General features: G+C 47.0%; 47 protein-coding genes, 1 tRNA gene, 1 riboswitch and 2 other annotated features (1 of these 51 running past the window's edge). Of the genes, 5 read left to right on the top strand and 43 right to left on the bottom strand.

Annotation, left to right across the window (positions count from 1 at the left end; genetic code table 11):
- Positions 1 to 213, top strand: the 3' portion of a protein-coding gene (locus tag ACQCVH_RS01390) for a prepilin-type N-terminal cleavage/methylation domain-containing protein (protein ID WP_426834131.1). It extends 285 nt beyond the left edge of the window; only the last 213 of its 498 coding nucleotides appear in the window; the start codon falls outside the window, past its left edge; the stop codon is at positions 211 to 213.
- Positions 214 to 218: 5 nt separating this feature from the next.
- Positions 219 to 1733, top strand: a complete 1515-nt coding sequence (locus tag ACQCVH_RS01385; protein ID WP_426834130.1) for a bactofilin family protein — start codon at positions 219 to 221, stop codon at positions 1731 to 1733.
- Positions 1734 to 1768: 35 nt separating this feature from the next.
- On the opposite strand, the gene ACQCVH_RS01380 is transcribed toward ACQCVH_RS01385, so the two are convergent.
- From ACQCVH_RS01380 to ACQCVH_RS01370, 3 genes are all read right to left on the bottom strand, one after another.
- Positions 1769 to 3481, bottom strand: a complete 1713-nt coding sequence (locus tag ACQCVH_RS01380) for a diguanylate cyclase (RefSeq protein WP_426834129.1) — start codon at positions 3479 to 3481, stop codon at positions 1769 to 1771.
- Between the two features lie 128 nt (positions 3482 to 3609).
- On the bottom strand, positions 3610 to 4923 hold the full coding sequence (locus ACQCVH_RS01375; RefSeq protein WP_426834128.1) for a bifunctional folylpolyglutamate synthase/dihydrofolate synthase: 1314 nt from the start codon (positions 4921 to 4923) through the stop codon (positions 3610 to 3612).
- Between the two features lie 78 nt (positions 4924 to 5001).
- The gene (locus tag ACQCVH_RS01370; protein WP_426834127.1) at positions 5002 to 7644 is read right to left on the bottom strand and encodes a valine--tRNA ligase; all 2643 of its coding nucleotides are present in this window, start codon (positions 7642 to 7644) and stop codon (positions 5002 to 5004) included.
- Between the two features lie 71 nt (positions 7645 to 7715).
- Positions 7716 to 7954 (bottom strand) — a binding site (T-box leader).
- Positions 7955 to 8118: 164 nt separating this feature from the next.
- On the opposite strand from ACQCVH_RS01370, the gene ACQCVH_RS01365 reads away from it, so the two are divergent.
- Positions 8119 to 8310, top strand: a complete 192-nt coding sequence (locus tag ACQCVH_RS01365; RefSeq protein ID WP_129612131.1) for a hypothetical protein — start codon at positions 8119 to 8121, stop codon at positions 8308 to 8310.
- 6 nt (positions 8311 to 8316) lie between these two features.
- Here ACQCVH_RS01365 and ysxE read toward each other — a convergent pair whose 3' ends face one another.
- The 8 genes from ysxE to hemA all read right to left on the bottom strand — a co-directional run bounded on the left by ysxE (position 8317) and on the right by hemA (position 17731).
- Entirely contained in the window at positions 8317 to 9387 is a 1071-nt protein-coding gene (ysxE, locus tag ACQCVH_RS01360; RefSeq protein WP_426834126.1) for a spore coat protein YsxE, read from the bottom strand.
- A 117-nt stretch (positions 9388 to 9504) separates the two neighbouring features.
- Positions 9505 to 10815, bottom strand: a complete 1311-nt coding sequence (spoVID, locus tag ACQCVH_RS01355) for a stage VI sporulation protein D (protein ID WP_426834125.1) — start codon at positions 10813 to 10815, stop codon at positions 9505 to 9507.
- 623 nt (positions 10816 to 11438) lie between these two features.
- Positions 11439 to 12728: a glutamate-1-semialdehyde 2,1-aminomutase gene (gene hemL / locus ACQCVH_RS01350; RefSeq protein ID WP_426834124.1), complete on the bottom strand. Its 1290-nt coding sequence runs from the start codon at positions 12726 to 12728 to the stop codon at positions 11439 to 11441.
- A 50-nt stretch (positions 12729 to 12778) separates the two neighbouring features.
- Entirely contained in the window at positions 12779 to 13759 is a 981-nt protein-coding gene (gene hemB / locus ACQCVH_RS01345) for a porphobilinogen synthase (RefSeq protein WP_426834123.1), read from the bottom strand.
- 1 nt (position 13760) lies between these two features.
- On the bottom strand, positions 13761 to 14540 hold the full coding sequence (locus tag ACQCVH_RS01340; protein ID WP_426834122.1) for a uroporphyrinogen-III synthase: 780 nt from the start codon (positions 14538 to 14540) through the stop codon (positions 13761 to 13763).
- Positions 14537 to 15472, bottom strand: coding sequence for a hydroxymethylbilane synthase (gene hemC, locus ACQCVH_RS01335; RefSeq protein ID WP_426834121.1), 936 nt, complete (start codon positions 15470 to 15472; stop codon positions 14537 to 14539). Before hemC ends, ACQCVH_RS01340 begins: the two co-directional genes overlap by 4 nt.
- A 60-nt stretch (positions 15473 to 15532) precedes the next feature.
- On the bottom strand, positions 15533 to 16366 hold the full coding sequence (locus tag ACQCVH_RS01330; RefSeq protein WP_129612138.1) for a cytochrome C assembly family protein: 834 nt from the start codon (positions 16364 to 16366) through the stop codon (positions 15533 to 15535).
- Positions 16367 to 16381: 15 nt separating this feature from the next.
- Entirely contained in the window at positions 16382 to 17731 is a 1350-nt protein-coding gene (gene hemA / locus ACQCVH_RS01325) for a glutamyl-tRNA reductase (RefSeq protein WP_426834120.1), read from the bottom strand.
- A 259-nt stretch (positions 17732 to 17990) separates the two neighbouring features.
- On the opposite strand from hemA, the gene ACQCVH_RS01320 reads away from it, so the two are divergent.
- Entirely contained in the window at positions 17991 to 18476 is a 486-nt protein-coding gene (locus ACQCVH_RS01320) for a LiaI-LiaF-like domain-containing protein (protein WP_426834431.1), read from the top strand.
- Positions 18477 to 18565: 89 nt separating this feature from the next.
- Here the strand turns inward: ACQCVH_RS01320 and ACQCVH_RS01315 are convergent, their stop codons facing one another.
- The 30 genes from ACQCVH_RS01315 to ACQCVH_RS01170 form a co-directional block, all read right to left on the bottom strand.
- The gene (locus ACQCVH_RS01315) at positions 18566 to 19303 is read right to left on the bottom strand and encodes an amino acid ABC transporter ATP-binding protein (protein ID WP_426834119.1); all 738 of its coding nucleotides are present in this window, start codon (positions 19301 to 19303) and stop codon (positions 18566 to 18568) included.
- A 17-nt stretch (positions 19304 to 19320) separates the two neighbouring features.
- Positions 19321 to 19968 carry an amino acid ABC transporter permease gene (locus ACQCVH_RS01310; RefSeq protein ID WP_426834118.1) on the bottom strand — a complete coding sequence of 216 codons (648 nt, stop codon included), beginning with the start codon at positions 19966 to 19968 and terminating at the stop codon, positions 19321 to 19323.
- Positions 19969 to 20058: 90 nt separating this feature from the next.
- Entirely contained in the window at positions 20059 to 20841 is a 783-nt protein-coding gene (locus tag ACQCVH_RS01305; RefSeq protein ID WP_426834117.1) for a transporter substrate-binding domain-containing protein, read from the bottom strand.
- Between the two features lie 264 nt (positions 20842 to 21105).
- Positions 21106 to 21693, bottom strand: a complete 588-nt coding sequence (gene yihA / locus ACQCVH_RS01300) for a ribosome biogenesis GTP-binding protein YihA/YsxC (protein WP_426834116.1) — start codon at positions 21691 to 21693, stop codon at positions 21106 to 21108.
- Entirely contained in the window at positions 21680 to 24016 is a 2337-nt protein-coding gene (lon, locus tag ACQCVH_RS01295) for an endopeptidase La (RefSeq protein WP_426834115.1), read from the bottom strand. The genes yihA and lon overlap by 14 nt, the downstream gene beginning before the upstream one ends.
- Positions 24017 to 24657: 641 nt before the next feature.
- Positions 24658 to 26325, bottom strand: a complete 1668-nt coding sequence (lonB, locus tag ACQCVH_RS01290) for an ATP-dependent protease LonB (protein WP_426834114.1) — start codon at positions 26323 to 26325, stop codon at positions 24658 to 24660.
- Positions 26326 to 26510: 185 nt separating this feature from the next.
- Positions 26511 to 27776, bottom strand: coding sequence for an ATP-dependent protease ATP-binding subunit ClpX (gene clpX, locus ACQCVH_RS01285; RefSeq protein ID WP_426834113.1), 1266 nt, complete (start codon positions 27774 to 27776; stop codon positions 26511 to 26513).
- 520 nt (positions 27777 to 28296) lie between these two features.
- Entirely contained in the window at positions 28297 to 29580 is a 1284-nt protein-coding gene (gene tig, locus ACQCVH_RS01280) for a trigger factor (protein ID WP_426834112.1), read from the bottom strand.
- A gap of 168 nt (positions 29581 to 29748) precedes the next feature.
- Positions 29749 to 30771, bottom strand: a complete 1023-nt coding sequence (locus ACQCVH_RS01275; protein WP_426834111.1) for a tetratricopeptide repeat protein — start codon at positions 30769 to 30771, stop codon at positions 29749 to 29751.
- Positions 30772 to 30909: 138 nt separating this feature from the next.
- The gene (gene leuD / locus ACQCVH_RS01270; protein WP_426834110.1) at positions 30910 to 31488 is read right to left on the bottom strand and encodes a 3-isopropylmalate dehydratase small subunit; all 579 of its coding nucleotides are present in this window, start codon (positions 31486 to 31488) and stop codon (positions 30910 to 30912) included.
- An 11-nt stretch (positions 31489 to 31499) separates the two neighbouring features.
- Positions 31500 to 32918, bottom strand: coding sequence for a 3-isopropylmalate dehydratase large subunit (gene leuC / locus ACQCVH_RS01265; protein ID WP_426834109.1), 1419 nt, complete (start codon positions 32916 to 32918; stop codon positions 31500 to 31502).
- A 94-nt stretch (positions 32919 to 33012) separates the two neighbouring features.
- On the bottom strand, positions 33013 to 34122 hold the full coding sequence (gene leuB / locus ACQCVH_RS01260) for a 3-isopropylmalate dehydrogenase (RefSeq protein ID WP_426834108.1): 1110 nt from the start codon (positions 34120 to 34122) through the stop codon (positions 33013 to 33015).
- Positions 34123 to 34145: 23 nt separating this feature from the next.
- Complete coding sequence (locus ACQCVH_RS01255; protein WP_426834107.1) at positions 34146 to 35678, bottom strand: 2-isopropylmalate synthase; 1533 nt, start codon at positions 35676 to 35678, stop codon at positions 34146 to 34148.
- A complete protein-coding gene (gene ilvC / locus ACQCVH_RS01250) occupies positions 35665 to 36687 on the bottom strand; it encodes a ketol-acid reductoisomerase (RefSeq protein WP_426834106.1) in 1023 nt (340 codons plus the stop codon). The genes ACQCVH_RS01255 and ilvC overlap by 14 nt, the downstream gene beginning before the upstream one ends.
- 46 nt (positions 36688 to 36733) lie before the next feature.
- Positions 36734 to 37252, bottom strand: coding sequence for an acetolactate synthase small subunit (gene ilvN, locus ACQCVH_RS01245; RefSeq protein WP_022544246.1), 519 nt, complete (start codon positions 37250 to 37252; stop codon positions 36734 to 36736).
- Positions 37249 to 38964, bottom strand: coding sequence for an acetolactate synthase large subunit (gene ilvB, locus ACQCVH_RS01240; RefSeq protein ID WP_426834105.1), 1716 nt, complete (start codon positions 38962 to 38964; stop codon positions 37249 to 37251). The genes ilvN and ilvB overlap by 4 nt, the downstream gene beginning before the upstream one ends.
- 80 nt (positions 38965 to 39044) lie before the next feature.
- Positions 39045 to 39299, bottom strand: a binding site (T-box leader).
- 19 nt (positions 39300 to 39318) lie between these two features.
- On the bottom strand, positions 39319 to 40224 hold the full coding sequence (ilvE, locus tag ACQCVH_RS01235; protein ID WP_426834104.1) for a branched-chain-amino-acid transaminase: 906 nt from the start codon (positions 40222 to 40224) through the stop codon (positions 39319 to 39321).
- Between the two features lie 1118 nt (positions 40225 to 41342).
- Positions 41343 to 41419 (bottom strand) — tRNA-Arg (locus tag ACQCVH_RS01230).
- 163 nt (positions 41420 to 41582) lie between these two features.
- The gene (locus ACQCVH_RS01225) at positions 41583 to 42107 is read right to left on the bottom strand and encodes a metallophosphoesterase (RefSeq protein WP_426834103.1); all 525 of its coding nucleotides are present in this window, start codon (positions 42105 to 42107) and stop codon (positions 41583 to 41585) included.
- The gene (locus ACQCVH_RS01220; protein WP_426834102.1) at positions 42100 to 42714 is read right to left on the bottom strand and encodes an XTP/dITP diphosphatase; all 615 of its coding nucleotides are present in this window, start codon (positions 42712 to 42714) and stop codon (positions 42100 to 42102) included. Before ACQCVH_RS01220 ends, ACQCVH_RS01225 begins: the two co-directional genes overlap by 8 nt.
- Before the next feature lie 19 nt (positions 42715 to 42733).
- The gene (gene rph, locus ACQCVH_RS01215) at positions 42734 to 43477 is read right to left on the bottom strand and encodes a ribonuclease PH (protein ID WP_426834101.1); all 744 of its coding nucleotides are present in this window, start codon (positions 43475 to 43477) and stop codon (positions 42734 to 42736) included.
- A 118-nt stretch (positions 43478 to 43595) separates the two neighbouring features.
- Positions 43596 to 44666, bottom strand: coding sequence for a GerMN domain-containing protein (locus ACQCVH_RS01210; protein ID WP_426834100.1), 1071 nt, complete (start codon positions 44664 to 44666; stop codon positions 43596 to 43598).
- Positions 44667 to 45113: 447 nt separating this feature from the next.
- Positions 45114 to 47273, bottom strand: a complete 2160-nt coding sequence (gene recQ, locus ACQCVH_RS01205; RefSeq protein ID WP_426834099.1) for a DNA helicase RecQ — start codon at positions 47271 to 47273, stop codon at positions 45114 to 45116.
- Positions 47274 to 47383: 110 nt separating this feature from the next.
- A complete protein-coding gene (gene racE, locus ACQCVH_RS01200; RefSeq protein WP_426834098.1) occupies positions 47384 to 48184 on the bottom strand; it encodes a glutamate racemase in 801 nt (266 codons plus the stop codon).
- Between the two features lie 10 nt (positions 48185 to 48194).
- Positions 48195 to 48656 (bottom strand): MarR family winged helix-turn-helix transcriptional regulator, encoded by a 462-nt coding sequence (locus ACQCVH_RS01195; RefSeq protein ID WP_426834097.1) that lies wholly within the window; start codon positions 48654 to 48656, stop codon positions 48195 to 48197.
- Positions 48657 to 48884: 228 nt separating this feature from the next.
- The gene (gene gerE, locus ACQCVH_RS01190; protein WP_009796032.1) at positions 48885 to 49109 is read right to left on the bottom strand and encodes a spore germination transcription factor GerE; all 225 of its coding nucleotides are present in this window, start codon (positions 49107 to 49109) and stop codon (positions 48885 to 48887) included.
- Positions 49110 to 49369: 260 nt separating this feature from the next.
- Positions 49370 to 49834 (bottom strand): acyl-CoA thioesterase, encoded by a 465-nt coding sequence (locus tag ACQCVH_RS01185; protein WP_426834096.1) that lies wholly within the window; start codon positions 49832 to 49834, stop codon positions 49370 to 49372.
- Positions 49835 to 49956: 122 nt separating this feature from the next.
- Complete coding sequence (gene sdhB, locus ACQCVH_RS01180; protein WP_009796030.1) at positions 49957 to 50718, bottom strand: succinate dehydrogenase iron-sulfur subunit; 762 nt, start codon at positions 50716 to 50718, stop codon at positions 49957 to 49959.
- A 3-nt stretch (positions 50719 to 50721) separates the two neighbouring features.
- Positions 50722 to 52482, bottom strand: a complete 1761-nt coding sequence (gene sdhA, locus ACQCVH_RS01175; RefSeq protein WP_224898551.1) for a succinate dehydrogenase flavoprotein subunit — start codon at positions 52480 to 52482, stop codon at positions 50722 to 50724.
- Positions 52483 to 52620: 138 nt separating this feature from the next.
- Positions 52621 to 53229 (bottom strand): succinate dehydrogenase cytochrome b558 subunit, encoded by a 609-nt coding sequence (locus ACQCVH_RS01170; protein WP_257991991.1) that lies wholly within the window; start codon positions 53227 to 53229, stop codon positions 52621 to 52623.
- Positions 53230 to 53623: 394 nt separating this feature from the next.
- Here ACQCVH_RS01170 and ACQCVH_RS01165 point away from each other — a divergent pair, with 394 nt between their 5' ends.
- Entirely contained in the window at positions 53624 to 54073 is a 450-nt protein-coding gene (locus tag ACQCVH_RS01165) for a YslB family protein (RefSeq protein WP_426834430.1), read from the top strand.
- A 137-nt stretch (positions 54074 to 54210) separates the two neighbouring features.
- On the opposite strand, the gene ACQCVH_RS01160 is transcribed toward ACQCVH_RS01165, so the two are convergent.
- On the bottom strand, positions 54211 to 55443 hold the full coding sequence (locus tag ACQCVH_RS01160) for an aspartate kinase (RefSeq protein WP_426834095.1): 1233 nt from the start codon (positions 55441 to 55443) through the stop codon (positions 54211 to 54213).
- A gap of 145 nt (positions 55444 to 55588) precedes the next feature.
- A riboswitch (Lysine riboswitch) is annotated at positions 55589 to 55768 on the bottom strand.
- A 69-nt stretch (positions 55769 to 55837) separates the two neighbouring features.
- On the bottom strand, positions 55838 to 57610 hold the full coding sequence (gene uvrC, locus ACQCVH_RS01155) for an excinuclease ABC subunit UvrC (protein WP_426834094.1): 1773 nt from the start codon (positions 57608 to 57610) through the stop codon (positions 55838 to 55840).
- Between the last annotated feature and the right edge of the window lie 61 nt (positions 57611 to 57671).

Here is a 57671-nt window from a genome sequence, read left to right as displayed (position 1 = left end):
ATCTTTGAGGAAGCGCCAATCAATACGCTGGTCCAAATCAGCGGGAACGATTTTACGATCGGGAGCAAAAAAATAAATTCTGATGGATTTACTGCAAAAGATACCGTATTCATCTTAAAAAACGGGCAATTACATGTAAAGCTGATTGTGGCGAACCTTACAAACAAGCAAAAATATGAAGTTTACAAAATATATAATCTGCAAAGCGAGTGATTGATTTGATCCCACTTAAAGATGAAAGAGGATACTCCTTATTAAGCGTAATTCTTGTCTTTGCCATAATCAGCATCCTGGGCCTCTCGCTATTGACGCTTACTATAAACTCCATGAAATTTGTCTCAGTAAATAAAAGCTCCATCCAGGACAAAGCCTCAGCTGAAATGGGCATTGAAGAAGCAATGGCCCAAATTGACAGCGAAGTGGAAAAAATTAATAAAGACATTGAAAACCGTGTCCTGCTTGTAGATAATGTTTTAGGAAGGCTGTCTTCTTCACTAGGAAGCATTAGAAGCTTGGGCCCGTACAAATATACGATCAGCCATGAAACACTGAAAAGCGGCCAAAACGGGGTATTCCTGGAAAAAGTAATCATTAAGGCACCGATCGGAGACACAAATAGGAGCATTACCAAAACCGTCACTGTTTCTACTATTGCAGAGGTGTTTAAGTATGGGGCAGTAAGCCCCGGATATCTTCTATTTAATGGCGCTTCTTATATAGAAGGGGATGTGCTCGTTAAAGAAAATCTATTAAACTCAGATCAAGGAAAATTCATTCAGGGATGGACATACTATCCGCCAACTTCTTATCCTGCCATAAAAGGGAATTTAACAGTTGGCGAAAATTATTATTATAAGCAGGGAAACAGCTTCAGGCAATTCAGCCCAACTCCATACAATATGAATTTATTTTTTTCAGTCCCGCCTCAAATCAAGGACAGGAGCCTTGATGTTAATGCACTGCCGGTAAATTCATATGTTATAAATAAAAGCGGGATTATTTCAGCGCCGGCAAGCAATACTTATAATGGTGACCTAACCATTGATCGGAATACTTCCATAAACGGGAATTTGGTTGTCAGAGGAAATTTGACTGTCAGGAAGGGCGCTAAATTAAGTGTAAGCGGATCGGTTTATGTAGGAAGAGGTGCTTTATTAAGCGGCACTTTAAGTGTTCCTAATCAAAATAAATATATATTCATAAGCGGGAATGCGGTCATTAGTGAACTGAATCTGGATGGAGAAATGTATATCGGCGGATCTGTGGACATCACAAATGACTTGAATACTAACGGAACACTCTTTGTTATGGGGGACGCCACAGTAGAAGAGCTCTCTAACAACAGCGGCGGTACATTAATCCTGCTCTGCAATGGCACCATCCAATTATCAAACAATAACCTTTATAATGACAATCCCAAAATTATCAATGCCTATCTGTATTCGAACAGGATGCTTGAAATCTACGGGATAGGATCTCATATGAATATCCAAGGAGGCATTTACGGCAATCCTATCATTCTTAATGCCTCTAAAGGCAAGACAAGACAAAGCAATTTCTCTGGTGCTGACAGGACAGGCAACTTGTATTTTGAAGGAAATCAAGACCAAATTGATCCAACAAAATCCCGCCTGGCCATTTATTATAAAAAGGAAATGATCCTCAACCCGCCAAAAGGCATTCCGACGGTTGAAAAAATGCAGGTAAAGGAAATTGATGTTGTCTATGAATAGGAAGAAGGAGATGCAAATTCGCATCTCCTTCTTTTTTATTTCACATACTCCGCCACCCGATTCCTCCCTGCCCTTTTCGCGCCTACATATAAAGCGCGGTCGGCATGGCGGATGAGGGCAAGCGGATCATCTGCATCCACTGGAGCAGAGGCGACGCCGATCGAGGCGGTGATGCTGACAGAGAGTCTGGAGCCGTCTCCGTCCATATGCTGGCTGATGGTAAAAGGCTGGGTAGCGATGGCAAGGCGGATGACTTCGGCAAGCTCGAGAGCCTCCTGCTTTTCCATGTCAGGGAGCAGGACGACAAACTCTTCTCCGCCATACCGGGCTACTGTTCCATATGGCTCGGTGAGCAAGGACAGTCTCTCTGCCAGTTCGATCAGGATCTCGTTTCCGCTCTGGTGCCCAAAAGTATCATTGACACTTTTAAAGTGGTCGATATCCAGTATGATAAGCGAAAGGACGCTCCTTTTTCCAGATTCCATCCCGATGAACTCTTCTGCAAGTAGCCCGTCAAAATAGCGGTAATTGTACAGCTTCGTTAAAGCACAGCGTTCACTGTTTTCCTTCGTTCTTTCATAGTTCCTGGCATTTTCAATGGCAACAGCAAAGTGAGAGCAAAGGATATCAACGATCATCAGCTGATATTTCTCGTAGGCCCTTTTCTTTCGAGAAGCCAGAAGCAGGACACCGACAACCTTGCTTGAACGGGCAATAGGGACACACAGGACGCTTTCGACTTCTTCTGGCATATAGCCCTTGGCTGCTGTCTTCCATTCTTTTTTTGTGCTGAATAGGGCAGCTTTCCCTGTCGCCCATACAAGTCCGCTGATGCCCTCATTTCTGCGCAGCGGAAGTGCTGACGGTGTGGTCCTCTCTCCATCCTCTACCTGGTATAGGAGCTTGAGCTCAGACTCATCGACCACATCAAGGATATATGCATAGTCTACCGGCAGCATGCCGATCAGCTTTTCGATAAAAAGCTCCATCACTTCATTCCTGTTGAGCCGCTCAGCAAGCTGATGCCCGATTTCGGCTGCTTTGTGCAGATAATCGTTCACCTTTTCGCTGGAATTATAGAGTCCAAGAATGATAGACAGGCTGGCGAACGGGACGCCCACAAACAGGATGGATAATAGCCCCACTTCCTGATACAGGATGTAGAGCATGAATCCGACCGGCAGCGTCATGATTGATGTAAGCGACTCCCATATAAAATCCTTCCCGAAGAAATTGGTTTTCTGCTTGTGCAGGAAAAAGAGGATCAGGGAAAGGACAAGCTGATTCACAAAATAATAGACAATCGGATACAGGATGGACAGCCATAATGAAGGGCCGTGTTCCATCAGGTCTGCCCCCTGCTTACCTCCAAGGGAATAATAGAACATCCCGCTGATAAAGGAAACCACAAAAAACATGAACGAATTGAGCGGAAACCTGTAAGACTGGCTTTTCGGCAGCCTGAGCTTCAGGAGGAGAAAGAAAACTGAAGCCTGCACCAGCAGCATTTCGACAAATATGCCGAAAGCCAAAAAGACGGCAAAAGACACCCATTGCAGCATAAAGACGGGCACATTGTTAATGATGATCGGCATGGATGATACAAAAAACATAAGCAGCATAAATGCCAGGACATCAACATTTAAAGCAGCAGGCTGCGGGGGATAAAGGGTATAGGTAAGCCAGACTCCCGCAGGCACAATCAGCGCCCAAATAATCCATATATATTTTATCGCTCCCTGATTCACCTTTATCCCCCCTTCTTCCTTATCCAGCCTATAATACCGAAACTAGTAGAATAGTCACAAAATAAATATTATTGTATCAAATTTCCAAAAATTTGTCACTCTAATAATGCGTTACTCTACAGAAGTATTTAACATTTTCCCCCAAGCAGCGAATTCAGAAATGGTTTTGCGGCTGAGAGGAAATAGAGCGATCCCGTAACTACCAGAACATCAGCAGACTGCAGGTTCGACAGCTCTGTCCTGATGGCCTCTTCCCAGCTGGCATATGAGGTTTTATTTCTGGATGCACTAAGGCCGGCAAGCATTTCAGCATCTGCCGCCCTTGGGAAATCAAATTGGGTAAATGTAATTCTATCGGCAGCTTCATCAAGGATGCCGATCATTTTATCCAGCTTCTTGTCTGACAATGCTGCAAAAACAACTGCTATCTTTTTGCCCGAATATCTTTTGTCCAGCTCTGCTGCCAGAGCCATGATGCCTTCTTCATTATGGGCGCCGTCCATCAGGACGACAGGTTTATCAGAAAGGAGTTCAAGTCTGCCTGGCCAATAGGCTTCGGACAGGCCTTTCCTAAGATCTTTTTCTTCTATCATAAAGGAGTAGTACTGGTTCAGGATTCCTGCTGCCGCAGCGGCAAGCGCGGCATTCCTTGTCTGATGTGATCCCAGCATGCTGATTTCAAGGTTCTTGTATTCCCGGAAAATCGTGCTGACGGTGAACCTTTCACCATGTTCAGCCGATCGATGATCGCTGATTCCGATTTCGCTGCCTAGCCGATACAGCTTCGCGTTCTTCTCTTTAGCTGTTTGTTCAATAACAGAAAGGGCTCCCTCCTGTGAAACAGCAGTCAAGGCAGGGACGCCGCTCTTGATGATCCCCGCTTTTTCAAAAGCTATCTGTTCATAGGTGTCTCCAAGGATCGCCGTGTGGTCGAGGCCGATGCTAGTGATGATGGACAGAAGCGGATGGACGATATTGGTCGAATCAAACCTTCCTCCCAGGCCGACTTCAAAAATTGCGATATCCACCGGATTCACATCGGCAAAATAACGGAAGGCCATTGCAGTGATGACTTCAAACTCAGTCGGCGCCCCAAGCTCTGTCTTTTCAAGCTCCTCGCTGAGCGGGTAAATATCGTTAACAAGCCTGAGGATTTCTTCATCCTTCACAGGCTGGCCATTCAGACTGATTCTTTCATTGAATTGTTCAAAATAAGGAGAGGTGAAGGTTCCGGTCTTAAATCCGGCACTCACCAGGATGGAACGCAGATAGGCAACCGTTGATCCCTTGCCGTTCGTCCCTCCGATATGTACACTCTTGATCCTTCTCTCGGGATGGCCCAGTTTTTCCATCATCCATTCCATCCGCTTGAGCCCTGGCTTGATTCCGAGGCGAAGGCGGGAGTGAATCCAGGATATTGCTTCTTCGTACGTTTGAAACATAAGTATCTGCCTCCATGCATAGGAAACCATACGGAAAGACGAATCCTTCCTGGATCCGCCTTTTCCGTTATGGGTGGTTTACCCTTTTAGTTCATTTAAGCGAGCTTCGACAATCGCTCTCTTTTCAGTATAGTCCTTTTCTTTGGCGCGCTCTTCTTCAATAACCTTTTCAGGCGCTTTTTTAACAAAGCCTTCGTTAGAGAGCTTCTTCTGCACACGCTCAACCTCTTTGTTCAGCTTATCCCATTCTTTTTTCAGACGGGCAATCTCTTCATCGATATTGATGAGGCCTTCAAGCGGAAGGATGATTTCAGCTCCTGAAACGACTGCTGTCATCGCCTTATCGGGTGTTGCGGCAGCAGGGCTGATTTCAAGCTCTTCCGGATTGCAGAAGCGTTCAATATAAGCTTTATTGGATGTGAGTGTAGCAAGAACCTCGTCATCATTCGGCTTCAGGATCATCTTGATCTTCTTGCTTAATGGTGTATTCACTTCTGCACGGCTGTTTCGGACAGAACGGATGATTTCAACAAGCAGCTTCATATCGCCTGCTGCCTTCTTATCCGTGTATTCTTCCTTCACCTTCGGCCATTCAGCGATAGTGATTGATTCACCGCTGTGAGGCAGGTTCTGCCAGATCTCTTCTGTAATGAACGGCATGAACGGGTGGAGAAGCCTCATGGTATTATCCAGTACATAAGCCAGGATCGAACGGGTCGTTTTCTTTGCAGCTTCATCTTCTCCATAAAGCGGAAGCTTCGCCATTTCAATATACCAGTCGCAGAAATCGTCCCAGATGAAGTTATAAAGCACCCGGCCGACTTCCCCGAACTCATAGCGGTCAGAAAGCCTTGTTACCGTTTCAATCGTTTCATTCAGCCTTGTCAGAATCCATTTATCAGCTACTGACTTTTCTCCCGTCAAGTCTATCTCCTCATATTTCAGGCCAGCCATATTCATAAGGGCAAATCGGGAGGCATTCCAGATTTTATTGGCGAAATTCCAGGTCGCTTCCACCTTTTCCATGCTGAAGCGCAAATCCTGTCCAGGTGAGCTTCCAGTTGACAGGAAGTAGCGGAGTGAATCGGCGCCGTACTGGGCAATTACGTCCATCGGATCTACTCCGTTGCCTAGTGATTTGCTCATTTTCCTGCCTTGCTCATCTCTAACCAGGCCGTGGATGAGAACATCCTTAAATGGCCGCTCTCCTGTAAACTCAAGGCCTTGGAAAATCATCCGTGATACCCAGAAGAAAATGATGTCATAGCCTGTTACAAGGCTTGCTGTCGGATAATAGCGTTTGAAATCAGGATTTTCTTCATCAGGCCAGCCCATTGTAGAGAATGGCCATAGGGCGGAGCTGAACCAGGTATCAAGAACATCATTATCCTGTGTCCAATTCTCAGCATCAGCCGGAGGCTCGGAATCTACATACACCTCGCCTGTTTCCTTATGATACCAGGCCGGGATGCGGTGGCCCCACCAGAGCTGCCTTGAAATGCACCAGTCGCGGATATTTTCCATCCAGCGCAGATACGTGTTTTCAAAGCGGTCCGGGATGAAGTTGACCTTATCTTCCTTCTGCTGCAGCGCTACCGCTTCGTCTGCCAGCGGCTGCATCCTGACGAACCACTGTGTGGACAGATATGGCTCTACTACAGCTCCGCTCCGCTCAGAATGGCCGACAGAATGCATATGCTCTTCAATTTTGAATAGGACGCCGCTGTCCTGCAGATCCTTCACGATCTGCTTGCGGCATTCAAAGCGGTCGAGGCCATTGTATTTGCCGGCATTTTCATTCATGGTTCCATCCTCGTTCATGACAAGGATGCGCGGAAGATCGTGTCGGTTTCCGATTTCAAAATCGTTCGGGTCATGAGCAGGAGTGATTTTAACTGCACCAGATCCGAACTCCTTATCTACATAATCATCGGCAACAATCGGGATTTCACGGCCGGTAATCGGGAGGACAACTGTCTTTCCGATCAGGTGCTGATAGCGTTCGTCTTCAGGGTGAACCGCTACCGCTGTATCGCCAAGCATGGTCTCCGGACGGGTTGTGGCAACATCAATGGATCCAGAACCATCAGAAAGCGGGTAGTTCATATGGTAAAAAGCGCCCTGGACATCCTGATGGATAACCTCGATATCAGAAAGAGCCGTCTTTGTCGCAGGATCCCAGTTGATGATATATTCGCCGCGGTAAATCAGGCCTTTTTTATAAAGAGAGACAAAAACTTTATTAACCGCCTTTGAAAGCCCCTCATCCATTGTGAAGCGCTCGCGGCTGTAGTCAAGTCCCAGGCCGAGCTTAGACCACTGCTGGCGGATATGCTCTGCATACTCTTCTTTCCATTTCCATGTTTCCTGGACAAATGCTTCGCGGCCAAGATCATAGCGGGATTTTCCTTCGCTTTTCAGCTTCTGCTCGACTTTCGCCTGTGTTGCGATGCCGGCATGGTCCATGCCTGGAAGCCATAATACATCATACCCCTGCATCCGCTTCATGCGGGTAAGGATATCCTGCAGCGTCGTATCCCAGGCATGGCCGAGGTGAAGCTTTCCTGTTACGTTCGGCGGCGGGATGACGATGGTATAAGGCTCTTTGCTTTGATCATCCTTCGCTTCAAAAAATTTGTTCCCTATCCACCATTCATACCGTCCCTTTTCAATATTCTGGGGATCATACTTTGTTGGCATGGCCAATTCATTATTTTCCATTGTATTCCCTACCTTCCTTGTATCTATCAGTGTTTTGAGTACCTGAGCAAATAAAAAACTCCATCCGTCAATAAAAGGACGAATGGAGCTGATTTCGCGGTACCACCTTTTTTCCGGGCAAGCAATGCATTCCTTGCCAGGCGCTTAATAAGATAACGGTTTTCCCGTCTTTCGCTACTGTGAACACGTTCTGTTCGCGAAAGAAGCTCAAGGGCGACATTCCAATGATTCTGCCTGGAAAACCTCTCAGCTTCCGGTTTTCCTCTCTTTAAGCAGCTTGCACCGTACTCTTCCCTGTCAATGCTTTTCTAATGATATTTATATATGATATAGTACCGAATTTCGCGGTTTATAGTCAATAAGTATCGGCAATATTTTTTAAAATCATACATCCGCCCGTACGATTCTAAAAAATAGGCACTTAACCTGGGAAGGGGACATAGAATGGAGTAAAAGAGATGAGGGGGAAATCAAATGAAGAGGAAATTCAATCCTTATACTCTGCCTCCTTGGCTGAGGACCTGCAGAAGTGTTTGCGCTCAGTTCATTATTCCTTTTTGCGTTTTTCAGGGGATTCGGACCATTCTCATTCCGACGACCTTTGATGTTCTTTTGCTTTCAGTCTTTATCTTGCTGGCGCTGGCACTGCATCTTGAATTCATTTAGGAGCCCTCAGGACGAATTGTCCGGGGCTCCTTCCTGTTCGGCCTGTGCTTTTGCTGCTTCCTGTGCCTGATGCTTCTGCCTCTCGATTTCATCAATCCTCATGACGATGTACTCTGTATTCTTCAGGAGCCAGAATTGGCGCTGAAACTGCTGGACGAGCTTTCTTTCATTTGCTGCGCCCCTGTTCTTGTGATACGTTTCCGCCTCCCTCAGGACAGGACCCGGGTGGGCGAGATAGCTTTGGAACAAAAGCATTTCATCCTGCTTGAAAGGCATATATTTAAAGTAGGTATACAGCCATTCAACAGTTTCATCGCTCCGCTTCGGGTAGCTTCTTAAAGACCGCGACAGAAATGGCAGAAGATCGTGGAGCGGGGAAGCCTGGCGCGAATTTTCAAAATTGCTGAAATAGCCGTAGCCTCTTTCATCATAAAGAAAATGCTCTGTTGAAATTTTCCCGTGGATAATGACGGTCCGCGCTTTTTCATCTTCCTTCGTTTTTTCATGCCAGTCCTTCAGCTTGCCCTTCGAAAATTTCAGCGCCTGGGTTATATCGTGGTAATACAGGCAGAAAAGAAGCTCGAATGGCGCCATATACTGCTTTCTTTCACATTCTTCAATAAATCCCTCGCAGAATTCTGTCTCCTTCTCCCAGGCGAGCATGGTCTTTTCATAATGCTCCTGCCGTTCCTCGCTGGTTACATTGACCTCCTTCAATGAGAGTGTGTGCAGCCGTGCCAGTTCCCGGAACATCTGCTGATGGCGTTCAAAACGGTTTTCTTTTTCTTCGTTGGCCAGCCATGGCATCAAATAATACAGTTCACTATCATGGAGTACTGCATAGCGGCCGTCGGCAGCCGGATAGATCGGCACTATCCGGTTGTAGCCTCTCTGATAAAGGGACTGCACCTGCCTGATAAAATCGGTACCATGCCGGGCTTTCAGCTTTTTCAGAGCAAATACTCCTTTGTCGGAATAGATCTTCCTGGTCCTGCCGTAGTCCTCCACAAAGTGAGGCTGGACTGCATAGTGCTTTAAAATCGGGGAAACCTCTGCTAACCTGTTGCTACCTTCCATACGAGTATCCCACTTTCTTATCGGGGTAGTGATCCTCCGGAAATAAAAGAAACAGTTGAACAGGTACCTGCATACCTGCCCAGCCTGTTTCAAACATGTCGTATGGCCTGCAGAAGGCTATTTCTGATAGGCGTGCGCAGGAACATACAGCACCTGGCCTTCATAAATTTCCTGGTTCAGCTCCAGGTGATTGACCCTCAGCAGTGCCGGAACAGGGACCTCATATCTTTCTGCGATAATATCGAGCGTATCGCCATGCTGGACAATGCACACCTTCATCCTGGCAGACTGCTCTTCTTCCTTTCGTGCAAGGAATTCAGCCAGCGATAAGCTCTTGCTTTTTTTCTTATTGGCTGCTTTCTTCTTTGGAGCCTGGTCAGAAGAAGATTCACTTTCTTCCTGCTGGGCCTTAAAGCCGGTCAATATTTCTGCAGGCTGCACTTCTGTCTTTGTGACATCGGCATAAGTATCTTCTGCTGGCTTTTCACTCCTGAACGATGCAAAGACATTATCAGAGACTTGTTCTGCAGGTTCAGCATGGAATGCTGCTTCTGGGACTGGAAGCTCATGATCTTTATCGATGGTGTCAAAAAATGCCGCAGGCTTTTCTTCTTTTTCAGCCTCCACCGGCTGCTTTCTCGCTTCGGCAGTAAAAGGGGCAAATAAATCGGCAGCATCTGCGTCTTCTGTTTCTTCTTCCTCGGCCGCACCTGCCCCGGCTTTATAAATAGACTCAGTACAATCAGCAAATTCCGGAGTCTGAAGCTCTTCAGATTCCTCTGTTTTCAACTCTGCCGGCGCTGCCGAACGGAATAAAGGCTCCAGCTCCCTTTCAGTCTCCTCTTCTGCTGCAAGCAATGGCTCAAAATGTTCCTGCTGCGGCTCCTTTTCCTGAGTTTCCGCCTCTTCTTCCTGTTCTTCTGCCTCTTCTTCCTGATCTTCCGGCCTTCCATCGTATTCTTGTTCAGCTTCCTCCTCATCATATTCCGAGGCAGGATGCTGCTGTTCGCCGTACAGGCCGGTGATAGTCAGATCAGCAGTCAGTCTCATGCAGCTTCTTTCCTGGAATTGATAATCAAAAGAATCAATATAGACATCCAAATCATAGACGCTTCCTATCCTATTATTCGGAATGGTTATATCAACAGGAAAATGGTGAGAAAATTCACAGATCCCCCCTTCCCTCTCTTCAACAGATTGTATGAACTTGGGACTGGAAAATGGCTCTTCCAGTTCAGCTCCTTCATTTTTCCTGTACTCCCCTGCCAGCTTCAGCGATCCTTGGATTGATACATATTGTTCATGCTCCTGGATGGTTATATTCGGATCAAGCGAAATAGAAACAAGCTCAGATACTTCCTGTCCTTTTTGGAACCAGACGGATTCTTCTAAAGAAAAGCGCAGGCAAGATTGATCTTCCTGGGACAAAGCGACTCCTCCTTTCAGCTCTTTCACGTATAATCACTATGTCATTATCACTCTATGAACGGCTGATATTATTTATGATTAGATTGTGAAAAGTTATGGAAGTGAAGGAGGCGGGGGGGGCAGAGACTGCATCCTGGAATGATGGAATTTGATTGTTAAATGGGAAAGTTAACGGAGGCTTGCAGTAAGCAGCAATGATTTTGGGAATATGCGCTATGCAGTAAGGGCAAAATTTTCGCCGGTTTCACGTCGGATGCAGCCCTTTGGGATACATGACTGCTCCTTTTTCTCCAGCCTCATGTATCCCAGAGTCTTCCTGGGATACATGACTGCCCCTTTTTCTCCAGCCTCATGTACTCCAGAGTCTTCTTGGGATACATGACTGCCCCTTTTTCTCCAGCCTCATGTACTCCAGAGTCTTCTTGGGATACATGACTGCCCCTTTTTCTCCAGCCTCATGTACTAGAGACTTCCTGGGATTCATGATTCCTGCAAGTTCACAGCCTCATGTACTCCAGCCCTACCGTCTGAATTCTAAGGGAAAGTTCTTCTGTACCATCTTGGCTTACCAACCTCTCTCCACTAGACAAAAAAACAGGCCGGAGCTAGCCGGCCTGCTTTCATCAGCCTTTCAGCTTGGAAAATGCAAGCTCGGCTGCGTTCAACGTTTTTTCAATATCTTCATCCGTATGGGCGGTTGATAAAAATAGACCTTCGAATTGGGATGGAGGCAGGAAGACTCCTTCATTCGCCATATCTCGGTAGTAAGAAGCGAAATAGTCCAGATTGGAGGTTTTCGCTTTTTCATAGTTGATGACTTCTTCGTTTGTAAAGAAGAATCCGATCATTGAACCGGCACGGTTGACTGTCAGCGGGATATCATGCTTTTTCGCTGCTGCATAAAGCCCTTCTTCAAGTCTGTCCGCCTTCCGTTCGAATTCTTTGTACGATTCAGGCGTCAGCTGGCTCAGCGTTTCGTATCCGGCAGTCATAGCCAGCGGATTGCCTGAAAGTGTTCCTGCCTGGTAAATCGGTCCGCTCGGGGCGATTCTTTCCATGATCTCCGCTTTGCCGCCATAGGCACCTACTGGGAGGCCGCCGCCGATTACCTTGCCAAGGCAGGTAATGTCAGGCGTGACGCCGTAATAGCCTTGAGCGCAATGATAGCCGACCCGGAAGCCTGTCATGACTTCGTCAAAAATCAGAAGCGTCCCATATTCACTCGTTATGTCCCTTAATGCTTCAAGGAATCCTGGCAGCGGAGGGACAACCCCCATATTGCCGGCAACAGGTTCTACGATGACCCCGGCAATATCTTCGCCGAATTGCTCAAAGGCATATTTTACGCTTTCCATATCATTGTAAGGTACTGTAATAGTGTTTTTTGCTATACCTTCAGGGACCCCTGGGCTGTCAGGAAGACCCAGCGTAGCAACACCTGAGCCGGCTTTGATCAGGAGGGAATCGCCATGGCCATGGTAGCATCCTTCAAATTTAAGGATTTTGTTGCGCCCTGTGTATCCCCGGGCAAGGCGCAGGGCACTCATTGTCGCCTCTGTACCTGAAGAAACCATCCTGACGATCTCGATGGACGGCACCCGCTCAATCACAAGCTTGGCCAGCTCATTTTCAGCAATGGTCGGGGCGCCAAAGCTTGTGCCAAGTTCAGCGATCTTCTTAATTCCTTCCACGACCCTGTCATTTGTGTGCCCCAGAATTAACGGCCCCCAGGACAGCACATAATCGATATATTCATTGCCGTCAATATCATAGATTTTCGAGCCTTTTCCCCGCTCCATGAAGATTGGATCCATATTGACCGATTTGAAGGCACGGACCGGGCTGTTGACGCCGCCTGGCATCAGGGATTTCGCTTCATTGTAGGCTTCAGCCGATTTAGTATAAGAACGCATGCTTTTCCCTCTTTTCTTCTTTTGAGTATTCAAGAATGGCTTTACTGGCATTACTGCTGTTCTTTAATCCATCTTGCAGCATCTTTGGCATGATAGGTGATGATTAAATCTGAGCCGGCACGCTTCATCCCGGTCAGCATCTCCATCACAATGCTCTTCTCATCAATCCAGCCATTTTGCGCTGCCGCCTTCACCATTGAATATTCGCCGCTTACATTATAGATGACCATTGGCAGGTTCACTGCATTTTTCACGTCTCTTACAATGTCCAGATAAGGCATTCCAGGCTTTACAATCAGGAAGTCTGCACCTTCTGCAAGATCTGCTTCTGCTTCCCTTAGAGCCTCCATGCGGTTGGCAGGGTCCATCTGATAAGCTTTCCGGTCGCCAAATTGTGGAGTGCTGCCGGCTGCATCCCGGAACGGGCCGTAGAATGCTGAAGAATATTTGACTGCGTAAGACATGATCGGCACATCCTGGAATCCTGCCTCATCAAGACCGGCCCTGATGGCTGCAACAAATCCATCCATCATATTGGAAGGAGCGATGATATCGGCGCCAGCTTTTGCCTGGCTGACTGCAGTCTGGACAAGGAGCTCAAGGGACGCGTCGTTCAGGACTTTTCCATCTTCTATCAGCCCGCAATGCCCATGGCTTGTGTATTCGCACAAGCAGGTATCTGCGATGATGACCACCTCGGGAAATTTGGACTTGATCAGTCTTGCGGCTTCCTGGACAATCCCATGGTCGTGATAGGCCTGCTGGCCGCATTCGTCTTTTTCAAGTGGAATTCCGAATAAGAGAACGGATTTGATCCCTAATGATACGATCTCTTCCATTTCTTCCTCAATGCGGTCAAGGGAAAGGTTATACTGGCCAGGCATTGAAGGGATTTCCCTTTTAATGTTTTCTCCTTCTGCGGCGAATATCGGATAAATCAAGTCATCAATGCGAAGATGATTTTCCCTTACAAGCGCTCTCATGCTGGCTGACTGCCGTAAACGGCGGTATCTTTTAAACTGCATATCCATTTCATTTCCTCCTTTGATTCAATTCAGCTGCTATGCTTTTTGTCATATCTTCAATCGTGTATCCGGCAGGGACCACATGGACTTCAAGCCCGAGTTCTTCCGCCCTTTTCCGGGTAACCGGGCCGATGCAGGCCACAAGGCGGCCCTTGACAGCTGCTTCCGCACCCGTCTTGCGGACAATCTCCATAAAATGCTCTACAGTCGACGGGCTGGTGAAGGCCAGCACATCCAATGATCCATTTTTCAGCATCATTGAAAGCTTTTCTCCGCTATCTTCAGGAAATCCGGTTTCATAAATAATGATTTCCTGCGGCTTTGCCCCTGCCTTCCTAAGCTGGTCTGCAATATAGCTTCTCGCTTTATTCCCTTTGGGGATCAGCACCTTCATGCCTTTTTCGACAAAAGGGATGAACTCTTCAACAAATCCTTCTGCGGCAAATTCTGCCGGAGTAAAGCTGACAGCAAGCCCTGACTCCTCTGCGGCCCTCTCTGTTTTTGTGCCAATGGCCGCAACCTTGGGAAAAGGCGCATTTTTTCCGGCAAAGGATATAAAAGTTTCAAGGGCATTTTTACTTGTGAAAATGACCCAATCGTATGTAGGTAGCTCCCTGACAGCATGAAGGATTTCTTCTGTTTTGGCTGCCGGTCTGAAAGCAAGCAGCGGTATTTCCACGGGGATGCCGCCATAGCGGCGTATCAGCTCAGAAAATGATCCGGCCTGATCCTTCCCCCTGGGCACAAGCACTTTTTTGCCTGCAAGGGAAAGGCTCTCCCCGGTCATTCTCCGTCAAGCTCCTTTTTTACATCATCAATAAGCTTTTTGGCACCTTGTTCAATCAGCTTTTCCGCAGTTCTCAGGCCTACCTCTTCTGGATCAGCCCCTGTAACCTTTTCTTTATAAATCGTCTTTCCGTCCGGTGATGCCACAAGGCCTGTAAGCTCAATTTCATCCTGCTCATTCAGCACAGCATATCCTGCAATCGGCACCTGGCATCCGCCCTCCATTTTATGAAGGAATGCACGCTCGGCACGCACTGTCTGGTTTGTTGTCCTGCAAGTAAACTTGCTCAGAAGCTCGAGCAGCTCCTTATCGCTCTCGCGGCACTCAATGGACAATGCCCCCTGGCCAACGGCCGGCAGGCAAACTTCCGGCTCAAGGAATTCCGAAACAGTATCAGTTGTCCAGCCCATTCTTGACAGTCCAGCTGCAGCCAGAATAATGGCATCATACTCCTCTGTTTCAAGCTTTGCGAGCCTCGTATCAATATTGCCCCTGATCCATTTGATTTCAAGATCCGGGCGCTTCGCGAGCAGCTGCGCACCTCTCCGCAGGCTGCTTGTGCCGACTACCGCTCCCGGCTTAAGCTGATCCAGCGTCTGATGCCCTTTTGAAATCAATGCATCACGGTGGTCCTCTCTTTCAGGAATCGAGCCGATTACAAGCCCTTCCGGAAGGACCGCAGGCATGTCTTTCATGCTGTGGACAGCCATATCGATCTCCTCATCAAGCATAGCCTGCTCAATTTCTTTAACAAATAAGCCTTTTCCGCCAACCTTTGACAAGGTCACATCAAGGATCTGATCTCCTTTTGTCACGATTTCTTTCACTTCAAACTCGAAAGAATCGTCTATCTTCTTCAACTGGTCCATCACCCAGTTTGTCTGTGTTAATGCAAGCTTGCTGCGCCTAGAACCGACTATAATTTTTCTCATGACAGCCTCCTATGTATAGGGGGCAAGGCTTTTTGCCAAGCCCCCTGATATAAACCATTATTATGAACCCCAGAAATGGAAGGATGAAAGCCTCCCAAACAGGAAAAAGTTGATGAGTACAATTAAAAAGGATGCGATATTCCACAGGGCCAGCGATTTGCCGGAAAAGCCCCTTGCCACCCTCACATACAGGTATACGCTGTATACGCCAAGCACGATGAATGAGCCAATGACCTTCGCATCATACCAATGCATGTCAGCTACCTTGATATAAGCCCATTGCGTTCCAAGGATCAGGCTTATAATCAGCATCGGTACACCGATTACATTTAATACGTATGACATATGCTCAAGCTTCGACAAATCTGCAATCCTCAGGAGCCTGGATCCCCATTTCTTCCTCTTTAGCAGGTCATACTGAATAAGATACAGCAAAGAGAAGACAAATGACAGTGAAAAGGCGCCATATGAAAGGATTGCGACTGTTATGTGAATCAGGAGCAATTCCGAGACGAGCTGCTGGGCCATGACTTCAGATTCATACTGAACGGGTGCAAAAGTATGAATCGCCATGATGACAAAACCGAGCACATTAGTGAAAAATACGATAAAATCCACTCTGAGCAGACGGTTAATTCCGAGTGAAAGGGTAATAAGCACCCATGCATAAAAATATAGCCCCTCAAATATGGTCAGGACCGGAAAACGCCCAGTATTTTTCATGTACAAAAACAGAAAAACAGTCTGCAAAATCCACACAAATGCAAGTAACCAGAAGGCAACCCTGTTGGCCTTCCGGTTATTGTGAAGAAAGTCGATGAAGTATAAAAGCACGCATAAAGCATACAGAACGACTGTTAACTCATGCAGCCTTGTCATATAGATGTCAAACATTGCCCAGAACCCCGCTTATGACTGAAAAGAAGGCACTGCCGGCTTAACTGCTGCCCGCTTTGGTTCTGCTGCCTTCACTTCATCATCATGTTCTGCAACAAGGTCTTCAATATTGAAGATTTTCACAAATAAATCCAGCGCTTTATCGGCATCAGCCTGTGCAGCCATTTCCTTGGCCTGCAGGATTGGGTCTTTCAGCATCTGGTTGATGATGCTCTTCGTGTGTTTATTCAGCACTTTTTTGTCGCGCTCACTGAGATGAGGCAGTTTTCTTTCAATGCTGTTCATGGTTTCGGACTGGATAGCCAAAGCTTTCTCACGCAAGGCTGAAATGACAGGAACAACCCCAAGGAGGTTGAGCCACTGCTTGAATTCCACAATCTCGCCTTCAATCAGCAGCATGATGCTTGCTGCCGCTTTTTTGCGCTCCTGGAGGTTTGCTTCTACAATACCTTCCAGGTCGTCAATATCATAAAGGAATACGCTGTCCAGCTCTGAAAGCTTAGGATCAAGATCGCGCGGCACGGCAATATCCACCATAAAAAGAGGTTTGCCTTTGCGCATCTTCTCTACATGGACCATCATCTCTTTCGTAATGACGAATTCCTTTGCACCAGTAGAGCTGATCAGGATATCAGCTTCCATTAAAGCGCACTGCAGCTCCTGAAGGGTCTTGGCTTCACCATGGAAGCGGCTCGCCAGATCCTGAGCCTTTTCAAATGTACGGTTGATGACAGTCACCTTGCTTGCCCCATTGGCATGCAGGTTCTGAATGGCCAGTTCTCCCATTTTCCCTGCACCAAGTACAAGGACATGCTTCCGGTCGAGAGATCCGAATATCTTCTTCGCCAGCTCAACGGCAGCATAACTCACTGAAACCGCATTTGCGCCAATTTCAGTTTCCGAATGGGCCTTCTTTGCCAATGTAACCGCCTGTTTAAAGAGCTGATTGAATACAGTGCCTGTCGCCTGCTTTTCCTGTGAAGCCAGGAAGCTAGTACGCACTTGTCCAAGAATCTGCGTTTCGCCAAGAACCATGGAGTCCAGACCGCAGGCAACCTTAAACAGATGCTCTACAGCACCGTCCTGTTCATAAACAAACAGATACGGAGAGAATTCTTCATGGGCCATATCAAACCACTCAGACAAAAATTCTTTTATATAATAGCGGCCGGTGTGAAGCTGATCGACCACTGCGTAAATTTCAGTGCGGTTGCAAGTAGAAAGGATAACATTTTCCAGGATGCTCTTTTTGCTGTTCAATGCCGTCATGGCATCTCCCAGAGAGTCCGGATTGAATGTCAAACGCTCGCGGATTTCGACAGGGGCAGTTTTATAATTTAGACCTGCTACAATAATATGCATAAAATGTTTGCACCCCCAGCTAAGTACGTAGTTCAATACAATAATTATAACATTTTTTTCGTGTGAAATTGTGAACAGATAATGAACTCATATGGTAATATAAATGATTGATAAGTGCTCTCGATGCACTGCTCAAAAAAAGCTTGCAGGAGCAGAAAGCCTTAGTCAAAATTACATATATCGACAAAAAGGCTTACTTATGTACAGTACCAAAAATAAAGCCGGGATTCAAGTGAACCTTACTGGAAGTGGTGTAAAAATGAAAAACCAGCGGATATTCCCAGGAATCATCCTTATAGGCTTCGGTGCCTATTTCCTGATGCAGCGTTCAAACGTACAATTATTCCAGGATTTCTATTCCTGGCCGACCCTATTAATGATTGTCGGAATTGCTTTTTTATTCCAGGGATACGGAGCCAAAGATTATGAGGCGATCCTCCCCGGCGTCATTCTGGCAGGGTTTGGATTGCACTTCCATATCGTGAGGCGCCTCGAAGTGTGGCCGGACCATATCGGCACCTTCATCCTGATCATTGCCCTCGGATTCCTGCTCAGGGCCCAAAAGGCGGGGGCCGGTTTTTTCCAGGGGCTGCTTTTCCTGGCCATCAGCATCCTGCTTCTATTTTATGACAAAGCAGAAAAACTGTTAGGACCTTTGGGACCGGGCCTGTCATCCATCTTAAGATTCTGGCCTGCTGCACTGGTGCTGGTCGGCCTGTACCTGCTGTTATCAAAGAAAAAATAGGCTTATACTGCCTATCATTCCACACTTGCACAAAGATAAAACACCCGGTCGGGTGTTTTATCTTTGTTTATTCAAAAATCTCCGCTGCCTTACAGCACCGAGTCGAGGAAGCTTTTTGTCCTCTCTTCCTTCGGATTCAAAAACAGCTGCTCCGGATGTCCTACCTCGACAATCCTTCCTTCATGCATATATACCGCAAAATCTGCGACTTCTCTCGCAAAGCCCATTTCATGGGTTACGACGATCATGGTCATCCCTTCCTTCGCAAGGTCCTTCATGGTGGCAAGCACTTCACCGACCAGCTCTGGGTCTAGCGCAGAGGTCGGTTCGTCAAACAGCATGATATCCGGCTTCATGGCCAAGGCCCTTGCAATGGCCACCCTCTGTTTCTGCCCTCCTGACAGCTTAGCGGGATACACGTCCTCTTTATCTGATAATCCCACTTTTTCCAGAAGCTCTTTTGCCTCTTTCCTTGCCTGCTCCTTTGGCACTTTTTTCACATGGACCGGTGCCTCCATTACATTCTCTAGGACAGTCCGGTGTGGGAACAGATAGAAATGCTGGAACACCATCCCCACTTTTGACCGGATCCTGTTCAGGTCATGCGTTTCTTTCTCAACCCTCTCCCCTTCAATGACAATGTTCCCGCTGTCCTTCATTTCAAGGAAATTGAGGCATCGCAGCAGCGTGCTTTTTCCTGACCCGCTTGCCCCGATCAGACAGACTACATCACTTTCTTTCACTGTCATATCTATATCCTTCAATACATGAAGGTCCCCAAAGGACTTGTTCAGTTTCTCCACTTTGATCATGACTGCTTCATCCATCTGCCAAAGCCTCCTTTTTAATCACTGATTGACATCCGCTTTTCAATTATGCTGACCAGGAATGAGAATACGAGCACCAGTATGAGGTAATAAACTGCAACGATCAAAAGATAGCTCATATAGTCATACTCATTTGATCCATATGTGGTCGCCACATTGAAAAGCTCGTACATTCCAATGAATGAGGCTAGTGAAGAATCCTTCAGCGCTATGATGAATTGATTGCCAAGCGGCGGCAGGGCCCTTCGAACTGCCTGCGGCAGAATGATGCGCCTCATAGCAAGTCCGACTGACATGCCGAGCGACCTGCCCGCTTCCATCTGCCCTTTTTCAATGGACTGAATAGAGCCCCTGAAGATCTCCGCTATATAGGCGCCGTTATGGAAAGCGAGCCCAAGGACAACGGCCAGAAATTGCGAGATATTCAGAGATGTCAGCCCGAAGTAGAAGATAAATATCTGGACGACTAAAGGCGTTCCCCTGACAAGGAATATATATATATCTGCAATCCATTCAAGAATCTTTATTCGCGAGATTTTTAAGAAGGCAAAAAACAGCCCGATGAAGATCGCTATAAAAACAGAAACAATCGTCAATTCAAAGGTAAGAAGCATGCCTCTTAAAAATACGGGATATGTTTCTATAAACTTTCCTGCAAGTTCCATAGGCTTTTCCTCTCTTTAAATGTAATATTTGGCGTCTCTTTTATGTACAGAAAGAGGCGAATGCAAGCTGCCGTACATTCGCCTTCCCCTTTATTCCTTCTCAGGGTCTTTTGTAATGTCCTCACCGATGTACTTCTTGCTGATTTCTGTCAAAGTTCCATCTTCATGGAGCTTTTCAAGCGCTTCATTGATTTGATCTAGCAGCTCTTCATTTTCCTTCGCCACGGCAATTGCCTGTTCGCTGCGCCCAAGCAGCTCCCTGCCTTCAATTTCCATCCCGGAGCCGATGGCCTCTTTGCCTGTAATGAAGTCAGTGATCACTGCATCATGCTTCCCCCTGCTCAATGCTTCAAGGGCGGTAACATCACTGTCATAAAAAATGATGTTATCTGTCACCTCTTCAGCTGAATCTGCATAGGTAGAACCCTTGGAAACGGCTATTTCCAAATCTTTCAGATCATCCAGTACCTCCGCTGAACTGTCCGGGCGGACAAAGATCTGCGGCCCTGAGTAATAGTAAGGAATAGAAAAATTAACTGCCTTCAGTCTGTCTTCATTGATGGTGTGGCTCGCTACCGCAGCATCAAAACGCCCTGATTTGACACCCTCCACAATTCCGCCAAACTTGAATTTTTTCTGGACCGGTTCAAGGCCCAGCTCCTTGGCCACTGCTTCTCCGACTTCGATATCAAACCCGGTCATTGTCCCATCTGCTTCTGTCACGCTGAAAGGCTTGAATTCACCTGATGCAGCATATGTAAACTTACCTTCGTCTGCAAGCTCCGCCCCGCCTGAGGATGCCTCCTTTGTCCCGCATGCTCCAAGAACAGCAGCACAGCATAAAATCACAATAGCTATGAACCATTTTTTCAATTGTTTTCCCCCTCAATGTTTTCCGAATTATATTTCAAACTTATTACCCTTATTACCATAACATTACACCTACTTTTACCACAAAATTCAAATTTAGCTATATTTTCAGTCAATTATGCTGATACTGCCCTGACAGACACTCAGCTGACCAATGCTATTAAATAGCGGCATATACTGCTTTCTCCTCCCGTTTCCTCCCGGAAGGCTGCCATACTGCTGAAAAAAAGCTGTTTTTTGCATAAAAAAAACGCCAAGCGGCGTTTTTTAACTCTGCATATACTTTTTCAGGATGCCCCAGGCCTCATCCTTGCCTTCACCGGTCTCGGATGAAAACAAAACAATATCGTCTCCGGGTTCAAGCTCCAGAGTCTCTTTAGTGATTTTGAAATGCTTCTGCCTTTTTGTTTTAGGAATTTTATCAGCCTTTGTAGCAATAATGATGCATCGGATTCCATGGTGCTTCAGGAAATCGTACATCATGATATCATCCTTAGTAGGAGGATGGCGCAAGTCAACAATCAGAACAGCAGCCTTCAGCTGCTCCCTGGAGGTAAAATAGGTTTCAATCATTCTCCCCCATGCTTCGCGCTCCTTTTTGGAAACCTTGGCATAGCCATACCCCGGAACATCGACAAAATGCATCATTTCATTGATCAGATAAAAATTCAATGTCTGGGTTTTGCCTGGCTTAGAGGATGTCCTCGCCAGGTTCTTGCGGTTAAGCATTTTGTTAATAAATGAGGATTTGCCGACATTGGATCTCCCTGCCAGGGCGAACTCGGGCAGGGATTCCTCAGGATATTGTGCCGGCTTGACCGCACTTATAACGATTTCAGCACTATTTATTTTCATTGCTGTGCACTCCATTCAGGGCGTGCTTGAGAACTTCGTCAACATGTGATACGAGAACAAAATCCAATTCGTCGCGGACACTCTCTGGAATATCATCAATATCTTTTTCATTATCTTTAGGAAGGATAATTTTAGTTAATCCCGCTCTATGGGCACTTAAAGTTTTTTCTTTCACTCCGCCGATCGGCAAGACCCGGCCGCGGAGCGTTATTTCTCCTGTCATCCCTACTTCTTTGCGTATCGGATTCCCCGACAGCGCCGAAACAAGGGCTGTAGTGATTGTAATCCCTGCAGATGGACCGTCTTTCGGAACGGCGCCTTCAGGCACATGGATGTGGATATCGTACTTTTCATAAAAATCTGCCTCGATGCCCAGCTCTTTCGCTTTTGAACGGACATAGCTGAATGCAGTCTGTGCAGATTCTTTCATGACATCCCCAAGCTTGCCTGTCAGGACCAATTTGCCTTTTCCTGAAGATAAGGATACCTCAATCTGCAGTGTATCTCCGCCAACTGTTGTATAAGCAAGGCCGGTCGCAACACCAATCTGATCCTCTACCTCTGCCTGGCCATATCTGAATTTAGGCTTGCCAAGGAAGTCTTCTACATTCTTTTCAGAAATGATGACTTTCTTTTTCTCGCCCGAAACAATAATCTTTGCAGTCTTACGGCAGATGGAAGCCAGCTGGCGCTCAAGCCCGCGGACGCCTGCTTCTCTTGTATAATAGCGGACGATTTTCTGGATTCCGTCCTCCCTGATCTGCAGCTGGGATTTAGAAAGCCCGTGTTCGCTGATCTGCTTAGGCAGGAGGTGGTCCTTTGCTATATGGATCTTTTCGAGCTCCGTATAGCCCGCAATCGTGATGATTTCCATCCGGTCGCGGAGAGGGCCCGGTATTGTTGCCAGATTATTCGCTGTTGCAATGAACATAACCTTCGACAGGTCATATGTTTCTTCAATATAATGATCGCTGAAATTGTGGTTCTGCTCAGGATCCAGGACTTCCAGCATGGCTGATGAAGGGTCTCCCCTGAAATCATTGGACATTTTATCAATTTCATCAAGCAGGAACACCGGATTGATGGTTTCTGCCTTTTTCATGCCTTGGATGATCCGGCCCGGCATGGCGCCGACATAGGTCCTTCTATGTCCGCGGATTTCAGATTCGTCCCGAACACCCCCAAGGGAAACGCGGACAAAGTTGCGGTTCAGCGACGCAGCGATGGATTTGGCAAGACTCGTTTTACCGACTCCCGGAGGCCCCGCCAGGCAAAGGATGGGACCTTTCAGCGAATTGGTGAGCTGTTGCACAGCCAAATATTCAAGCACCCGCTCCTTGACCTTTTCAAGGCCGTAATGATCCCTGTTCAGGATCCGTTCGGCATTATGGATATTCAGGTCATCAACAGTTGCCTCTGTCCATGGCAGAGAAACAAGCCAGTCGATATAGTTGCGGATTACGGCGCTTTCAGCAGAGCTGGATGGCACCTTTTCATAACGGTCAAGCTCTTTTAATGCTGCAAGCTTTACATGGTCCGGCATTCCGGATTGTTCGATTTTGTCATTGAGCTCGGCGATTTCGCCTGTTTTGCCTTCTTTATCGCCCAATTCCTTCTGAATCGCCTTCATCTGCTCACGGAGATAATACTCCTTCTGCGTTCTTTCCATGCTTTTTTTGACGCGCTGCCCAATCTTCTTCTCAAGATTCAGGACCTCTTTTTCATTGTGGATAATCTCTATAACCTGATTCAGCCTTTTTTTGACATCGATCATTTCGAGAATATCCTGCTTTTCCTTCAGCTTCAGCGGCAGATGGGAAGCGACAATATCTGCCATGCGCCCAGGTTCCTCTATATCAGACACTGAGGAATAGGTTTCTGCAGAAATCTTCTTGGATACTTTTATGTACTGTTCAAAGTACTCAAGCATCGTCCTCATCAGCGCCTGGTCTTCGGCATCCTTGTCTTCTCTGTCATCATAAGTCTCAACACTGACTGTATAATGATCTCCCTCATCGGTGAGCTCGGTAATTTCTGCCCTTTTTAATCCTTCCACCAGCACACGGATTGTGCCGTTTGGAAGCTTCAGCATTTGTTTTACACGGGTAAGAGTACCCATTTTGTATAAGTCATCTTCCGCCGGCTCATCTATTGAAATATCCTTTTGAGTCGTCAAAAAAATAAGATGGTCATCTACCATTGCTTTTTCAAGCGCCTGCACGGATCTTTCCCGTCCAACGTCCAGATGAAGGACCATTGTAGGGTAGACGAGCAAGCCCCGAAGCGGCAGGAGGGGGACGATGATGTCTTTCTTATTCGCCATAGTTTGCACCTCCAAATGCAAATCAAAATATATTATCTGCCTCTACCTTATTCTTTGCACATCAGCTGCAAAAAATGAGAAAGAGAAATCAAACAATCATTCCAAACCCGCATCATATCACAGGTCAAGCCTTTGTACAATTCTAACTTATTTATTTGTGGGTGTCTATTAAATGAAATGCGGAAGCGGCTCGCCCAGGGACGACAAGCATAAGGCAGACTGGATGAAAGGTTTGCTCTTTAACCTTTTAGCCAGGCTGACTTATGTCTCGAGTCCCTAGCCGCTGCAGCTGGACAACACGAAATGCGGAAGCGGCTTGCCCAATTTAGGAACGCAGGCTAAAAGCGCCACGTCCTGTGGCAACGCCTGCATGCCCCACATCCTGTGGGCCTCAAGCATAAGACGAGCAGGACGGAAGGTTGTTCTTTAACCTTCTGGCCTGATTGGCTTATGACTCGAAGCTTTAGCCGCCGCAGCTGGACAACACGAAATGCGGTGGGCGGCTTGGTCATCCCCCTTACCTGTATTGCTTCATTGATTATATGACAAATGATTTCCTGTTAGTCAGCTTATTTCTCTTTTATCCTTCCAGGAAAAAATAAAACTCCGGTTTGAAGCATATGCTGCAAACCGGAGCTCCTTTACATACTTTCTTTCTTAGAAAGCTCAATGGACGCCGTGATGGACTGGTCTCTTGCATAGTCCTTCAGCAGAGCTGCAGTGAACACCTGGCTGAGGTGGCTGACAGGAATGATATCGACTCCCTCTATCTCATTCAAAATGCTTTGCATATTTTCCTCAGGGATGATTACGGTCCTGGCACCGGCTTTCTGGGCAGCCTTCACTTTGGCATATACTCCGCCGATCGGCTTAACATGGCCGTGAATGCTGATTTCCCCAGTCATGGCCACTTCCCTGTTCACCGGCCTCTTATATATAGCGGAATAAATGCCTGTCGCCATGGCAATTCCCGCTGATGGTCCGTCAATCGGGACACCCCCAGGGAAATTTACATGGATATCATAATCTTCAGCAGGGACTCCCATTGTTTTTAAAACGGTCAACACATTTTCAATTGACCCCTTTGCCATACTTTTCCTGCGAATCGATTTGCCGCGGTCCCCGATGCTTTCTTCTTCTACAATCCCGGTTATATTGATAGACCCTTTTTCTTTTGCAGGTATGACCGTTACTTCTATTTCCAGCAGGGCGCCTGTGTTGGGCCCATATACAGCAAGTCCGTTTACAAGCCCGACCGCCGATTCTTCATTGATTTTTCTTTCCATCCTTGGAGAGAGCTGGCTTGAGTTAATGACCCATTCAATATCCTCATCCTTTATGTAGTCCCTATCCTCGGTAATGGCAACCCCTGCAGATATCTGCACAAGGTTTACTGCTTCGCGTCCGTTTCGTGCATATGAGGCCAGTGTCTTTAAGCTTTTTGCGCTGATTGGCATATTGACCTTATCCGCCGCCTTGCTGCTGATCATTTCAACTTCCTCTTCAGTGAGCTCCTTAAAAAACACTTCCATGCAGCGGGATCTGATTGCCGGCGGAATTTCACTCGGAGTCCTTGTCGTCGCTCCCACAAGCCTGAAATCCGCTGGAAGCCCGTTTTTAAAAATATCATGGATATGCTGAGGGATCTGCGTATTTTCTTCATTATAATAGGCGCTTTCCAGAAAGACTTTGCGATCCTCCAAAACTTTAAGCAGCTTATTCATTTGAATTGGATGGAGCTCGCCAATTTCATCTATGAACAGCACTCCACCGTGTGCATTGGTGACTGCTCCCTGCTTCGGCTGAGGAATGCCAGCCTGTCCCATAGCCCCTGCCCCTTGATAGATAGGATCATGGACAGAACCGATCAGCGGATCTGCAATACCCCTTTCATCAAACCGGGCTGTTGTCGCATCAAGTTCAACGAAAACAGAAGATTTCCGAAACGGCGACTTGTCCTGCTTCTTTGCTTCTTCCAGCACCAGCCTTGCCGCAGCGGTTTTTCCGACTCCGGGAGGCCCATAAATGATGACATGCTGAGGATTTGGTCCGCAGAGTGCTGCTTTTAATGACTTAATCCCGTCTCTCTGGCCGACGATATCTTCGAAGCTTGCCGGACGAACTCTTTCCGAAAGCGGTTCAGTCAGCCTGATGGAACGCATTTTTTTCAGCTGGTCCATTTCTTTTTTGGACTCCCGGTCAATCGACACCTTTTGAGTCCGCTGGCTCTTTAGCAGATTCCAGAAATAAAGCCCGATAATGATTCCGAAAAACAGCTGGATGAATAAAGCTATTCCGGTCCAACTCATAGTATCCCTCCTGCACTTTTGTTCAAGCTGATACTTGGTAGTATCTCCTTGTGCAGGTTGGAATAAACAAGAATGCACTGTAAAAAACTTCCTGAATTAAGACTTGTAAAGGATCCAGATGTACAGCAGCGAATGCAAAAAAGCCAGGCAGAGAAAACTCCGGCCTGGCTTTGTTAATTCTTTTATCATGCAGATGTTTTACGCTCTTCTTCCACGACAGTACCATCATTCAGCACAAGCTTTGGCACGCTGTTATCTGTAACTGTCTCTTTTGTGATAATGCATTTAGAAATATCATCGCGGGACGGAAGATCGAACATAACGTCCAGCATAATGCCTTCGATGATTGAGCGGAGTCCGCGGGCGCCTGTTTTGCGCTCGATTGCTTTCTTCGCAATCTCATGCAGGGCACCTTCTTCAAATTCAAGCTCAACATCATCAAGCTCAAGCATTTTCTGATACTGTTTTACGAGAGCATTTTTCGGCTTTGTGAGAATTTCAATAAGGGCTTCCTCATCCAGCTGGGAAAGGCTGGCAATAACCGGAAGACGCCCGATGAATTCAGGGATCAAACCGAATTTCAGCAGATCTTCAGGAAGGACTTTAGAAAGTAATTCCTTCTGGTCAAGCTCCTGCTGCTTCTGGTCAGAACCGAAACCAATCACTTTCTGGCCAAGACGGCGCTTAATGATCTGCTCGATGCCGTCAAACGCACCGCCGCAGATGAACAGGATATTTGTTGTATCGATTTGGATGAATTCCTGGTGCGGATGCTTTCTGCCGCCCTGCGGAGGAACACTCGCAACAGTTCCTTCCAAGATCTTAAGCAATGCCTGCTGTACACCTTCACCTGATACATCCCTTGTAATGGACGGGTTCTCAGATTTGCGGGCAACCTTATCGATTTCATCGATATAGATTATGCCTTTCTCCGCCTTTTCTACATCATAGTCTGCAGCCTGGATCAATTTCAGGAGAATGTTTTCCACATCTTCCCCTACATAGCCAGCTTCCGTAAGAGATGTTGCATCAGCGATTGCAAACGGAACGTTGAGAATGCGGGCAAGCGTCTGGGCAAGGAGGGTCTTACCGCTTCCTGTCGGCCCGATCATGCTGATATTACTTTTTGAAAGCTCAACATCGTCAATCTTGCTGTTTGAATTGATTCTCTTATAGTGGTTATAAACGGCCACTGACAGAGACTTCTTTGCCTGTTCCTGGCCGATTACATACTCGTCAAGAATATCGCGGATTTCTGCCGGCTTTGGCACATCCTTGAATTCCACTTCTTCCTCTGTGCCAAGCTCCTCTTCCACGATTTCAGTGCAGAGCTCGATGCACTCGTCACATATATATACACCTGGTCCGGCAACTAATTTACGTACTTGATCCTGTGTTTTCCCACAGAAGGAACACTTTAATTGCCCTTTTTCATCATTAAATTTAAACAATGCCTTCACCCCTTGAATTACTTCTGTGCCTTATATAAAGCTTGCGGATCACTGCAAACAATTTTTACTATTCAGCTTTTTCAGCTTATGAAAAACCGGCTGGGGAGACCCCAAATAATCCCTGTGCCTTTTTGTCCTTTTTGATTGCTTCTTGTCAATCGACTGTTGGGAACAGCTGCACAGGAGAAAACTTTAACAGTTATGTATTGCATTGTAACACATTTAACAACTGGACAGGAAATGATAACTCTTAGAAAAGTATGTTTCAATTTCTGCCTGCTGATCCGCATTTAAAAAATATGTACCCAATAAGCTTATCCATAAAACAGAGAGTTAAATCCCGATTAAGGGATATTTAATTACGGCGCGTTATGTATAGAATTTTTCCTGTCCATTTTAAGCTCTTATATACTATATGCTGCTTTTTATTGTATAAAACAAGGCACGATCAAATCGCGCCTTGTTTTATTAAAAAAGTTTATGCAGACATTGCTGCTATTACTATCATTTATTTTGACTATTAAGCAGTTTTGCTGTTTTCAATAAGGAAGTCAACAGCTTTTTTCACTTTAAGGTCAGCTTTCACGCTGTCGAGGCTTCCAAGCGCCTGCTTGATTGCATCGGCAGTCATGTTGTACATTTCAGCCATTTTATCAAGCTCAGCAGTAACCTCTTCGTCTGTTACTTCGATGTTCTCAGCTTTTGCGATCTCTTCAAGAGTCAGGTTGATGCGCACACGCTTTTCGCCTTCTTCTTTCATCTGCTCGCGCAGGGCGCTTTCGTCCTGGCCGGAGAACTGGAAGTAAAGCTCAAGGTTCATGCCCTGCATTTGAAGGCGCTGTTCGAATTCCTGCATCATTCTGTCGACTTCATTATCGATCATTACTGCAGGCAGGTCGATTTCAGCATTATCAGCAGCTTTTTCGACTACAGTGTCGCGAAGGTTGTTTTCAGACTCCTGCTTCTTGCTTTCTTCAAGGCGAGTCCTGATTTTTTCCTTAAGGGCATCAAGAGTTTCAACCTCTTCGTCAACATCCTTTGCAAACTCGTCATCAAGCTCAGGAAGCTCTTTGCCTTTGATTTCGTGAACAGTCACCTTGAATACTGCCTTCTTGCCGGCAAGCTCAGCAGCATGGTATTCCTCAGGGAAAGTGACTTCAACATCCTTGGATTCGCCTGCAGCTGTTCCTTCAAGCTGCTCCTCGAAACCAGGGATGAACTGGCCTGAACCAAGCTCAAGTGAATAGTTCTCAGCTTTTCCGCCTTCGAATGCTTCGCCGTCAACAAAACCTTCGAAGTCCATGACAACTGTATCGCCGTTTTCAGCTTTGCCTTCTTCTTTAACGACCAATTCAGCCTGGCGCTCCTGAAGGGAAGTGATTTCATTGTTCACATCTTCTTCAGTCACTTCTGTTTCAAGCTTTTCTACTTCAAGGCCTTTGTATTCGCCAAGCTTAACTTCAGGCTTAACTGTAACAGTTGCCTTGAAAATAAGGCTCTTGCCTTTTTCGATTTGCTCTACATCGATTTCAGGACGGTCAACAGGCTCGATCCCTGTCTCATCAATTGCACTTGCATATGCTTCAGGAAGAAGGAAGTCAATTGCATCCTGGTATAGAGATTCAACGCCAAAGCGTTTTTCGAACATTCCGCGCGGCATTTTTCCTTTACGGAATCCTGGCACATTTACTTGAGCAACAACTTTTTTGAAAGCAGCGTCCAGACCTTCTTTGACTTTCTCTGCTTCTACTTCAATTGTAAGAACCCCTTGGTTCCCTTCTAGCTTTTCAAACTTAGCAGACATACTATAATTCCCTCCAACAATCTATTGTCATTACCATTTTTGCGGACTTTGTATGAATATTGCCTTAATATCATAGCATATTCATCTTTTTGATATGTAAAATAACTATTTTTACACATAACAGCCACTATATTATAACATACGTTATCTTTGTTTCAACAGAGATACTCAAATATTGGGATAAGAAATTTCTTCTATCTTCCCTATAAAAATCCTGGATGCCTCAAGATTGTCAGCTTCCACCCCATATTGGCCTGCCAATTCACCCGGATCTCCGTCCATGCCGTAAAATGAACATCCGACAAGATGGTATGCAGCCGCCCAAAGGTCAGGCTCACCAGGGAGCTTGAATGGGTACAGCAGAAAGAACTGCCTCTCGAGCAAAGCGATGATATTTTCCAGCAGGACCGGATCTTCGTGTTCAAGCTTGTTTTTTACCGCTGCTTCAATTGCCCTCAGCTGCTTATGATCATGAACGTCATGAAGTGCAGATGGTATGAATTCTTCTTTCAACCCGAGCTTTTTTACAGTCACTGGCTTATCATATTCCTGCTCTTTCAGTATATTGATAATCATTGTTTTCAGGAAAGGATGCCCTTCCTCTGAAATCAGGTAAGACTTCAGCTCGTCAAGATACGGCCTGATGTTGATGTTTGCAAGCTTTGCCAACAGCAGGACCTGCTCTTTCGGGTCTTGATAGGATAGGAGATTCAGCTCCTTATCCTTATATTCCCCGTGAAGCTTTTCTTCCGCATCAGGATCCGGGCTTCCCTCCGCCATACGCCTGCTGAAGTGCAGCATTTTAGCGAAATGCTCAAGCTTATCCTTCGGAATCTCCCTTTCCTGGAGGAGGGCTTCAATGGTTGCCGCGATTTCCCCATATTCATGGAGCTGAACCATGATCATCAGATAGAGGTCTGCGATTTCAAAATAATCTCCGATCCCCTCCTGAAGCATGGATTTTGCTAGGTTTTTGGCCTTTTTCAGCGCTCCGGCCTCAAAATAGGCCAGGACAAGCCCTATATGTATATCACTGCTCTCCGGGTCAAGCTCCTTAGCGTCCTCAAAAAGCTTGATTGCATCTGAAAAATTCTTTCCCTGCAGGCTCTCAAGCCCTTTTTCCAGCAAACGTTTTTCCAGACCGGGAAAGGGGATGATATTGCTGCTGTCGTTCTGGTTCCGCTTAGTCATGAAAAACCGCCTTCCCTGTTAATATTGAAGATAGTATAGCACGCATGGAGAGAAAAAAGAAATTAGGAGGAAAGAGTCTTGAGAGGGGATACTTCTGTGCTTCCATGGGAAAAAAAGAAGATCCACAGGGGAGTGGATCTAGCTAGTTTTTTCATATGCTTCTATTTTTTCCTCCAGCTGAAGCGTGATTTCAATTTCATCCCAGCCATTGAGGAGCATGTTTTTCCAGTATGGCTGCAATGGAAAAGCTGCAGAAAAGCCATCGTCACTATAGACTGACTGCGTTTCAAGGTCTACCGTCAAAACGAGTTCCGCCTCTGCTGCCTTAGAAAGCAGCTGTTCTGTCTCCCCCTGGCTCAGCCGGATCGGCAGCAGCCCATTTTTCAGGCAGTTCTGATGGAAGATATCAGCGAAGGAGGGGGCAATCACCGCTTTGAATCCATAGTCCTGCAGAGCCCAAGGGGCATGCTCCCTCGAAGAGCCGCAGCCGAAGTTTTCATTTGCGATTAGAAAACTTGCACCGAGGTTTTCAGGCTTATTCAATTCAAAGGCAGGATCCGGCTGTCCATCTTTAAAGCGCCAGTCATAGAATAGGTATTTCCCGAATCCGGTTTTCTCGATTCTTTTCAAAAATTGCTTCGGTATGATCTGATCAGTATCTACATTTACCCTGTCAAGCGCAGCTGCTTTGCCTGACAGCTTTTTGAAACCGCCCATTCCATTTCCCCCTATATAATGATTGATTCTTCTATCAATGTTTTTCTGACATCAACAAATCTTCCATTGACAGCAGCTGCTGCTGCCATGAGCGGGCTGACGAGGTGAGTCCTCGCACCAGATCCCTGCCGCCCCTCGAAATTGCGGTTAGAGGTAGATGCACAATGGTCGCCCGGAGGCACGATATCATTATTCATGCTGAGGCACATGCTGCATCCGGATTCCCGCCATTCAAAGCCGGATTCTATGAAAACCTGATGAAGCCCCTCTTTTTCTGCCTGCTCCTTCACAGCCTGTGATCCAGGTACTACAAGGGCCCTGACACCCGGATGGACTTTTTTGCCTGCCGCAAACTCCGCTGCCTGCCTAAGATCCTCGATGCGTGAATTTGTGCACGACCCGATGAACACATGCTGAATGCTGATATCGCTGATCTCCTGTCCTTCAGAAAGCCCCATATACCGAAGAGCCCGCTCAAGGGATACCCGTTCTGTTTCGGTCTTGCAATCAGATTCAGAAGGTATCCTTTCATCAACCCCCGCTGCCATGGATGGATTGGTCCCCCAGCTGACCATCGGCGGGATTTCTCCAGCATCAAGCGTAATTTCTTTATCATAGTTCGCATCAGGGTCTGAGGCTAGAGCCTGCCAATGAGCGAGGGAAATATCCCACTCCATGCCTTTAGGTGCATATTTCCTCCCCTTTATATAAGAGAAAGTGGTCTCATCAGGACTGACCAGGCCTGCCCTTGCCCCTCCCTCTATCGACATATTGCAAATGGTCATCCGCTCTTCCATCGACATCCCTCTTACAGCCTCTCCACAGTATTCAATGACATGTCCTGTTCCAAAACCGATGCCAAACCTGCTGATGATATAGAGGATGACATCCTTGGCTGTAACACCGCTCTCAAGCTGGCCATCAATCTGAAGCTTCAAGGTTTTCGGCCTGGACTGCCACAATGTCTGGGTTGCAAGCACATGCTCCACTTCGCTTGTGCCGATGCCAAAAGCGAGTGAGCCAAAAGCACCGTGGGTGGAAGTATGGCTGTCCCCGCAGACAATGGTCATCCCCGGGCGGGTCAGGCCAAGCTCCGGGCCGATGACATGGACAATGCCCTGATCCGGGCTGTCCATTCCTGCAAGCGGCACACCAAACTCCAGGCAATTTTTTTCAAGAGTGGTCATCTGATTTTTGGCGACTGGATCATCTATTTGGCCGCGGTTGATTGTCGGCACATTATGATCCATAGTAGCGAAGGTTTTGTCCGGACGCCTGACCTTCCTGTTTTTCATCCGCAGGCCGGAAAATGCCTGAGGGGAAGTCACTTCATGAACTAAATGCAAATCGATATAAAGCAGATCAGGCTTATCGGTTTCTGTATGGACGATATGCCGGTCCCAAATTTTTTCCACAATTGATTTGCCCATCTATTTTTCTCCCTCCATCTTTTCCGGTTCCTTCTCCCGGAATCTTTTATAAATAAGTACACGGCTGGAAGACCAGCCGCGAGATCCTGAACTGTCAGGCATATGCCCCCATAATCTGCAGGATGGCTTCATTATCCAGCAGGGCAGCTTTAATTTCCTCAATCATCACATTGGTAGAAGCTGCCTTCCCTCCTGAAGCCAGATCGGCTGTGCGAATGCCTGACTCGAGTACATCACTGACTGCCTTCTCGATTGCAGCAGCTTCTTCTTCCATCCCGAAAGAGAGGCGGAGCATCATGGCCGCGGAAAGAATCATTCCAACCGGGTTGGCGATGCCTCTGCCTTCGATGTCCGGAGCCGATCCATGGATGGGCTCATAAAGGTATGGCCCTCCTTCAGACAGGCTTGCAGATGGGAGCATGCCCAGAGATCCAGTCAGAACAGAAGCTTCATCACTTAAAATATCTCCAAACATATTCTCAGTGACAATCACATCAAACTGTTTTGGGTTTTTAATGATCTGCATGGCCGCATTATCGACAAGCATATGCTCGAGCTGTACATCGGGATATTGGGCTGCAATTTCTTCTGCCGTTTCCCTCCACATCCTGCTTGATTCAAGAACATTCGCCTTATCTACGCTCGTAACCTTTCCGTTTCTTCCGCGGGCGAGTTCAAAAGCCAGCCTTACCACTCTCTGCACTTCTTCCTTTTTATAAAATAAAGTGTCCACGGCAGATTCATCATTGCCATTCCCGGTCCTTTCACTCGGCTTTCCAAAGTAGAGTCCGCCGGTCAGCTCCCTTACCATTAAAAAGTCGGTACCTTCGATGACTTCCTTCCTTAAAGGCGAGGAATCTGCCACACTCGCAAAATAGCTGGTGGGCCGGAGGTTGGCATATAGATTCAGATCTTTGCGGATTTTCAGGAGGCCGCGTTCCGGCCGGAGGCTTGGATGAAGCTTCTCCCAGCGCGGCCCGCCAACAGCTCCAAGCAAAATGGCATCACTGCTTTTACAGAGTTCGACCGTTTCTTCCGGCAGCGGCACTCCGGTGGTATCAATTGCTGTTCCGCCAATTTTTCCATAGCTGAATTCAAATGTATGCCCAAATCGTTCTCCTGCAGCCTGCATCACTTCAACTGCCCCTGCTGCCACTTCTTTTCCGATGCCGTCACCCGGCAGCACTGCGATCCGTTTCTTCATGCCCAATCCCTCCGTTGCAAGTTTTATAAAGCCACTTTCGTCTTTTCCTCCAGATAGATGACCCTGTTTACAGCGTTCAGATATGCTTTCGCAGATGCTTCAAGGACATCCTGCGCAAGCCCCCTCCCGCTCGTTTCCCTGCCGTTGTATTTCATTTTGACGAACACCTGTGCAAGGGCATCTCTTCCGGCCCCGACCGACTGGATCCGGTAATCCAGGAGGTTCACCGCACCATTCACTGATATCTCCAGCGTGTTGTAAAGCGCTTCTATGCTCCCTGCCCCGGTTGCTGCTTCCTGGACGACTTCATTCTCCCTGCCTGACAGCGTCACCGTCGCAGTCGGCACTTGATTGGTCCCATACTGGACCTGAATCTGGAGCAGTTCATAGAATTGCTGATCTTTCGACAGCCTTTCCTCCAGGACAATGGCTGCAAGATCATCATCTGTCATCTCTTTCTTTCTGTCTGCCAAGTCTTTAAAAATAGCAAACAGCGGCTTGATTTCCTCATCTGGAACAGCCAGCCCCAGCTCTTCAAGGCGGGATTTGAACGCATGCCTGCCAGAATGCTTTCCGAGTACCATGGAATTGGAGTGGAAGCCGACAAGTTCAGGTGAAATGATTTCATAAGTGGTCTTCTCTTTCAGCACGCCATCCTGGTGGATGCCCGACTCATGCGCAAAAGCATTTCTGCCGACAATTGCCTTATTCGCCGGGACAGCCATACCAGTCAGCTTGCTGACAAGACTGCTTGTTCTGCTGATTTCCTCCAGCTTGAGGCGGGTCCCCGCCTGATAATGGTCCTTCCGTATGTGCAGAGCGACGGCAAGCTCTTCCAGCGCAGCATTCCCAGCCCGTTCCCCGATGCCGTTGATCGTCCCTTCAATCTGTCCAGCCCCATTTTCGATGGCTGCAAGGGAGTTGGCAATCGCCATGCCAAGATCATCATGGCAGTGAGCCGATAAAATGACTTTATCTATGGAAGGGACATTATCTCTTAAGTAGTGAAAAATCTTGCCATATTCTCCAGGCGAAATATATCCGACCGTATCCGGTATATTAATAACCCTGGCCCCGGCCTGGATGACTTCCTCAACGATGCGGGCCAGAAAGGGCAGCTCCGTCCGGCAGGCATCCTCTGCCGACCATTGAATGAGCGGGAATTTCCCGGCTGCATATTTTACAGCAGAAACCGCCGTCTCAATGACTTCCTCCTTTGACTGCTTTAATTTGTACTGCCGGTGGATGGGGGAGGTAGCGAGGAAGACATGAAGCCTCGGATCCTCCCCCTCTCTCAATGCCTCCCAGGCTGCATCAATATCTGACATCACCGATCTTGCAAGCCCTGTAACCGAGCAGTTCCGGATTAGGCCGGCAATCTCCCGGACAGAAGTAAAATCGCCTTTTGAAGCTGCCGGAAAACCGGCTTCTATAATATCGACATTGAGCCTTTCGAGCTGCTTTGCGATTTCCAGCTTTTCAGATAGATTCAAGTTGACTCCTGCAGATTGTTCCCCGTCACGCAAAGTCGTGTCAAAAATGTTAATGGTTCGCACTGACAGCCACTTCTTTCTTTTTCTCTTTATTCACAAATGGCATCATTTTTCTCAGCTCCCTGCCGACCTGTTCAATCGGATGCTCATTTTCACTTGCAAGGATACTATTGAAGACTGGACGGTTTGCCTGATTTTCCAGGATCCAGCCTTTCGCGAACTTGCCTTCCTGGATATCCTTCAGAACAGCTTTCATCTCCTGCTTCACTCTTTCATCCACTACTCTAGGCCCGCTGACAAAATCACCCCATTGGGCCGTATCGGAAATGCTGTAGCGCATTCCTTCAAGGCCGCCTTCATACATCAGGTCTACAATCAGCTTGAGCTCGTGGAGACACTCGAAATATGCCAGCTCAGGCTGATAGCCTGCCTCAGTCAATGTTTCAAAACCTGCTTTCACAAGTGATGTCAGGCCACCGCACAGTACAGCCTGTTCGCCGAATAAATCGGTTTCTGTTTCTTCCTTGAATGTGGTTTCAAGCGCTCCTGCCCTCAGTGCCCCAATCGCTCTTGCATAAGCCAGTGCAAGCTCCTGGGCTTCTCCCGTTACATCCTGATGGACTGCAAATAAAGCCGGAACCCCTGCTCCTTCCTGATAGGTCCTTCTTACAAGATGGCCAGGGCCCTTTGGAGCCACCAGGAGGACATCACAAGTCTTTGGCGCCACAATCTGATGGAAATGGATATTGAAACCGTGTGCAAACAGCAGGGCCTGATTTGTCAGATTCGGCTCAATTTCTTCCTTATAGACTTTAGGCTGAAGCTCATCCGGCAGGAGGATCATGACAATATCGCTTTGTGCAACAGACTCTCCTACAGAAAATACCTGAAACCCATCCTCTGATGCTTTATCCCATGACCTTCCTTTTCTTAGCCCGATTACTACATCAGCACCGCTGTCCCTCAGGTTCTGGGCATGTGCATGGCCCTGTGATCCATACCCGATCACCGCTACCTTCTTTCCGTTTAAATAAGCTGGATTTGCGTCTCCGTTATAGTACATTTTCGCCATGATTCATTCTCCCTCTCGTTTTTGGATTTTTTATAAAAAAATATTTTTATACAATTGAATAATTCTTCGGCTGCCCCTGGCTCCTCTGGCTTCCTCTTGTAAAGGCTGTTGTCCCCGTCCGGGCAATCTCCTTGATTCCATACGGCTTTACAAGCTCTATAAAGGCTTCTATTTTTTCCGACTCGCCTGTGATCTGGATAACCAGGCTGTCTTTGCCGACATCTATCACCGAAGCCCGGAATGGCTCAATCAGCGAATATAATTCACTTCTCGCCTGCGGCAGGGACAGCACCTTTATGAGCGCAAGCTCCCTGGCGACAATCTGCTGGCCGCTTATATCGTTTACTTTTAAAATATCAATCTGTTTGTTGAGCTGTTTCGCAATCTGCTCTGCGGCCTCTTCATTGTCCACGTGGACCGTGCAGGTGATCCGGGAAATTCCCTCCTGCTCGGAGTGCCCGACCGAGATGCTTTCAATGTTGAAGTTGCGCTTTGAGAACAGGTTGGTGATTCTATTGAGGACCCCCGGCCTGTTCATCACGGTTAAACAGATGATTCGTTTCATGGTTTTACACCTTCCATCTCATGGTGCCCTTTGCCCGGGGCGATCATCGGGAATACATTTTCATCAGGAGCTATCCTGAAGTCGAATAACACCGGTTCATCGCTTTTGAGTGCTTCATCCAGCACCTTTTCGGCCTCTTCCTCCGTACGGATTTCATAAGCTTTGATGTCATAGGCTTCCGCCAGCTTGACAAAGGAAGGCTGATACTGGGCTTTGCTGTGCGAAAACCGTGAGTCATAAAAGATTTCCTGCCACTGTCTTACCATCCCAAGAGCCCTGTTATTGAAGATCGCTATCTTTACCGGGAGATTAAGCTCACGGATCAGGCCCAGCTCCTGTGCGGACATCTGGAAGCCGCCATCGCCAACAATTGAAACGACCAGGGAATCCGGTGCAGCAAGCTGAGCCCCGATGGCCGCAGGCATTCCGAATCCCATCGTGCCGAGCCCCCCTGAAGTGACCCATCTACCAGCTTTCTTAAAGCGGTAATATTGGGCTGCCCACATTTGATGCTGTCCGACATCTGTCGTGACAATCGCTTCTCCCGCCGTCTTTTCAAACAAGAGCTCCATGACCCGCTGCGGCTTCAGTTCAGCCGATTTGTGAAAATAATAAGGAAATTCTTCCTTCCAGCTTCTAAGCTTTTCCATCCATTCACCATGTTCGGGAGGCTTCCCCTTCTGGCCCACAAGCTGATTCAAAGCTTCTTTTGCATCAGCCACAACTGGAATTAGGGTTGGGACATTTTTGCCGATCTCGGCAGGATCGATATCAACATGGGCTACTTCTGCCTTAGGGGCAAAATAGGCAAGATTCCCTGTGAGCCTGTCATCAAACCTCGCTCCGATATTGATGAGCAAATCGCATTCATGCAAAGCCATATTGGCTGCATAGCACCCATGCATCCCGGCCATCCCGATAAACAGGCTGTGGTCTGCAGGAAAGCCCCCAAGTCCGAGAAGGGTATGCACGACCGGAAGCTGCTGCTGTTCGGCATATTCCTTAAGCAATCCGGAAGCCTTTGCATGGAGGACGCCCGCCCCTGCCAGGATGACCGGCCTTTTCGCACGGCTCACTGCCTCTGTCAGCTTTCGGATCTGGAGATAGTTTGGCTTTAAGGTCGGCTGGTAGCCTGGGAGAAAAACTTCTGTCTCCTCCGGAGGCTGTTCAGCGCCTGCTGCAATATCCTTCGGAATATCGATCAATACCGGACCAGGCCTCCCCGTGGAAGCAATATGAAAGGCCTCCTTCACAATCCTCGGGATGTCCGCTATGCTCCTTGCCTGATAGTTATACTTGGTTATCGGGGTGGTAATCCCGAGGATGTCAGCCTCCTGGAAGGCATCCGTTCCGATGACGCCTGTTGCCACCTGCCCGGTAATGACGACAAGAGGCAAAGAATCCATCATCGCGTCGGCAAGGCCTGTTACAATATTGGTCGCCCCCGGCCCTGAAGTGGCGATGACAACTCCAGGCTTGCCGGAAATCCTCGCATATCCTTCCGCAGCATGGATGCCTCCCTGTTCATGCCTGGGAAGCACATGAAGTATGCCAGAATCATAGATTTTGTCATATATCGGAAGGACAGCCCCTCCCGGATAGCCAAAAATCACTTCCACCTGTTCCTTCTCCAGCGCCTGCAATAGCAGTTCCGCGCCGGTCGCCGGCTTCAAGCCAGTCTTGTTTTCTGCAAAGGCAGCTTCCTGCAGCATTTTGAAATAACCTCCTTTTGATTCAAGAAAAAAACAATATAAAAAGCCTTCCCATCCCCAAGAACGCCTGCATCAGCAGACGAAGGGATGAAAAGGCTTTGTCAGCCTGTTCCACGGTACCACCCTGATTCACGCAATTTGCGTGCACTTATGGATGGCAGCTGCCATCCTTTTTGATAACGGGTGCTCTCACACCCGGCCGGCCCTACTCGTCAAGCTTTCAGGCCGGCGCTCTGAGGGGAGTTCATAATGCGGCAGGAGTGCCGGCTCTCAGCCTGCCCGGCTCTCTGTAAATCCTGATCCGCAAAACTACTTATCCTCATCCGCGCTTTTAACATATAGTGTTTTTAGCTGTCAGCTTACATGGGGTTCAAAATGCTTCGATGCTACTTTAACACCTTCCGAAACCACTCTTTCCCGGAACTTCACCAGGAGCTCTTTTGTATGTGCCCCCGGATGGCCTTCACCGATTGTCCGTCCGTCCACCTTCACGACTGCAATGACCTCGGCTGCCGTCCCTGTAAGGAATACCTCATCCGCCGTATAAACATCGTGCCTTGTGAAAGGCTCCTCCTTCACTTCATAGCCAAGCTCCCTGGCAATTTCCATGACTGCATTGCGGGTAATCCCTTCAAGCGCCCCAACGTATCCCGGAGGCGTGTAAAAGCATTTATCCTTGATGATGAACACATTGTCTGCCGAACCCTCTGCCACATAGCCCTGATCATTCAGCATGAGCGCTTCACTGACATTTGCCAGGCGGGCCTCAATCCTTACCAGGACATTGTTCAAATAATTCAACGACTTAACTTTAGGGCTTAATACATCCGGCCTGTTCCTTCTGGTCGCTACAGTGACAATCTCAAGCCCTGTCTCATACAATTCTTTCGGAAAGATGCTCAGGGGCTCGACAATGACTACCACATTTGCTTTTTTGCAATTGTAAGGGTCCAGCCCGAGGTCGCCCACTCCCCTGGAAACAACAACCCGGATGTAGGCATCTTCATACGAATTCTTTTCGACAGTGGCAACAATGATATCTGTCAGCTCTTCCTCCGTATACGGCATTGTCAGTAAAATGGATTGGGCTGAACGATAAAGCCGGTCCATATGCTCCTTCATCCTGAAGATATTTCCGCTGTATACCCGGATCCCTTCAAAGATGCCGTCTCCATAAAGGAAGCCATGGTCATAAACGGATATTTTTGCATTCTCTTTCGTCACAAACTCCCCGTTTAAAAATATCAATTGCTCAGACACGGAAAACACCTCTTCGATTTAATGTATACACGCTTTAAACGGTTGAAATGACAAGTTAAAAAAATATAGGTTCCACGCTTTCAGTTCCGGTGTGGAGCGGTTTGTTTTATTATTTGAGGACTATCTTACGCTCATTTTTTTTGGGAGTCAACACCATTTTCAAGAATTATTTGATAATTTAGATTTATCAGATATATTGAATGCGCTTTCATTGCTTGTATATATGAATTTATTCAGCCAAGAAATTTTTTATTTTATTTTTCAATCCCTCGCGCGTGATTTCCCGCTCTTTTTTACCATCATTGAAAGATCCGTGCTGGAGATATTCTTATGAATGCTTTTTCAATATAAAGATGCAGCATTTAGGATTTAATGGCGCATTTTCAATGAGCATATAATATAGAAGAAACCTGTTAATCATGTCAGGTTTATTGACATACAAAGAAGCGCTTTCATTTGGCGGGAGGTATAATATTTAGCTGCAGTACTGAGTACTTTTATAAACTCTGTAACCTTAATCGGAAAAGAGACAGGTTTTCGAAGAAGAACAAAAGTGTAAGTGCCTTGAATACAAAAAACAGACCCCGTCCTAGGGCAATTTTTCAGCATAATGAACAGCTTCCCTGGGGGCATAGAAACGTCATCGGCATAAAAAGCAGTGAGTCATGTATAGCAAGAGGCTTATTCTATGCATGATCGGCATGAAAGGGAGTGAGCCATGCATACAAAGAAGCCTAATCGATGCATGATTGGCTGGAAAAGGGATGAGCCATGCATACAAAGAGGCCTAATCTATGCACGATCGGCAGGAAAAGCAGTGAGTCATGTATAGCAAGAGGCTTATTCTATGCATGACTAGCAAGAAAAGCAGTGAGTCATGCACAGTAAGAGGCTTATTCTATGCATGATCAGCAAGAAAAACAGAGACTCATGCATGGTAAGAAGTCTAATTGATGCATGACTGGAAAAAAAGAAGTTATTTATAGGAAAGATGCTTGTAACCCTGAGAACCCAGGCGCAGGGGCTGGACGCGGATCAAGGATTTATTATTTCCTTTACGACAAAAAAACCGCTATTTGATAAAAATCAAACAGCGGTAATATAGGTGTATGTAGTAATGGCGTCCCAGGAGAGATTCGAACTCCCGACCGACGGCTTAGAAGGCCGTTGCTCTATCCTGCTGAGCTACTGGGACATTATTTAATAAGTTATCTCGAAGACATTTTTTATTATAGTAGACAAATAAATGAAAGTCAACAGCTTTTCAGGAAAAATATAATAAACCTGGCATCATTTTTTCCGGCAATATACATCTGCTTATTGCAAGAGGGGTTTCCCCCTCATACAATAAACGGATTTCATGCCCTTTCCGGAATCTGAAAAGTCTGTGACAGCTTTTCAAGCTTTCCGGCTTCAAGGTCATATATATCCACACGGATCTCCCTCCCTGCCATTTCCAGCAGGAGATAGGTCCTTTCATAGCGCCCTCTCGGCAGCCTCAGGCTCCCCGGGTTCAAAAACAGCCTTCCGTCAATCATTTCTGCCCCAAGCTCATGCGAATGTCCGAAGCAGATGATATCTGCTCCTTCCTCCTCGCCTTTATACTTCAGCTTCATAAGGCTGCTCTTCACTCCGTACAGATGCCCATGGGTAACAAAAATCGTCAAGCCTCCAAGGTTTTTGGCAAGCTGATCAGGATAGGCATCATCATAATCGCAATTTCCCCTTACTCCAGCAAAACCCGACATAGCCGGATGTCCGGCAGGCAGCTCGGAATCCCCGCAGTGAATCATAAGATCAGCATCTTTTCCATGCTTCTCAGCGAGCTGCGCAACTTCCTCCTCCAGCCCATGGCTGTCGCTTACGATAAGTATTTTAGCCATTGGCTCCATCACCTTTAAAAAGGGTACCCAGACTGTTTTCCAGCTTTTCTAGGGCTTTGGCCCTGTGGCTGATCTGGCTTTTTTCTTCAGGGGGGAGTTCTGCCATGCTTTTATTTTTTTCAGTCACGAAGAAGATCGGATCATAGCCAAATCCATGGCTGCCCCTTTTATCAGTCAGAATCCTGCCCTCACACGTGCCGGAGACTGTATAAGCTTCCTTGCCTGGCACCGAGACAGCCAAGGCGCAATAAAATCTGGCTGTCCTCTTTTCTTCCGGAACACCTTCAAGCTCTGCGAGCACCTTTTGCATATTTGCTTCATCACTTTTCGTTTCTCCTGCGTACCTTGCCGAGTAGATGCCCGGACGTCCCTCAAGGGCATCAATCATAAGGCCGGAATCATCCGCAATGACGATTTTTCCAAAGGCTTTAGAGACAGCCTCAGCTTTAAGGACTGCATTTTCCTCAAATGTGCTTCCAGTTTCTTCAATATCCTCAAATTCAGGAAAGTCGAGAAGGGTTTTTACTTCATAGCCCAGCGGCTTGAACATCCGGCTGAATTCTTTCGCTTTCCCTGCATTTTTCGTTGCAATAATAACTTCCTGCACAGTTTTCATCTCCCTGGATTTACTTTCCGATCTGTGAGCTGATCTTTTCGCCAAGCACTTGCTTTTGGATATCAAACAGCCTGCCTACGCCTTCTTCCGCCGCTTTTAACAGCTCTGTCAGCTGGCTCGCTGAAAATGTTGCTTCTTCTCCTGTCCCCTGGAGCTCCACAAATTCGCCATTGCCTGTCATGACCACATTCATATCAACTTCCGCCTTGGAATCTTCGGCATAATTCAGGTCAAGGACTACCTGCTTGTTTTCGAGGATTCCCACACTTGTAGCTGCAAGGAATTGCGTAATCGGGTATTTTGATAACTTCTTGCTGGCATACAGCTTTTCGACAGCAATTGCCATTGCGACAAATGCACCTGTGATGGAAGCTGTCCTTGTCCCGCCATCAGCCTGGATAACATCGCAATCCAGCCAGATTGTTCTTTCACCAAGGGCCTCAAGGTCAACGACTGCCCTTAATGCACGTCCGATCAAGCGCTGTATTTCCATCGTGCGCCCGGTGATTTTCCCCTTTGCGGCTTCACGTATATTCCTTTGCTCTGTTGCCCGCGGCAGCATGCTGTATTCAGCAGTAATCCACCCTTTTCCTTCCCCTCTCATAAATGGGGGCACCCGCTCATCAATGCTGGCTGTGCAAATCACCTTGGTATTGCCTACACTGATCAGTACAGAGCCTTCCGGATGCATTAAATAATTCGTTTCAATATGTATCGGCCTTAACTGCAGCTGTTCACGCCCGTCTTTCCGCATATTCATTCCTCCTTAGAACCTGTTCCGGCTGTCTGTAACCGGAATCCAATAAAGAAGAGGCGGCAAATAATTGCCAACCTCTATCCTTGTCATTATATAGTATATCAAAAAAGTTTTTTTAAAAACTACCTGTATTCACATTTTCAGGCCGTGTAACCGGTTCTGTCAGTTTTTTCCCTTCTACCACAAGATCGGCTTTACCATTTACAGTGACTGCTACACTTTCAATGCCCTTTTGTTCAGTCAGGGACAGTACAAGTGAATTAAGCAGGTGCTGAGAGATGATTTTTTCTTCAAAGCTGCCATAAACGGATTCATTGAAATCCAATGTTGCCAGCCCGTTTTCGATTTTAGGGTCGCCTAGAAGCTCAACCTCAGGCATGAAGTCTGTAAACAGGTTGGAAGTAAAGCTCGGGCCCTTGACGAGCTCCTTTACTACCGCTTCAACCTGATTGTCTTCCTGGGCGCTGATGCGCTTTGTCACCGGTACATAATAGTAGGCGCCCTCTTCACCGCCCAGGTAATAGACCGTCAGGGATTTTGTATTAGAGATATCCACCGCATCGGAAGTGTCCATATTGATGCCCTTTGCCCTGGACAGGGTTTCGCTGATCGGCGTCCCGTTTACAGGCATTTCTGTCAGTGCATGGCCATTCATCTGGAGCTTCACTTTCTCGATCGAATCAAATTGTGTCAGCGTCCAGGTCACAGACTCAAGGATTTTTTCTTCATCCTCGGCCTGATAGTCCCCGAACTCCTTCGAGAAATCAACGGTTGCTACCTTATCCTTCACGTTTACGCTTAATTTTGTATCTGCAGGAAGGACGGCCCGGAAGTCATTGGGCAGCATATCGGTAACAGGCCCATTCTGCACAAGATACTCAAGTGCCTGCTTAGCGACCGAATCGGTTTTTGGCAGGGAAAGCGTCTGCGGCACGACATAGCCGTTTTTATCGACCAGGTATAACTCTGTCTGGACAGTCCCAGCAACCTCTGCCTCTTCACCAGCCTGCTCCGTTTCAGTTCCTGCCGTTTCCTCAACAGCCGTTTCACCATCTTCAGTATAGCTGACTTCTTTCGGAGGATCGATCTTTTCTTTTTCCCCGATCCCAAACAGCCCGCATCCGGATAAAAGCACAGAAGAAGCCAGTACGGCTGAAACCATTGTTGTCTTTTTATTTATAGACATTAAAATCCCTCCCAGAACAGTTTGTACTACATATATACGAGCCTTCCGGAAAAATAGACCCTTTAGAAAAAGAAAATTTGGACAAAGAAAAGCGGAAAAGCCTTGTTCAGCTCCGACAAGCTTAAGACAAGCAGAGCGGAAGGTTGTTCTTTACCTTCTGATCTGCTTGGCTTAAGACTCGAGGAGCTAGGCTTTGGAGCTGGACAAAACTGAAATGCGGAAGCGGCTTGCCCAGAGCCGACAAGCATAAGACGCGCAAGAATAAAAGGCGTTCTTTGCCTTTAATTCTTGGGTGGCTTATGACTCGAGGCTCTAGCCGCTGGAGCTGGACAACGAAATGCGGAGGGCGCCTGCTCATAAAAAATCTCTAAAACAGCTCATTCACCGCTTTCTGCTCAACACAAAAAAGCAGACCCGCTAAAGGCCTGCTTGTTTTAAGCATACTTATCATGAAGTGACGGCTGCTTCATTCTTAACCAGTACTGCTTTGATTGTAAAATAGTCGGTTTCATCCCCGAGGAGCTCTTTAATGGGCTTGAGTTTGGTATCCCCGCTTTCATCAAGCGCCTTCAGGACTTTCCGCTCCAGTTCCTCATCAAACAGCTCAGACCAGTTGAAAGGATTTCCCTCAGCCGCTGCCCTGAGGACATGGTTCTGGACGGTCACTAGAGAAAAGCCGCGCTGCTTGGCAATCTCCTTTATGCCCAGCCCTTCCATATAGTGATTATAGGAAATCATATAGCTTGGCTCCTCATCAGCCTTGAGCCTGTCCAACTGTTTTTCCTCTTTCGGCGGAAGGGCAGACGGCGGTTCGATATTGTTTTCCTGCATATATGATTTGATTTCCTCAGCGAACATGCTGCCATATTTATCATATTTCATCTGGCCGACGCCTTTGATCTGCAGCATAGATTCACCATCAGCCGGGTAGTACTTGCTCATTTCGCGCAATGTGCTATCAGGGAAAACAACATATGGCGGGATTTTCCCCTGTTCAGCCACCTGCTTCCGCAGTGAACGCAGCCGCTCAAATAGATCATGGTCCCCTTCAGCCTCGGGCTTCTGTTCAATCGCCTTTGTTTTGCGCATCATGATCGTTTCCTGACCCTTAAGAATCCCTTGGACCCTTGATGTCAGCATGATTACCGGATATTTCCCGTCTGTCAGGCTGAGAAAGCCTTCGGCAAGCAGATAATTGATAACAGCAGCAATTTCTTTTTCCGCACGATTTCGCATCAATCCATAGGTAGACAATTCATTGAATTTCATATCGCGGATCCTTTTATTGTTGGAACCTTTCAGCACCTGGGCTGTCAGACTCACGCCGAAGCGCTCACCCATGCGTTTTATGCATGAGAAAATCATTTGTGCTTCAAGTGTAATATCGATCTTCTCTCTGTCATCAATGCAATTGCTGCATTTTCCGCAGCGGCTTTCATCGCTTCCCTGGTCGAAGTACTCAATGATGTATGATTGAAGGCATTGCTCTGTATGGCAATAGTTCACCATCCGGTTCAGCTTGCTGAACTCAAGCTCCCTGTTCCGGCTGTCCAAGCCGGTTTCCTCTATCAGAAACTTCTGCAGCTGGATATCCTGCTGGGCGAAAAGAAGGATGCACTCACTCTCCTCCCCATCACGCCCGGCCCTGCCGGCTTCCTGATAATAGGCCTCAATATTCTTCGGCAGGCTGTAATGGATGACAAACCGGACATTTGATTTATCGATCCCCATGCCGAACGCATTGGTGGCCACCATGATGTCTGTCTGATCATGGACAAAATCATTCTGGGCTGTTTTCCTGTCTTCCTCATTCATGCCGGCATGGTAGCGTGAAGCCGGGATGTTTTTCCCCTGCAAAAATTGCTGCAGCTGATCTGTTTCCTTGCGGCTCGAGGTGTAAATAATACCCGGCTGCCCTTGATGCTTACGGATATAGCTCGCAATGAATTCTCTCTTGTTGACGCCTTTGGCCACTTTAAAAGCAAGGTTTTCCCTCGCGAACCCGGTAATGAATATATCTTCGTCCCTGATCTGCAGCAGCCCGCAGATATCATTGGCCACATCCTCTGTCGCAGTTGCGGTGAGCCCGACAAGGATCGGCCTGCCGTTCAACTGCCCGAGCGCAGGAATAATGGAGCGGTAGCTCGGCCTGAAATCGTGGCCCCATTGGGAGATACAATGTGCTTCATCGAATACAATCATCGAAATATCGATGGAATTCAGCAGATGAATGAATCCAGTGGAATCAAAACGCTCCGGCGCAGCATAAACCAGCTTATACTCTCCATTCCGGATCCCTGAGGTCCTTTCCATCAGCTCCTGCTGAGTGAGACTGCTGTTTATGAAAGTGGCGGACACGCCTGCTGCAAGCAATGCGTCTACTTGGTCCTTCATTAAAGAAATGAGCGGGGAAATGACGATGGCGGTGCCAGGCATCGCGAGTGCGGGAATTTGAAATGAGAGGGATTTTCCTCCTCCTGTCGGGAGGATGCCAAGAGTATGGCGGCCATTTATGACATTCTGAATGATTTCTTTTTGGCCATTACGGAAGGTGGAATAGCCGAAATATTGCTTGAGCAGCTTTTCCGCTTGTTCTATCAATATCATCACCTTTTTCTATAAGAGATACTAGAATTGTACCATTTTCGGAAGCCTTATGCTTTATTTCACTATTATCTTTTTAAAAATTTGAACAGCAAAAGCCCCCAAAAAGGAGGCTATGCTTCCAGCTTTATTTTTTCAATATGGTCAATGGGGCTTTGCAGCCATTGGCCCGCAATCTTCGTAAAGATGCTTATGGATCCTGTTGCAAAATATTTATGGACAGGCTCGTCCGCACTTTGATTGAGCAAACCTCTGTAGTCGAGTATGGTGCTGACTTCCCTTGCGGTTTCTTCACCTGAGCTGATCACTTTCACACCTGGCCCCAAGACATTTTTTATCAAGGGTTCAAGCAGCGGATAGTGCGTGCACCCAAGGATCAATGTATCAAGATCTTTGTTCCTCAAAGGCTTCAAGGTTTCAGCAACAATTTTCTTGGCTACCGCACTCCCGTATTCCCCGCTTTCCACAAGCGGGACAAATTTCGGGCAGGCCAAAGGTTTCACACATACCTTCCGGTTGATTTGCTTAAGGGCCTTTTCATAGGCTTTGCTGTTGACCGTACCAACCGTGCCGATGATTCCGATCTTATTGCTTTTGGATACCTTTAAAGCTGCCCTTGCCCCAGGATAAATGACCCCAAGAACAGGGATAGGGAGCTTTTCCTGTATTTCCTCAAGCACAACCGCAGTTGCCGTGTTGCAGGCAATCACAAGCATTTTGATATCCTGAGTCAATAAAAACTCAGTCATCTGCCATGTAAACCGCCTTACTTCTTCAGCCGTCCTCGGCCCGTAGGGGCACCGTGCAGTATCCCCCAAATAAACGATATTCTCATTCGGCAGCTGCCTCATGACTTCTTTTGCCACTGTCAGGCCGCCGACCCCTGAATCTATGATCCCAATTGGTTGTTTCAAACATACCGCCTCATTTTTCGCGCATATCTTGGTGTAATTGCGTTAAGTTGTTCTTCAGTACAGTTACTTCTTCCTTGGAGAAATTCTTGAGAACCTCGCGCAAGTAAATCTGCCTCTTGACGATAACCTCTTCGATGATCCGCTCTCCCTCCGGCAGCAGATGGATACGGACGACCCGCCTGTCATTCGGGTCCTTCACTCTCTGCACGAGCTCATTCTTTTCCATTCTGTCCACAAGGTCTGTCGTTGTACTGAAGGCTAAATACATTTTATTAGAAAGCTCGCCGATTGTCATGTCCCCTTCCTCATGCAGCCACTGCAGGGCAACAAACTGAGGGGGCGTAATTGTATAATTGCTTAAGATTTCCCGGCCTTTTTGCTTAATGATGCCGGATATGTAGCGAAGGTCTTTCTCGATATCTGCAACAATATCAATCGTTTCTTTTATGTCTTTATTATTTCCATGCGTCATCCCATACAACTCCCATTTAAGCAATTCCAGTCTATATGCAGGCGGAAAGATTGCAGCTCTTTGCTTTATTGTCTACTTTTTTCATCCAATTTTCAAGATGGAAATCCAGGCAATGCAAGAAAATGCGTCAATTCAGCAGGCTGAACATTCTGCCGGCACTCTCTGTCCTGCAAATATCTCCTCTGCAATATAATAACCGGCAACCTTATCCAAGATTGCCGGCCATAATCAAAGTTCTAGCTCTCCCATTCGAAGGAGCTCTACAACGGCTTGAGAACGCCCCTTAACGCCAAGCTTTTGCATAGCATTTGAAATATGGTTGCGAACCGTTTTTTCGCTAATAAATAGTTCACCAGCGATTTCTTTCGTTGTCTTGTCTTGAACTAATAGCTCGAATACTTCTCTTTCACGTTTGGTGAGTAACGGCTTGTGAGTATATTCGTTCTCCTTCAAGTATTGTAACCCTCCTTGCCTTCGCCAGCTATGAACCGCGGGATGGGTATATATTTAGTCACCATATCATATGTAATCTGTACTGGCGGAGTGACTGCAATTCCTGGAAGGAGAGATTATTTTTTCCAAAAGGGCTATTATCTTGTTTAGTTGGAGGTCCGCGCCATACAGCCACATGATTTATGATTCATGCTCCATACACCTGCTCCCCCAATTATATGCAGCCATAGGAGCAGGTGTGAATGAACCTGCGCCAGGGCTCAAGCGTTGATGGTCTTTCCAGCTGAAAGAAGATTTCTCATTTCCTCTGTCCAGGGTACGCCTTTTCCCGTTTTCCTGGATATTTGCACGATTGTCCCTCTGCCCGCAAAGCAGACTGCCCCATCTTTCCTTTTTGCCATATAATGAAGATCTGCTGAAGACCGCCCGATGCTTTCTGCTTTTACATGGATGTTCAGGCTTTCATCGAAAAATACCTGCTTCAGGAAATCACACTGCAGATCGGCTACAACAGGAATCGTTTCGTTATCAGGCCTTACCCACTCCTGCATGAAGCCGATGCTCTTGAAGAATTCTATTCTTGCTTCCTCAAAATACGTAAAGGGAATTGTGTTATTCAAATGGCCAAACATATCTGTTTCTGAAAAACGGACCTTGACAGGGTGGGAAAACTCAAAGCTTTCCTCCCAAGCCGCAAAGTCATCAACATAATTCATTTTACTCATGACGCTGCCTCCAATAATGAATGAACATTCAGTCGTTTTATATTATTATAATTTCTTTCGCTCCGTTTGAAAACATTAAATGAATAAAAACCCCCTTTCAGCGTGAAAGGGGGTCTGTTCTATTAAGCCTGATCGCTTCCGAAGAAGCTTCTGAATGACTGGATCGTTGTATCCCGGTTCAATGCTGCGATTGAAGTTGTCAAAGGGATGCCTTTCGGGCAGGACTGAACGCAGTTCTGGGAATTTCCGCAGTTTGCCAGTCCGCCATCGCCCATGATCTGCTCAAGGCGTTCGGATTTATTCATTTCACCAGTCGGATGGGCGTTGAACAAGCGCACCTGAGATAATGGGGCAGGGCCGATGAAATCGGCTTTGCTGTTTACATTCGGGCAGGCCTCAAGGCAGACGCCGCAAGTCATGCACTTGGACAGCTCATATGCCCATTGGCGCTTCTTCTCAGGCATGCGCGGTCCAGGTCCCAGGTCGTATGTCCCGTCAATCGGGATCCATGCTTTCACCTTCTTCAGAGAGTCGAACATGCGGCTTCTGTCTACCTGAAGGTCACGGACGACAGGGAATGTACGCATCGGCTCAAGCCTGATCGGCTGCTCCAGCTTGTCGACAAGCGCTGTACAGGATTGGCGAGGCTTGCCGTTGATGATCATTGAGCAGGCGCCGCATACTTCTTCAAGACAGTTCATGTCCCATGCGATCGGCGTGGTGCTCTCCCCTTTGGAATTTACCGGATTGCGGCGGATTTCCATCAGCGCTGAGATAACGTTCATATTCGGGCGGTAAGCCAGTTTGAACTCTTCTTGATAAGGGGCTGAATCAGGCGAGTCCTGCCGGGTGATTTGAAATGTAACTGTTTTGTTTTCAGACATCGTTTATTTTCCCCCTTTCTTCTTCGTGTAATCACGTTTACGAGGCTTGATCAGGCCTGTATCTACTTCCTCATAATGGAATTGAGGAGCTGAGTCAGGACCTGCGAATTTAGCCATAGTCGTTTTCAGGAACTCATCATCATTACGGTCAGGGAATTCCGGTTTATAGTGGGCCCCGCGGCTTTCATTCCGGTTATAGGCACCAATGGTGATGACCCTGGCAAGCTGCAGCATGTTTTGAAGCTGGCGTGTGAAGACAGCTCCCTGGTTGCTCCATTTTGCTGTGTCATTGATATTGATATTTTTATAGCGTTCAAGCAATTCTACGATTTTCTCATCTGTTTTCAATAGCTTATCATTATGGCGGACAACCGTTACATTATCTGTCATCCATTCGCCCAGCTCTTTATGGAGAACATAAGCATTCTCTGTTCCATCAAGGGACATGATGCTGCTCCATTTTTCTTCTTCCTGTTTGACAAACCTGTCGAAAACGGAAGAAGAAACATCTTCTGCACTCTTTTCAAGGCCAGCGATATATTCGAGCGCTTTCGGGCCTGCAACCATACCGCCATAGATGGCAGACAGAAGGGAGTTGGCGCCGAGGCGGTTTGCCCCATGCTGGGAATAATCGCATTCCCCTGCCGCAAATAAGCCTGGAATATTTGTCATCTGATCATAATCTACCCACAGTCCGCCCATTGAATAGTGTACGGCAGGGAATATTTTCATAGGGACTTTGCGAGGGTCATCACCCATGAATTTTTCATAGATTTCAATGATACCGCCAAGCTTGATGTCAAGCTCTTTAGGATCTTTATGGGATAGGTCAAGATAAACCATGTTCTCGCCATTGATGCCAAGCTTCTGATTTACGCAGACATCGAAGATTTCACGTGTTGCGATATCACGCGGCACCAGGTTTCCGTAGGCAGGATATTTCTCCTCCAGGAAATACCATGGCTTTCCATCCTTATAAGTCCATACACGGCCGCCCTCACCGCGCGCCGATTCGCTCATCAGGCGCAGCTTGTCATCCCCCGGGATGGCCGTCGGGTGGATCTGGATGAATTCACCGTTTGCATAATAAGCTCCCTGCTGATAGACGATCGATGCAGCAGACCCTGTGTTGATGACAGAGTTGGTTGATTTACCGAAGATGATGCCCGGGCCTCCAGTTGCCATGATCACGGCATCCCCTGAGAAGGACTTAATCTCCATGGATGTGAGATTTTGAGCAATTACCCCGCGGCAAATGCCTTCATCATCGACTACAGAGCCGAGGAACTCCCAGCCTTCGTATTTTGTAACAAGGCCTGCAACCTCGTGGCGGCGCACCTGCTCATCCAATGCGTACAAAAGCTGCTGGCCGGTTGTGGCGCCCGCAAATGCTGTACGGTGATGCTGGGTCCCGCCGAAGCGCCTGAAGTCCAGCAGTCCTTCCGGTGTACGGTTGAACATGACGCCCATGCGGTCCAATAGATGGATGATCCCCGGCGCTGCTTCAGTCATGGCCTTTACAGGCGGCTGATTGGCTAGGAAATCTCCCCCGTAAACCGTATCATCGAAATGCTCCCAAGGTGAATCTCCTTCACCCTTTGTGTTGACCGCTCCATTAATACCGCCCTGGGCACAAACAGAGTGAGAACGTTTAACCGGGACAAGAGAAAACAATTCAACCGGAGTCCCTGATTCTGCTACTTTAATTGTTGCCATCAAGCCGGCCAGTCCGCCGCCGACAACGATTACTTTTCCTTTACTCATCATGGCTCACTCCCTCAATACTAGTACAGCTCTATTTCAAACTAAGCCTAAGCGCATTTTCCCGTGCGCTATGCTGAAAATTACATTATTGTTAAGCACATAAACATTTTGGCCCGCGGTGCAAAAACTCTGAATCTATTAAACAAATGCCGTGATTGCGCGGATTCCAACAATGGAAAGGGCGATGAAAATTGCGATTGTAACATAAGTGGAAATCAGCTGTGAGCGAGGAGTAACGGTGATACCCCAGCTTACTGCGAAAGACCACAAACCGTTTGCAAAGTGGAATATTGTAGAAATAACGCCGACAATGTAGAACCAGAACATAAACGGATTCGACAAAATATTCTCCATCATCTGGAAGTTAACATCTGCTCCGAAAGCCGCAGCAACTCTTGTCTCCCACACGTGCCAGGTAATGAAAATAAGCGTCACTACACCGGAAACTCGCTGGAGAAGGAACATCCAGTTGCGGAAAAATCCGAATCTGCTAGCATTATTCTTAGCAGTAAAAGCAATATAAAGGCCATAGATCGCGTGAAACAGCAAAGGCAGGAAGATAACTACAGTTTCTAAGACATATCTGAATGGAAGCTGTTCCATAAAGTGTGCTGCCTTGTTAAACGATTCTTCTCCTCCTGTTGCAAAATGGTTCACTACAAGGTGCTGAACAAGAAACAGCCCAACTGGAATGACCCCAAGTAATGAATGCAGTCTGCGATTAAAAAACTCCCGATTACCTGCCATTGATTTACCCCCCCTGAATTTTGAAGAAATGATGCAAAGGCTTTTTCTATGAAAATATTATTTCTGGAAAATAGGGCCTTTCCACCATCGAGAAAATGTTAATTATTCATTTTCTTACAATTAAGTGACATGTCCATTTTACTCCCATCGGAATAGAGCGTCAAGAAAACGGATACATAAAGTATATGATAAAAATAAAATTTTTAAAATATATTGATATTATATAAAGAACGAAAATCTCCTATCTGGCTATGATTCATTATGTATAGGAGAATATATTGAAATAGCATTTTTTTCTTATAGGACTGAAGCTGTTTTTTCTTGAATCTGTGCTTTATTTTAATCTGGATTGTATATAATAGAATCATAGAAAGAGGGGAGACGATTGAGCATTATGACATCTGCAGAAACAAAGGCTGAGCACGGGCCGGAAACCGTCCCTGCTTTCGGCTATGAATTGATCAGGGAAGGCGTTCTTTCCGATATGCTGGGCAAGGATGCAGCCGAAATACTTTATTGGTCCGGCAAAAGGCTGGCCAGGAAATACCCGCTTGAATCGATGGAAGCAGTCATTGAGTTTTTTGAAAATGCCGGCTGGGGAACCCTTGCTGTAAAAGAAGAAAAAAGGAACGAAATGGAGCTCCAGCTTTCGAGCCCATTGTTCGCCAGGCGCTTTAAGGAAAATCCTGATTGCACCTTCCAGCTCGAAGCCGGTTTTCTCGCACAGCAGCTGGAATTTCAAAAAGAACTGCTCTCAGAAGCCTTTGAGCACCCCAAAAAAAGGGGCGGCCTTGTCCTTTTCACAGTAAAGTGGGATAAAAAAGACCGCATCAGCCCGCTATAACAGATAAGGGCAGTACTATGAGCCCATGCTTAAAGCTGAAACAGCGTAAAAAAAAGGATGGCACGAAGCGCCGCGCGCATCCGGGAGGAGATCCTTCCCGGATGCATCCAGCCAGGCGCATCTGCCATCTTTTTGATTTAAAGGCTTCTGGCAGGTGTGCCTGACAGTTCGAATGCTTCGTGGAGGGCTTCCACGGCTTTGACCATAGAGCTGTCACTGATGACCGTCGACACCTTGATTTCAGAAGTGCTGACCATCTTGACCTGAATTCCATTTGAAGAAAGCACTTCAAACATCTCTGCTGCCACACCAGGATTCGACACCATTCCCGAACCGACGATAGAAACCTTTGCAAGTCCTGATTCTGATTCAATCCGGTCATATTTAAGAGTATCCCGATTGTTCTCCAGAACCTTAAGTGTTTCTTCCAAGTCATCATTTTTAATAGAGAAAGACAGGCTTCCTGTTTGCCCTTCAGAAACGCTCTGAATAATGATATCCACATTGATGTGATGGGCAGCAAGTGTCGTGAAGACAGTGGACAGGCCCTTCAGGCTGTCCTCCAGCCCCAGAATCGCTACCTTGGTGATCGCATTTTCAAATGCTACTCCCCGTACAACTAAATTTTCTTCCATTGTTGGCTCCTCCTCAATGATCGTTCCTCTTTCCCTCTCAATGCTTGATCTGACTTCAAGCGGCACTTCATAGTTCTTGGCAAATTCCACTGCCCTTGGATGAAGCACACCGGCGCCAAGATTCGCAAGCTCAAGCATTTCGTCATATGATACAGACTGCAGCTTCCTCGCTCCTTTTACGTAGCGCGGGTCAGTCGTATAAACGCCTGTCACATCTGTATAAATATCACACTTATCCGCTTTGAGTGCTGCTGCCAGCGCCACTGCAGTCGTATCCGAGCCCCCGCGTCCAAGAGTAGAGATGCTCCCATCTTCTGTTACTCCCTGGAAGCCGGCAACAACGACGATTCTTCCTTGATTAAGCTGATTTTGGATTTTCTGGGGATCTATATGTACAATCCTTGCATTCCCATGCACAGGCTCAGTCTCTATCCCTGCCTGCCATCCAGTGAAGGAGATGCTTTCATAGCCTTTCTCGTTCAAAGCCATGCTTAAGAGGCTGATTGTCACCTGTTCCCCTGTTGTCAGGAGCATATCCATTTCACGCTTGCTCGGCGAAGCGGAAATTTCCTTAGCCAGGCCGACAAGCTGGTCAGTCGTTTTCCCCATTGCGGATACCACAACAACGACGTCATTGCCTCTCTCTTTTTCTTCAATTGCGCGCTCTGCTGCATTCATGATTCTTTCTGTGCTGCCAACAGAAGTCCCTCCGAATTTCTGGACAATTAATCCCATCGTTTCTCCTTCTTTCATCTGGATATCGTGTTTCCGGCCGCCTGACGTTTAAAGAGAGGTCATCCATTGCTTATTTGAACACAAAAAAGCAATGAGAATAACCATCCCATTGCTGTGTTTAAAATACATATAAAATATGCCCACACAGTGAGATAGCTCTCCAAGACGGCGCTGTCTTGACAATCCAGTATTTATTCAATACAGGACCAGAAAAGAAAGAAATGAGACTTCCTTTTCTTCGGCAAACATTCCCTTTCAAAGCTTTTCATTGAAACTCATCTTTCTCCAAGCTTTTACTGATGAAGTTTGCACCTCTACCTTCACTTTAATGCTATAAAGTGATATTGCTATAAAGTTGAAATCATTATATCATAGCGTTTTTTTTATATCAATGCTATTCAGATAATTTATTTTTTAATTCCTGTGCGGCATTTGCCGGAATTCCGATTGCCGTAAATTCATCCAAGCCGGCTTCCTTCATTTTCTTTACGGATCCGAAGGTTTTCAAAAGCAGCTTCTTCCTCTTCTCGCCAATTCCAGGAATGTCATCCAATAATGATTGGAAGGCGCTTTTTCCGCGGAGCTGACGGTGGAAGGTGATGGCGAAGCGGTGGACTTCATCCTGGATACGCTGCAGCAGATAAAATTCCTGGCTGTTCCGTTCAAGCGGAACGATCTCCAGCGGATTTCCATGTAAAAGCTGGGAGGTCCTGTGCTTTTCATCCTTGGCAAGGCCGGATATCGGGATATCGAGCCCCAGCTCATTTTCAAGTACATCCCTAACGGATTCAATATGGCCTTTCCCGCCATCAACAATAATAAGGTCCGGAATGGGCAGACCTTCTTTCAGCACCCTGGTATACCGCCTCCTTACAGCCTCGCGCATGGATTCATAATCATCCGGGCCCTTGACTGTCTTAATCTTATATTTCCTGTATTCACGCTTTTCCGGTTTACCGTCAATGAAAACAATCATGGCTGAAACCGGGTCAGTGCCCTGTATATTGGAATTATCAAAAGCTTCAATCCGGTGGGGCGTATAAATGCCCAGCTGCCTGCCAAGGTTTTCAACCGCTTTGATCGTCCGTTCCTCATCCCGTTCTATGAGGGAGAATTTCTCCTGAAGGGCAATCCTGGCATTTTTCCCTGCCAGCTTGACCAGATCTTTCTTTTGGCCGCGCTGCGGTTTCAGCACCTTTACTTCCAGCAGCTTTTCTGCCAGTTCTTCATTCACAGTATCCGGCACCAGAATTTCACGCGGTTTAAAATGGTTTGCCTTTGTATAGAACTGGCCCATGAAGGTGAGCATTTCTTCCTCCGGCTCACTGTATACCGGGAACAGCGAAACATCTCTTTCAATCAGCTTCCCTTGTCTGATAAAGAAGACCTGAACACACATCCAGCCTTTATCGACGGCAAAGCCGAACACATCGCGGTCAGTAAAATCGGTCGATGTCATTTTCTGTTTTTCCATTGTTGCTTCAATATGGGCAATCTGGTCCCTCAGTTCCTTCGCCCTTTCAAAATCCAGTTCCTCTGCCGCGGCCGTCATTTTGACCGTAAGCTCTTTCTTGATGTCTTTGTAGCCGCCATTCAAAAACCGTGCAATCTCATCGACAATATCTTTATACTGCTTTTCGCTGACCGGCTTGACGCATGGCGCCAGGCACTGGCCCATATGATAGTAAAGGCAGACCCTGTCAGGCAGGGTTGAACACTTCCTCAGCGGATAAATCCGGTCGAGCAGCTTCTTCGTTTCATTAGCCGCCTGGACATTCGGATATGGCCCAAAGTACTTCCCTTTGTCTTTTTTGACATTCCGGGTTGTGATCAGCCTTGGATGGCGTTCCGCGGTCAGCTTGATGAACGGGTAGCTTTTGTCGTCCTTCAGCATGACATTGTATTTTGGATCATACTTTTTGATCAGGTTCATTTCAAGAATGAGGGCTTCCATATCTGATGATGTGACAATATATTCGAAATCCTCAATTTCATTTACCAGGCGGAGCGTTTTGCCGTCATGTGAACCGGTAAAGTAGGAGCGCACACGGTTCTTCAATACCTTTGCCTTCCCAACGTAGATCACGGTATCCTGCCTGTCTTTCATAAGGTAGCAGCCAGGCTGGTCCGGCAGCAGCATCAGCTTATTCTTGATTCTTTCGTTCATATATTCACCCCCGGTGCAAAATCATCTATATACACGCATTGCGTAACAATTTTTTAAATGC

Origin of the sequence: Bacillus infantis (assembly GCF_050107595.1) — a bacterium.
In the GTDB taxonomy this organism is placed as follows: domain Bacteria; phylum Bacillota; class Bacilli; order Bacillales; family Cytobacillaceae; genus Bacillus_AB; species Bacillus_AB infantis_C.
This window is presented reverse-complemented; position numbering and strand designations above follow the sequence as displayed.

Excerpts from the sequence above, each read along its gene's own strand:
- ACQCVH_RS01375 (WP_426834128.1), bottom strand. The coding sequence starts at position 4,923 with ATGTTTCAAACGTACGAAGAAGCAATATCCTGGATTCACTCCCGCCTT.
- ACQCVH_RS01370 (WP_426834127.1), bottom strand. The coding sequence starts at position 7,644 with ATGGAAAATAATGAATTGGCCATGCCAACAAAGTATGATCCCCAGAAT.
- ACQCVH_RS01365 (WP_129612131.1), top strand. The coding sequence starts at position 8,119 with ATGAAGAGGAAATTCAATCCTTATACTCTGCCTCCTTGGCTGAGGACC.
- ysxE (WP_426834126.1), bottom strand. The coding sequence starts at position 9,387 with ATGGAAGGTAGCAACAGGTTAGCAGAGGTTTCCCCGATTTTAAAGCAC.
- hemL (WP_426834124.1), bottom strand. The coding sequence starts at position 12,728 with ATGCGTTCTTATACTAAATCGGCTGAAGCCTACAATGAAGCGAAATCC.
- hemB (WP_426834123.1), bottom strand. The coding sequence starts at position 13,759 with ATGGATATGCAGTTTAAAAGATACCGCCGTTTACGGCAGTCAGCCAGC.
- ACQCVH_RS01340 (WP_426834122.1), bottom strand. The coding sequence starts at position 14,540 with ATGACCGGGGAGAGCCTTTCCCTTGCAGGCAAAAAAGTGCTTGTGCCC.
- hemC (WP_426834121.1), bottom strand. The coding sequence starts at position 15,472 with ATGAGAAAAATTATAGTCGGTTCTAGGCGCAGCAAGCTTGCATTAACA.
- ACQCVH_RS01330 (WP_129612138.1), bottom strand. The coding sequence starts at position 16,366 with ATGTTTGACATCTATATGACAAGGCTGCATGAGTTAACAGTCGTTCTG.
- hemA (WP_426834120.1), bottom strand. The coding sequence starts at position 17,731 with ATGCATATTATTGTAGCAGGTCTAAATTATAAAACTGCCCCTGTCGAA.
- ACQCVH_RS01320 (WP_426834431.1), top strand. The coding sequence starts at position 17,991 with ATGAAAAACCAGCGGATATTCCCAGGAATCATCCTTATAGGCTTCGGT.
- ACQCVH_RS01315 (WP_426834119.1), bottom strand. The coding sequence starts at position 19,303 with ATGGATGAAGCAGTCATGATCAAAGTGGAGAAACTGAACAAGTCCTTT.
- ACQCVH_RS01310 (WP_426834118.1), bottom strand. The coding sequence starts at position 19,968 with ATGGAACTTGCAGGAAAGTTTATAGAAACATATCCCGTATTTTTAAGA.
- yihA (WP_426834116.1), bottom strand. The coding sequence starts at position 21,693 with ATGAAAATAAATAGTGCTGAAATCGTTATAAGTGCGGTCAAGCCGGCA.
- lon (WP_426834115.1), bottom strand. The coding sequence starts at position 24,016 with ATGGCGAATAAGAAAGACATCATCGTCCCCCTCCTGCCGCTTCGGGGC.
- lonB (WP_426834114.1), bottom strand. The coding sequence starts at position 26,325 with ATGAGTTGGACCGGAATAGCTTTATTCATCCAGCTGTTTTTCGGAATC.
- tig (WP_426834112.1), bottom strand. The coding sequence starts at position 29,580 with ATGTCTGCTAAGTTTGAAAAGCTAGAAGGGAACCAAGGGGTTCTTACA.
- ACQCVH_RS01275 (WP_426834111.1), bottom strand. The coding sequence starts at position 30,771 with ATGACTAAGCGGAACCAGAACGACAGCAGCAATATCATCCCCTTTCCC.
- leuD (WP_426834110.1), bottom strand. The coding sequence starts at position 31,488 with ATGGGCGGTTTCAAAAAGCTGTCAGGCAAAGCAGCTGCGCTTGACAGG.
- leuC (WP_426834109.1), bottom strand. The coding sequence starts at position 32,918 with ATGGGCAAATCAATTGTGGAAAAAATTTGGGACCGGCATATCGTCCAT.
- leuB (WP_426834108.1), bottom strand. The coding sequence starts at position 34,122 with ATGAAGAAACGGATCGCAGTGCTGCCGGGTGACGGCATCGGAAAAGAA.
- ilvC (WP_426834106.1), bottom strand. The coding sequence starts at position 36,687 with ATGGCGAAAATGTACTATAACGGAGACGCAAATCCAGCTTATTTAAAC.
- ilvN (WP_022544246.1), bottom strand. The coding sequence starts at position 37,252 with ATGAAACGAATCATCTGTTTAACCGTGATGAACAGGCCGGGGGTCCTC.
- ilvB (WP_426834105.1), bottom strand. The coding sequence starts at position 38,964 with ATGCTGCAGGAAGCTGCCTTTGCAGAAAACAAGACTGGCTTGAAGCCG.
- ACQCVH_RS01225 (WP_426834103.1), bottom strand. The coding sequence starts at position 42,107 with ATGGCTAAAATACTTATCGTAAGCGACAGCCATGGGCTGGAGGAGGAA.
- rph (WP_426834101.1), bottom strand. The coding sequence starts at position 43,477 with ATGCGGAAAGACGGGCGTGAACAGCTGCAGTTAAGGCCGATACATATT.
- ACQCVH_RS01210 (WP_426834100.1), bottom strand. The coding sequence starts at position 44,666 with ATGTCTATAAATAAAAAGACAACAATGGTTTCAGCCGTACTGGCTTCT.
- recQ (WP_426834099.1), bottom strand. The coding sequence starts at position 47,273 with ATGATATTGATAGAACAAGCGGAAAAGCTGCTCAAGCAATATTTCGGC.
- ACQCVH_RS01195 (WP_426834097.1), bottom strand. The coding sequence starts at position 48,656 with ATGACGCATGGAAATAATAAAGACATAAAAGAAACGATTGATATTGTT.
- ACQCVH_RS01185 (WP_426834096.1), bottom strand. The coding sequence starts at position 49,834 with ATGAGTAAAATGAATTATGTTGATGACTTTGCGGCTTGGGAGGAAAGC.
- sdhB (WP_009796030.1), bottom strand. The coding sequence starts at position 50,718 with ATGTCTGAAAACAAAACAGTTACATTTCAAATCACCCGGCAGGACTCG.
- sdhA (WP_224898551.1), bottom strand. The coding sequence starts at position 52,482 with ATGAGTAAAGGAAAAGTAATCGTTGTCGGCGGCGGACTGGCCGGCTTG.
- ACQCVH_RS01170 (WP_257991991.1), bottom strand. The coding sequence starts at position 53,229 with ATGGCAGGTAATCGGGAGTTTTTTAATCGCAGACTGCATTCATTACTT.
- ACQCVH_RS01165 (WP_426834430.1), top strand. The coding sequence starts at position 53,624 with ATGACATCTGCAGAAACAAAGGCTGAGCACGGGCCGGAAACCGTCCCT.
- ACQCVH_RS01160 (WP_426834095.1), bottom strand. The coding sequence starts at position 55,443 with ATGGGATTAATTGTCCAGAAATTCGGAGGGACTTCTGTTGGCAGCACA.
- uvrC (WP_426834094.1), bottom strand. The coding sequence starts at position 57,610 with ATGAACGAAAGAATCAAGAATAAGCTGATGCTGCTGCCGGACCAGCCT.